At 64.7% G+C, this 56,278-nt stretch carries 51 protein-coding genes and 1 tRNA gene (1 of these 52 cut by a window edge); 21 read left to right on the forward strand and 31 right to left on the reverse strand.

Annotation, left to right across the window (positions count from 1 at the left end; translation table 11 throughout):
- Window positions 1-317: 317 nt before the first annotated feature.
- The 5 genes from EUU22_RS02885 to EUU22_RS02905 all read right to left on the reverse strand — a co-directional run bounded on the left by EUU22_RS02885 (window position 318) and on the right by EUU22_RS02905 (window position 8,636).
- Window positions 318-821, reverse strand: coding sequence for a HEPN domain-containing protein (locus EUU22_RS02885; RefSeq protein ID WP_129330606.1), 504 nt, complete (start codon window positions 819-821; stop codon window positions 318-320).
- 4 nt (window positions 822-825) lie between these two features.
- Complete coding sequence (locus EUU22_RS02890; protein WP_129330607.1) at window positions 826-1,908, reverse strand: DUF262 domain-containing protein; 1,083 nt, start codon at window positions 1,906-1,908, stop codon at window positions 826-828.
- Between the two features lie 539 nt (window positions 1,909-2,447).
- Window positions 2,448-5,696, reverse strand: a complete 3,249-nt coding sequence (uvrB, locus tag EUU22_RS02895; RefSeq protein WP_129330608.1) for an excinuclease ABC subunit UvrB — start codon at window positions 5,694-5,696, stop codon at window positions 2,448-2,450.
- 131 nt (window positions 5,697-5,827) lie between these two features.
- Window positions 5,828-7,825 (reverse strand): putative bifunctional diguanylate cyclase/phosphodiesterase, encoded by a 1,998-nt coding sequence (locus EUU22_RS02900; protein ID WP_129330609.1) that lies wholly within the window; start codon window positions 7,823-7,825, stop codon window positions 5,828-5,830.
- A 406-nt stretch (window positions 7,826-8,231) separates the two neighbouring features.
- Complete coding sequence (locus tag EUU22_RS02905; RefSeq protein WP_129330610.1) at window positions 8,232-8,636, reverse strand: endonuclease domain-containing protein; 405 nt, start codon at window positions 8,634-8,636, stop codon at window positions 8,232-8,234.
- 317 nt (window positions 8,637-8,953) lie between these two features.
- Between EUU22_RS02905 and EUU22_RS02910 the strand changes: the two genes are divergently transcribed.
- Complete coding sequence (locus EUU22_RS02910; RefSeq protein ID WP_129330611.1) at window positions 8,954-9,307, forward strand: DMT family protein; 354 nt, start codon at window positions 8,954-8,956, stop codon at window positions 9,305-9,307.
- 464 nt (window positions 9,308-9,771) lie between these two features.
- On the opposite strand, the gene EUU22_RS02915 is transcribed toward EUU22_RS02910, so the two are convergent.
- Complete coding sequence (locus EUU22_RS02915) at window positions 9,772-10,158, reverse strand: acyl-CoA thioesterase (protein WP_129330612.1); 387 nt, start codon at window positions 10,156-10,158, stop codon at window positions 9,772-9,774.
- Window positions 10,159-10,468: 310 nt separating this feature from the next.
- On the opposite strand from EUU22_RS02915, the gene EUU22_RS02920 reads away from it, so the two are divergent.
- Together EUU22_RS02920 and EUU22_RS02925 are read left to right on the forward strand one after the other, a co-directional pair.
- Window positions 10,469-11,122, forward strand: a complete 654-nt coding sequence (locus EUU22_RS02920; RefSeq protein WP_129330613.1) for a hypothetical protein — start codon at window positions 10,469-10,471, stop codon at window positions 11,120-11,122.
- Window positions 11,123-11,346: 224 nt separating this feature from the next.
- The gene (locus EUU22_RS02925) at window positions 11,347-12,168 is read left to right on the forward strand and encodes a sulfite exporter TauE/SafE family protein (protein ID WP_129330614.1); all 822 of its coding nucleotides are present in this window, start codon (window positions 11,347-11,349) and stop codon (window positions 12,166-12,168) included.
- Between the two features lie 6 nt (window positions 12,169-12,174).
- Here the strand turns inward: EUU22_RS02925 and EUU22_RS02930 are convergent, their stop codons facing one another.
- The 3 genes from EUU22_RS02930 to EUU22_RS02940 form a co-directional block, all read right to left on the reverse strand.
- Window positions 12,175-13,206: a GlxA family transcriptional regulator gene (locus EUU22_RS02930; RefSeq protein ID WP_129330615.1), complete on the reverse strand. Its 1,032-nt coding sequence runs from the start codon at window positions 13,204-13,206 to the stop codon at window positions 12,175-12,177.
- A 288-nt stretch (window positions 13,207-13,494) separates the two neighbouring features.
- Window positions 13,495-13,734 (reverse strand): hypothetical protein, encoded by a 240-nt coding sequence (locus EUU22_RS02935; protein WP_129330616.1) that lies wholly within the window; start codon window positions 13,732-13,734, stop codon window positions 13,495-13,497.
- Window positions 13,735-13,830: 96 nt separating this feature from the next.
- Window positions 13,831-14,031, reverse strand: a complete 201-nt coding sequence (locus EUU22_RS02940; RefSeq protein WP_129330617.1) for a hypothetical protein — start codon at window positions 14,029-14,031, stop codon at window positions 13,831-13,833.
- A gap of 122 nt (window positions 14,032-14,153) precedes the next feature.
- Between EUU22_RS02940 and EUU22_RS02945 the strand changes: the two genes are divergently transcribed.
- The gene (locus EUU22_RS02945) at window positions 14,154-15,050 is read left to right on the forward strand and encodes a LysR family transcriptional regulator (protein WP_129330618.1); all 897 of its coding nucleotides are present in this window, start codon (window positions 14,154-14,156) and stop codon (window positions 15,048-15,050) included.
- Window positions 15,051-15,054: 4 nt separating this feature from the next.
- Here the strand turns inward: EUU22_RS02945 and EUU22_RS02950 are convergent, their stop codons facing one another.
- Window positions 15,055-15,786: a pyridoxamine 5'-phosphate oxidase family protein gene (locus EUU22_RS02950; RefSeq protein WP_129330619.1), complete on the reverse strand. Its 732-nt coding sequence runs from the start codon at window positions 15,784-15,786 to the stop codon at window positions 15,055-15,057.
- A gap of 79 nt (window positions 15,787-15,865) precedes the next feature.
- Here EUU22_RS02950 and pdxR point away from each other — a divergent pair, with 79 nt between their 5' ends.
- Complete coding sequence (gene pdxR, locus EUU22_RS02955) at window positions 15,866-17,284, forward strand: MocR-like pyridoxine biosynthesis transcription factor PdxR (protein WP_129330620.1); 1,419 nt, start codon at window positions 15,866-15,868, stop codon at window positions 17,282-17,284.
- A gap of 158 nt (window positions 17,285-17,442) precedes the next feature.
- Entirely contained in the window at window positions 17,443-18,153 is a 711-nt protein-coding gene (locus EUU22_RS02960; protein ID WP_129330621.1) for a GIY-YIG nuclease family protein, read from the forward strand.
- A 13-nt stretch (window positions 18,154-18,166) separates the two neighbouring features.
- Here EUU22_RS02960 and EUU22_RS02965 read toward each other — a convergent pair whose 3' ends face one another.
- The 8 genes from EUU22_RS02965 to EUU22_RS25495 all read right to left on the reverse strand — a co-directional run bounded on the left by EUU22_RS02965 (window position 18,167) and on the right by EUU22_RS25495 (window position 25,137).
- Window positions 18,167-20,206 (reverse strand): ASKHA domain-containing protein, encoded by a 2,040-nt coding sequence (locus EUU22_RS02965; RefSeq protein ID WP_129330622.1) that lies wholly within the window; start codon window positions 20,204-20,206, stop codon window positions 18,167-18,169.
- Window positions 20,207-20,378: 172 nt separating this feature from the next.
- On the reverse strand, window positions 20,379-20,801 hold the full coding sequence (locus tag EUU22_RS02970) for a hypothetical protein (RefSeq protein ID WP_129330623.1): 423 nt from the start codon (window positions 20,799-20,801) through the stop codon (window positions 20,379-20,381).
- A gap of 124 nt (window positions 20,802-20,925) precedes the next feature.
- Complete coding sequence (locus EUU22_RS02975) at window positions 20,926-21,894, reverse strand: methyltetrahydrofolate cobalamin methyltransferase (protein WP_129330624.1); 969 nt, start codon at window positions 21,892-21,894, stop codon at window positions 20,926-20,928.
- A 101-nt stretch (window positions 21,895-21,995) separates the two neighbouring features.
- Window positions 21,996-23,087 carry a methylenetetrahydrofolate reductase gene (locus tag EUU22_RS02980; RefSeq protein ID WP_129330625.1) on the reverse strand — a complete coding sequence of 364 codons (1,092 nt, stop codon included), beginning with the start codon at window positions 23,085-23,087 and terminating at the stop codon, window positions 21,996-21,998.
- Window positions 23,084-23,668: a methylenetetrahydrofolate reductase C-terminal domain-containing protein gene (locus EUU22_RS02985; protein WP_129330626.1), complete on the reverse strand. Its 585-nt coding sequence runs from the start codon at window positions 23,666-23,668 to the stop codon at window positions 23,084-23,086. Before EUU22_RS02985 ends, EUU22_RS02980 begins: the two co-directional genes overlap by 4 nt.
- On the reverse strand, window positions 23,661-23,963 hold the full coding sequence (locus EUU22_RS02990) for a virulence factor (protein ID WP_129330627.1): 303 nt from the start codon (window positions 23,961-23,963) through the stop codon (window positions 23,661-23,663). Before EUU22_RS02990 ends, EUU22_RS02985 begins: the two co-directional genes overlap by 8 nt.
- Window positions 23,964-24,095: 132 nt before the next feature.
- Window positions 24,096-24,887 (reverse strand): formyl transferase, encoded by a 792-nt coding sequence (locus tag EUU22_RS02995; protein WP_245484892.1) that lies wholly within the window; start codon window positions 24,885-24,887, stop codon window positions 24,096-24,098.
- Between the two features lie 34 nt (window positions 24,888-24,921).
- Window positions 24,922-25,137, reverse strand: coding sequence for an exopolysaccharide biosynthesis protein (locus tag EUU22_RS25495; protein WP_205687837.1), 216 nt, complete (start codon window positions 25,135-25,137; stop codon window positions 24,922-24,924).
- A 316-nt stretch (window positions 25,138-25,453) separates the two neighbouring features.
- On the opposite strand from EUU22_RS25495, the gene EUU22_RS03005 reads away from it, so the two are divergent.
- Together EUU22_RS03005 and EUU22_RS03010 are read left to right on the forward strand one after the other, a co-directional pair.
- Window positions 25,454-26,824, forward strand: a complete 1,371-nt coding sequence (locus EUU22_RS03005; protein WP_129330628.1) for a TIGR03808 family TAT-translocated repetitive protein — start codon at window positions 25,454-25,456, stop codon at window positions 26,822-26,824.
- A gap of 174 nt (window positions 26,825-26,998) precedes the next feature.
- Window positions 26,999-27,142, forward strand: coding sequence for an entericidin domain-containing protein (locus EUU22_RS03010; protein ID WP_449250279.1), 144 nt, complete (start codon window positions 26,999-27,001; stop codon window positions 27,140-27,142).
- A 28-nt stretch (window positions 27,143-27,170) separates the two neighbouring features.
- Here EUU22_RS03010 and EUU22_RS03015 read toward each other — a convergent pair whose 3' ends face one another.
- The gene (locus EUU22_RS03015; protein ID WP_129330630.1) at window positions 27,171-27,839 is read right to left on the reverse strand and encodes a DUF1638 domain-containing protein; all 669 of its coding nucleotides are present in this window, start codon (window positions 27,837-27,839) and stop codon (window positions 27,171-27,173) included.
- Between EUU22_RS03015 and EUU22_RS03020 the strand changes: the two genes are divergently transcribed.
- On the forward strand, window positions 27,838-27,996 hold the full coding sequence (locus EUU22_RS03020) for an entericidin domain-containing protein (RefSeq protein ID WP_129330631.1): 159 nt from the start codon (window positions 27,838-27,840) through the stop codon (window positions 27,994-27,996). The two genes, EUU22_RS03015 and EUU22_RS03020, sit on opposite strands and share 2 nt — an antisense overlap.
- A 20-nt stretch (window positions 27,997-28,016) precedes the next feature.
- Window positions 28,017-28,169: a hypothetical protein gene (locus tag EUU22_RS25145; RefSeq protein WP_165351056.1), complete on the forward strand. Its 153-nt coding sequence runs from the start codon at window positions 28,017-28,019 to the stop codon at window positions 28,167-28,169.
- A gap of 49 nt (window positions 28,170-28,218) precedes the next feature.
- On the opposite strand, the gene EUU22_RS03025 is transcribed toward EUU22_RS25145, so the two are convergent.
- Entirely contained in the window at window positions 28,219-28,920 is a 702-nt protein-coding gene (locus tag EUU22_RS03025) for a corrinoid protein (RefSeq protein ID WP_129330632.1), read from the reverse strand.
- 285 nt (window positions 28,921-29,205) lie between these two features.
- Here EUU22_RS03025 and EUU22_RS03030 point away from each other — a divergent pair, with 285 nt between their 5' ends.
- The 3 genes from EUU22_RS03030 to EUU22_RS03040 all read left to right on the forward strand — a co-directional run bounded on the left by EUU22_RS03030 (window position 29,206) and on the right by EUU22_RS03040 (window position 32,434).
- Entirely contained in the window at window positions 29,206-30,777 is a 1,572-nt protein-coding gene (locus EUU22_RS03030) for a trimethylamine methyltransferase family protein (protein WP_129330633.1), read from the forward strand.
- Between the two features lie 146 nt (window positions 30,778-30,923).
- Window positions 30,924-31,565 carry a 4Fe-4S dicluster domain-containing protein gene (locus tag EUU22_RS03035; protein ID WP_165351060.1) on the forward strand — a complete coding sequence of 214 codons (642 nt, stop codon included), beginning with the start codon at window positions 30,924-30,926 and terminating at the stop codon, window positions 31,563-31,565.
- Between the two features lie 86 nt (window positions 31,566-31,651).
- Window positions 31,652-32,434 carry a phosphodiester glycosidase family protein gene (locus tag EUU22_RS03040; RefSeq protein ID WP_129330634.1) on the forward strand — a complete coding sequence of 261 codons (783 nt, stop codon included), beginning with the start codon at window positions 31,652-31,654 and terminating at the stop codon, window positions 32,432-32,434.
- Between the two features lie 893 nt (window positions 32,435-33,327).
- Here EUU22_RS03040 and EUU22_RS03045 read toward each other — a convergent pair.
- From EUU22_RS03045 to EUU22_RS03065, 5 genes are all read right to left on the reverse strand, one after another.
- Window positions 33,328-33,681 (reverse strand): hypothetical protein, encoded by a 354-nt coding sequence (locus EUU22_RS03045; RefSeq protein WP_129330635.1) that lies wholly within the window; start codon window positions 33,679-33,681, stop codon window positions 33,328-33,330.
- 115 nt (window positions 33,682-33,796) lie between these two features.
- The gene (bmt, locus tag EUU22_RS03050) at window positions 33,797-34,816 is read right to left on the reverse strand and encodes a betaine--homocysteine S-methyltransferase (RefSeq protein ID WP_129330636.1); all 1,020 of its coding nucleotides are present in this window, start codon (window positions 34,814-34,816) and stop codon (window positions 33,797-33,799) included.
- Window positions 34,817-34,906: 90 nt separating this feature from the next.
- Complete coding sequence (locus EUU22_RS03055) at window positions 34,907-35,938, reverse strand: quaternary amine ABC transporter ATP-binding protein (protein WP_129330637.1); 1,032 nt, start codon at window positions 35,936-35,938, stop codon at window positions 34,907-34,909.
- On the reverse strand, window positions 35,931-36,845 hold the full coding sequence (locus EUU22_RS03060) for an ABC transporter permease (RefSeq protein WP_129330638.1): 915 nt from the start codon (window positions 36,843-36,845) through the stop codon (window positions 35,931-35,933). The genes EUU22_RS03055 and EUU22_RS03060 overlap by 8 nt, the downstream gene beginning before the upstream one ends.
- A gap of 105 nt (window positions 36,846-36,950) precedes the next feature.
- Window positions 36,951-37,949, reverse strand: a complete 999-nt coding sequence (locus EUU22_RS03065) for an ABC transporter substrate-binding protein (protein ID WP_129330639.1) — start codon at window positions 37,947-37,949, stop codon at window positions 36,951-36,953.
- Between the two features lie 642 nt (window positions 37,950-38,591).
- Between EUU22_RS03065 and EUU22_RS03075 the strand changes: the two genes are divergently transcribed.
- From EUU22_RS03075 to EUU22_RS03085, 3 genes are all read left to right on the forward strand, one after another.
- Window positions 38,592-40,046 (forward strand): cobyric acid synthase, encoded by a 1,455-nt coding sequence (locus tag EUU22_RS03075; protein WP_129330641.1) that lies wholly within the window; start codon window positions 38,592-38,594, stop codon window positions 40,044-40,046.
- An 84-nt stretch (window positions 40,047-40,130) separates the two neighbouring features.
- Complete coding sequence (locus tag EUU22_RS03080; protein WP_165351057.1) at window positions 40,131-40,400, forward strand: DUF982 domain-containing protein; 270 nt, start codon at window positions 40,131-40,133, stop codon at window positions 40,398-40,400.
- Between the two features lie 322 nt (window positions 40,401-40,722).
- Window positions 40,723-41,217, forward strand: a complete 495-nt coding sequence (locus EUU22_RS03085; protein ID WP_205687839.1) for a hypothetical protein — start codon at window positions 40,723-40,725, stop codon at window positions 41,215-41,217.
- On the opposite strand, the gene EUU22_RS03090 is transcribed toward EUU22_RS03085, so the two are convergent.
- Together EUU22_RS03090 and EUU22_RS03095 are read right to left on the reverse strand one after the other, a co-directional pair.
- Window positions 41,147-44,614 carry a glycosyltransferase gene (locus tag EUU22_RS03090; RefSeq protein ID WP_165351058.1) on the reverse strand — a complete coding sequence of 1,156 codons (3,468 nt, stop codon included), beginning with the start codon at window positions 44,612-44,614 and terminating at the stop codon, window positions 41,147-41,149. The two genes, EUU22_RS03085 and EUU22_RS03090, sit on opposite strands and share 71 nt — an antisense overlap.
- Before the next feature lie 408 nt (window positions 44,615-45,022).
- A complete protein-coding gene (locus tag EUU22_RS03095; protein ID WP_129330644.1) occupies window positions 45,023-48,487 on the reverse strand; it encodes a glycosyltransferase in 3,465 nt (1,154 codons plus the stop codon).
- Window positions 48,488-48,637: 150 nt separating this feature from the next.
- On the opposite strand from EUU22_RS03095, the gene EUU22_RS03100 reads away from it, so the two are divergent.
- Complete coding sequence (locus EUU22_RS03100) at window positions 48,638-51,271, forward strand: DUF3131 domain-containing protein (RefSeq protein WP_129330645.1); 2,634 nt, start codon at window positions 48,638-48,640, stop codon at window positions 51,269-51,271.
- Window positions 51,272-51,293: 22 nt separating this feature from the next.
- On the opposite strand, the gene EUU22_RS03105 is transcribed toward EUU22_RS03100, so the two are convergent.
- Complete coding sequence (locus EUU22_RS03105; protein ID WP_129330646.1) at window positions 51,294-52,523, reverse strand: MFS transporter; 1,230 nt, start codon at window positions 52,521-52,523, stop codon at window positions 51,294-51,296.
- 68 nt (window positions 52,524-52,591) lie between these two features.
- Here EUU22_RS03105 and EUU22_RS03110 point away from each other — a divergent pair, with 68 nt between their 5' ends.
- Window positions 52,592-53,035, forward strand: a complete 444-nt coding sequence (locus EUU22_RS03110; protein ID WP_129330647.1) for a helix-turn-helix domain-containing protein — start codon at window positions 52,592-52,594, stop codon at window positions 53,033-53,035.
- A 35-nt stretch (window positions 53,036-53,070) separates the two neighbouring features.
- On the opposite strand, the gene EUU22_RS03115 is transcribed toward EUU22_RS03110, so the two are convergent.
- Window positions 53,071-53,655, reverse strand: coding sequence for a helix-turn-helix domain-containing protein (locus EUU22_RS03115; protein WP_129330648.1), 585 nt, complete (start codon window positions 53,653-53,655; stop codon window positions 53,071-53,073).
- A gap of 164 nt (window positions 53,656-53,819) precedes the next feature.
- Here EUU22_RS03115 and EUU22_RS03120 point away from each other — a divergent pair, with 164 nt between their 5' ends.
- Both EUU22_RS03120 and EUU22_RS03125 read left to right on the forward strand, forming a co-directional pair.
- Window positions 53,820-54,305, forward strand: a complete 486-nt coding sequence (locus EUU22_RS03120) for a fasciclin domain-containing protein (protein ID WP_129330649.1) — start codon at window positions 53,820-53,822, stop codon at window positions 54,303-54,305.
- Between the two features lie 25 nt (window positions 54,306-54,330).
- On the forward strand, window positions 54,331-54,555 hold the full coding sequence (locus tag EUU22_RS03125) for a DUF378 domain-containing protein (RefSeq protein ID WP_129330650.1): 225 nt from the start codon (window positions 54,331-54,333) through the stop codon (window positions 54,553-54,555).
- Between the two features lie 250 nt (window positions 54,556-54,805).
- On the opposite strand, the gene EUU22_RS03130 is transcribed toward EUU22_RS03125, so the two are convergent.
- Window positions 54,806-55,591, reverse strand: coding sequence for a trypsin-like peptidase domain-containing protein (locus tag EUU22_RS03130; RefSeq protein WP_342635401.1), 786 nt, complete (start codon window positions 55,589-55,591; stop codon window positions 54,806-54,808).
- A gap of 142 nt (window positions 55,592-55,733) precedes the next feature.
- Window positions 55,734-55,823, reverse strand: a tRNA-Ser gene (locus tag EUU22_RS03135).
- A gap of 340 nt (window positions 55,824-56,163) precedes the next feature.
- Here EUU22_RS03135 and EUU22_RS03140 point away from each other — a divergent pair.
- Window positions 56,164-56,278, forward strand: partial view of a septal ring lytic transglycosylase RlpA family protein gene (locus tag EUU22_RS03140; RefSeq protein WP_129330651.1) — the 5' portion only. The gene runs 953 nt beyond the window's last position; the window shows 115 of its 1,068 coding nt (coding positions 1-115); the start codon lies at window positions 56,164-56,166; its stop codon lies off the right edge, out of view.

Genomic DNA, 56,278 nt, shown 5'->3' on the forward strand with positions numbered 1-56,278 from the left:
CGGCGCCGGTCCCGCCTCGCCGGACTTCGCATGGTCCGGTGTATCCGATGGCGGAACGGGGTTGATTCTACGACAGGTCGGAAGGGGGTGAATGAAAAAGGGTATCGGGGACTGATTCTGTTGGGGAATTTTTGTTGAGACCCCGCAGTGGGGGGGCACGACGCACATTGCCTGGCGAGGGTGAGCGATGTTCCCCCTCATCCGGCTGCCGCCGCCCTTACCCCGAGGGGAATAGAGGGAGCACGCGGTGCCCCGCCCCGCGAAGGCGAAAACGGATTCTGTACGGACGATTTGTCAAGGAAGCGACGTCCGCTCAGCTAACGGCGAAGAGAATCGTTCAGGCAATGGAGAACATCTTTTCCGAGTTGGTAACACTTAACGGATTCTTCATAGGTTGCATTAGACGGGACAGATCCGCCGTGCACAAAACTATGTCTCCACGTGACGATATTCCCGTAACTGGACATCACAGAGCCTAGGCCAGCTCTTAACTTGGCTTCCTCAACTTTTGACAAGATAGACTCGAAGCGCTTTTTGTACTTATCGCCGAACTTTGGTATGTGTTCAGTTTTTATATCTTTGATAGTAATCCGTCCATTCAGCTTATGGTACTGAACCGCAACGTAGTTTCCAAGGATTGGATGCTTTTTATTGGCAAATTCTTTTATTATTTCTTTGACGGCCTCCTCAAAAAACGTGACGGCTGTAACTGCAACGAATCCAACGTATTTGTTTCGCTCTTCCTGGTCTGGCTTCGCTGTAGCACTCTCCGCGATTAGTTGCATATACTGATCGGCAGTTTGCAGGACGTCCAGGTACATCGGATCACTCCTTAAACAAGGTCTTAACCCGATCAATTCGTCTCTTCACAACCGAGGCGTCGCTTGTGTTGAAAAAAATGTCCTCTCTGAATTTTGGATCATCCATCAGTGATTCGAAATTCTTTTTCGCGACATCGAACTTCTTGTCGTAGTTCTTTATACACTCGGCCATTATGCAGTCGGCGGCTGCTAGGTTCATTGGGCCTCTTAGATGGAATGGTTTCTCGCCAAAATTGTCGATGAACTTTTTGCAGACGATAGGAAATCTGTCCTTGAATTGCATAAATTTAAGCGTATTCGCTTGTCTATTCTCTTTCATCGATATGTTTAGAAACTCTTTCATGGGCTTTTCGTACTTTTCCGCCCTCTCAAAGAGCGAAAATATCCGAAGGACTATTTCCTCATCCCGTTTGTGCTTATCGACCGCATCGCGGCCAACAATCTTTCTCCAGTTCTTATCCCGATTCAGCACAGAGAGATCAGTCACTATCTGTCCATGAAACACGCAGTTTCGAATTTCCTGAGGCTTGAGAGGAGTCCCTCCGGTATTTAGTCTTTCAAAGATATGGAATGATGCGGTGTCATCGTCGCGTGGTGCCATTTGCCGAATGTTGACAACTCTCAAAACAGAGTTCGTCAGCTTTCGTTGATCTTTCTCGTCAAGATCTGTAAACCTCTTCCCTTGAAATGGACTCTTCTTACTTAATCCCGTGAGTCTGAAGACTTGTTTTTTTCCTTGAAAATCCTCGCTTCCAAAGTAGCCGTTTAGATAGAAAGCCAACGTAGTTATTCTCTGCTGACCGTCAATGACAAGATTTCTGTTTTCTTTATCAATGTAAAAAAATGCCTGCGGCACGGGTAGGCCGACTAGGAATGATTCGATCAGTAGGGACGCTTGCTTAATTGTCCAGACGTAGTTTCTCTGGAATTCGGGAATTATTATCTGTCCGCCGTCCCACATGCTCTTTAGCACGAGAACCGTTAGATCTGAGGGATAGGTTGCGATGTCATATTGTACATACGCATCTTCTTCTTCATCCTCGGGAACTTCTTCAGTCTCAATGTCAGTTTCGACGATAGTGTTCATAGATAACCCCAGGTAAAATTCCCTTGTTGATATATCGTCGAAGGAGCCGATCACGCAAGGTCGTTATGTGATTTCGTGGCACGGCTTTCAACAGCTTTGAAGTGAATCAATACTCCATTTCCTTACAAGAATTACTCTTGGCCATTTTCGCATTGCGAAGATAGAACTACGCATCCATTGCCATCAGCCGCGAGTGTTTGCCCCTCATCCGCCTGCCGGCACCTTCTCCCCATAGGGATGGGGAGAAGGGACCCGTGGCGCCGCGGCGGCCGTTCCTCTCCCCTTGAGGGAAAGGTTACAAAATCAACAGCTTAGCCGAAGGCTAAGTGTCAGATTTTGTTGGTGAGGGGGTATTGCTGGTTCGGCAGAAAGACCCCCTCACCAAGTTCGCCACGCCAATCGGCTTCGCCTCTTGGGCTCCATCGCCCTCGCGCGGCGTCGCGCTCGGGCCTCCGTGCGCTGAAATCGATTTTATCGATTTCTGGCCTTCGGCCACCGCTTCGGAGCCCTCAAGGGGAGAGGAGGGCGTCGCGTATGCCTCACCGACCCGGCCGTCCCGTCTTGCCCTTGGTGCGGGCCTTCTTCTTCTGGTCCGCCGGGTCCTCGTGGGAGCCGGCGCCGGGGCGGGCGCGGATGATGGGGCGAGGGTCATCAGACCCCTCCCCAACCCTCCCCACAGGGGGGAGGGAGTCCCCCTCATCCGCCCTTCGGGCACCTTCTCCCCGCAGGGGAGAAGGGGGCACGGCCGGCTTCTCGGGGACCTTGCCGGTCACCGGCTTTTCGGTGCGGCCGACGGTCATTTCGTCGAGGGTGTTCTTGCGGAAGAGCGAGCGGCCGGCCGGTGTAGGCATGTCGGTGCCCGGGCCCATGTCGTCGAGCGACGGCTTGGCGAAGTAGGACGCCTGCTCCGCCGATCTCCCCCCTTGAGGGGGAGATGTCGGCGTAGCCGACAGAGGGGGGTGATCGGCGGACGCTTCATCGGGGGATACCCCCCTCTGTCCCTGCCGGGACATCTCCCCCTCAGGGGGGGAGATCGACTCGCGGCCGGCGCCGCGGGCACGGCCGGTCTTCGAGCGCGAGGAGAGGGAGATGCGGGGCTGCCCCTCATCCGCCCTGTCGGGCACCTTCTCCCCGCCAGCGGGGAGAAGGGGTATGCTGCCGCCCTTCGACGTTTCCTGCGTCCGTGCCTCCTGCCGTGCCATCGGGTCGTCCATGGCGGCGAGTTCGACGGCCTTGAGGCGCTTGATTTCGTCGCGGAGGCGGGCGGCGGTCTCGAAGTCGAGGTCGGCGGCGGCGTCGCGCATCTGCTTTTCGAGCGCGTTGAGGTGGGCCTGGAGGTTGGCGCCGACGAGGTGGCCGCCGTCGGCGAAACCCTTGCCGCCGACGCCGGAAATGTCGGCGCGGACATGGTCGCGCTCGTAGACGGAATCGAGGATGTCGGAGATGCGGGCCTTGACCGATTCCGGCGTGATGCCGTGCTCGATGTTGTAGGCCATCTGCTTCTCGCGGCGGCGGGCCGTCTCGTCCATCGCCCGCTGCATGGAGCCGGTGATGTTGTCGGCATAGAGGATGACCTTGCCGTCGACATTGCGCGCGGCGCGGCCGATGGTCTGGATGAGCGAGGTTTCCGAGCGCAGGAAGCCTTCCTTGTCGGCGTCGAGGATGGCGACGAAGCCGCATTCGGGGATGTCGAGGCCCTCGCGCAAAAGGTTGATGCCGACCAGCACGTCGAAGGCGCCGAGGCGGAGATCGCGGATGATCTCGATGCGCTCCAGCGTGTCGATGTCGGAATGCATGTAGCGGACGCGCACGCCCTGCTCGTGCAGGTATTCGGTCAAGTCCTCGGCCATGCGCTTGGTGAGCACGGTGACCAGCGTGCGGTAGCCCTTGAGCGCCGTGTCGCGGATCTCGCCGAGCACGTCGTCGACCTGGGTCTTGGCCGCGCGGACCTCGACCGGCGGGTCGATGAGGCCGGTCGGACGGATCACCTGTTCGGCGAAGACGCCGCCGGACTGGTCCATCTCCCAGCCGCCGGGGGTGGCGGAGACGGCGACCGTCTGCGGGCGCATGGCGTCCCACTCCTCGAAGCGGAGCGGGCGGTTGTCCATGCACGACGGCAGGCGGAAACCGTATTCGGCGAGCGTCGCCTTGCGGCGGAAGTCGCCGCGATACATGCCGCCGATCTGCGGGATGGTGACGTGGGACTCGTCGATGAAGATCAGCGCGTCGTCGGGGATGTATTCGAAGAGGGTCGGCGGCGGCTCGCCGGGCTTGCGGCCGGTCAGGTAGCGCGAATAGTTCTCGATGCCGGCGCAGGAGCCGGTGGCCTCCAGCATCTCGACGTCGTAGCGGGTGCGCTGTTCGAGGCGCTGGGCTTCGAGCAGGCGGCCGGCGGCCTCGAGCTCGGCGAGGCGGTGCTTCAGCTCGTCCTTGATCGCCTTGATGGCGGCATTCAGCGTCGGCCGCGGCGTGACGTAGTGGGAGTTGGCGTAGATCTTCACCGTCTGCATGTCGCCGGTCTTCTGGCCGGTCAGCGGGTCGAACTCGGTGATCGCCTCGATCTCGTCGCCCCACATGGTGATGCGCCAGGCGGCATCCTCCAGGTGGGCGGGGAAGATCTCGATGGTGTCGCCGCGGACGCGGAAGGAACCGCGGGTGAAGTTGATGTCCTGGCGCTTGTACTGCTGGGCGACGAGGTCGGCCAAGAGCTGGCGCTGGTCGAGGCGGTCGCCGACCGACATCTGGAAGGTCATCGCCGTATAGGTCTCGACCGAGCCGATACCGTAGATGCAGGAGACCGAGGCGACGATGATGCAGTCGTCGCGCTCGAGGATGGCGCGGGTGGCGGCGTGGCGCATCCGGTCGATCTGTTCGTTGATCGAGGATTCCTTCTCGATATAGGTATCGGAGCGCGGGACGTAGGCCTCCGGCTGGTAGTAGTCGTAATAGGAGACGAAGTATTCGACCGCGTTGTCGGGGAAGAAGTTCTTGAACTCCGAATAGAGCTGGGCGGCGAGCGTCTTGTTGGGCGCGAGGATGACCGCCGGGCGCTGGGTCGCCTCGATCACCTTGGCCATGGTAAACGTCTTGCCCGAGCCGGTGACGCCGAGCAGCACCTGGGTGCGGTCGCCGGAATTCAGCCCCTCGACGAGGTCCTTGATGGCGGTCGGCTGGTCGCCGGCGGGCTGGTAGTCGGACTGCATGCGGATGGCGATGCCGCCTTCGGATTTTTCCGGCCGGGCGGGGCGGTGCGGCACCCAGATCTCGCCGTTCTTGAACAGCGGATTGCCGCTCTCGATCAGCTTCGACAGGGCGTCGACGGTGGCGGTGACGCCGCCCTTGGCGAGCGCGCCCGCCTCCTCCAGCGACACGTCGAGGCCGGCGACCGGGTTGAGGCCGGCGGCGGCACGGGTCTTCGGGTCGGAGGAGCCGCCGATCGACACGCCGCGGGAGGTTTTGGAGGCGGTAACCTTTTCGGTGTGTTTCCGCGCCTCGTTCTCGACTTTCTTGCGGTGCTTGCCGGCCTTCGAGGCGATGTCGCGCTGGCTCTCGACGGAGGAGGCTTCCGCCTCCGCCTCGAGCTGTTTCACCCAGTCGGCGACGGAGCCGCTGAGCGGCGCGCCCTCGAACGCAGCCTGCGGCGCCTCTTCAAATCCATTCCTTGCATTCACGGCCGCATCGCCCTTCGGGCTGGCCGACCTGCGGGGCGCGGAACTATCCGCGGCGGGCACTTGCCCTTGCCGGGCTTCGCCCGGGCGGGCGGCGGGATTCTTCGGTGTCTTGGCCATGCGCCGAATATGGAGAAATGGTCGGCGGATGGAAAGGGGCGGCGGCGAAAAAATGAGTACAAAAGGGAAACGCGGCGCAGGCTGCTGACAGGAACTGTCAGGACGGGCATCACCGTTCGCCGGCGAACGGGTCAGGCGACCGCGCGGCCTTCTTCCGAGGTGGCGGGACGATCCGCACCGAGCCAGCCGAAGAGAGCTGCGAGCGGCATCGGCCGGGCGAAATGGTAGCCCTGGGCGACGCGGCAGCCGAGCAGCGCCAGCACCTCGGCATCCTCGGCCGTCTCGACGCCCTCGACGACGATGTCGAGTGCCAGCGCGTGGCCGAGACCGACGAGGGCGGCGATGAGGCTCTGGTTGGTGCGCGAGCCGGCGACGCCCTTGACGAAGCTGCGGTCGATCTTCAGCCGGTCGACCTTGAGGTCGATCAGGTAGGCGAGGGAGGAATGGCCCATGCCGAAATCGTCGACGGCGAGCTTGTAGCCGGCATTCTCCAGCCGCTTCAGCTGTTCGCCGGCGCCATCGGTGTCGAGCGTCGCCTCTTCGGTGATCTCGATCTCGAGCAGGGCGGGATTGATGCCGCGGGGCCCGGCGACGCGGCCGAGCATGTCGGCGACGCAGTAGAGCGAGAATTCCCGCGGCGAGATGTTGAGGGCAACGGTCGCCTCCGGCAGGCCGAGTGCCGGCAGGCGGGTCAGCAGGTCGCAGGCGGCGGTCGCGACATGCTCGGTCAGGGCTTCCGCGAGATGCTGCGAATGGGCGGCCTGGACGACCTCGGGCGGCGAGATTGGGCCGAGACGCGGATGGGTCCAGCGCAGCAGCGCCTCGAAGCCGGTCACCGCGCTGGTGTCGAGCCGCACCTGCGGCTGGAACCACGCCTCGACCGAGCCGTCGCGGATCGCCTCGGCGAGGTCCTGCTCGACCGCATGCTGGCGTTCGATGCGCGCCTTCAGCGCCGGGTCGAATTCGCGGATGCGGCGGCGGCCGTGGTCCTTGGCCTCGTAGAGCGCCATGTCGGCGAAGGCCATCAGTTCCTCCGCGCTCGACGCCTGGGCCGGGAAGCAGGCGAGGCCGACGCTGATGCAGATCACGGCGGTCGTTCCGCCGACGGGCACCGGCTCCTGGCTGGCGTTCTGCAGGTCGGTGGCATAGGCAAGCGCACGCGGACGCGCGTCGCTGCCGGTGAGAATGATGCCGAATTCGTCGCCGCCGAGCCGGGCGACGAGACCGTCCTCGCCGACCACGCGGCGCAGTCGCCGGCCGACTTCCATCAGCACGGCGTCGCCGGCGCTGTGACCGAAGGAATCGTTGATCGACTTGAAACGGTCGAGATCGAGGAGCAGCAGGGCGACCGGTTCGTCGACGGCGACCGCGCGCGCGACGTCGCCACCGAGACGGCTGTTGAAATGGGTGCGGTTCGCAAGCCCGGTGACGGGATCGCAATTGGCGAGCACTTCGAGGCGTCCGTTCTTGCGCAGGATGTCGTCATGGGCGTCGGAAAGCGAAAGGGCGAGATCGGCGGCCTGAAGCTTGGCGAGCTCGTTGCTGGCAAACACCTGCTCGGCCGAAAGGCTGTGCCGGTAGAGGACCGTGGTCAGGGCGGCGGCGTTCACCGCAAGCAGAAGGGAGGCCGAGTCACCGACCAGCATCAGCGAGATCAGAATGGACAGCATGAGCGGCGTCGCGAAGGCCATGGCGAGCTGGCTGTAGCCGATGCCCTTGACGATCGCGCCGGAGGCCGTGCCGACCATGATGAGGAATAGGGCGGCGTCGCGGCCGGAGCCTTCGAAGCCATCGACCGAGAACGGCAGGGCGCTCCAGGCGAGGCCGGAGACGAGGGCGCCGAAGGACAGCAGCGTGAGAGCATCCCCCGGCCGGTGCGCGATCATGCCGCTGCGGACGCAGCCCGCGGCTGCGACGTAGCGGAAGGCGAGCGTCAGCAGGACGATGGCGGCCCAGACGGTGACGCCGAGCGACGCTCCGTGATTGATGACCGTGATGCCGGCGGTCGAAAGGGTGATGAAGCCGTTGAAGAGCAGGGTCGAGGTGTGGCTAGACATGATCAGGTCGGCCTGGAAACGAACCAGTTCGCCCTGATGCTGTCCCTTACGGGAACCGATGCGCGTATCCACTCTTCCCCCCGCCCGTCTGTTTCTTCGTGTCTTGTCCGGGACAACGTTTTCGATGTCAGCATGGGGCGTGTGTAATAAAATTCGCTTAACGGTGGTGGCGGATTGACGCAGGGTGCGACATTGATCTCCAGGAGGCAGGCGGTACGGTTTCCGTCGCGCACCCCCCTCTGTCGCTTCGCGACATCTCCCCCTCAAGGGGGGAGATCGGGGCGTCCCCTTCCAGCGCTATGCCCATCCTCGGGCAAGAGCCGAAAATAAACACCAGGTGACGGCCAATTCAAGGATGCGTCGGTTGGAGATGGGTGCTTTCGGCTTGCCGCCCGAATCCCTGGATCAGGCCCGACCGGGGTGGAAGAGAAGGGTGGCCGGCGGCAAAGGACCGATCTCCCCCCTTGAGGAGGAGATGTCACGAAGTGACAGAGGGGGGTGTGTCGTGAAGTGACGTGTTTCGACGGCCTGCGGCGATCCGCAGGATGTGGGTGCAAACCTCGTCGAGACGACGCTCGACATCCTCGTTGGAGAGCCGCAGCACGCTCCAGTCGAGCTCACGCAGCCGACGATCGCGTTCGGCATCCTTGCGGATCATCCGGTCCTCGGTGTGCCCGGCACCGTCGATCTCGATGACGAGGCGGAGGGCTGGACAGGCGAAATCGGCGATATAGCCGGAGATCGGCAACTGCCGCCGGAAGCCGAGCCCGTCCAGCCGATGTGCCCTGACGGCGTTCCAGAAACGCAGTTCCGCGTCCGTCATCTGCCGCCGCATCCGCCGGGCATTTCGCCGGTTGGAGGAGGGGACGTCGAAATGCGGCACCTTGAGCACTCCATCTGCGCGTTGAGGCAGTATTCAATCATAGATTGCTTTCAGTGCAATGATATCCCCCCTCATCCGTCCTTGGCTCACGGCCGGTCCTTCGCCCGGTCTCATGGCGTTCCCCGCTACAAACGCGATCAAGGGGATCGCGTGCTGCGCGTGCGGACCGCCTTTCGACGACGCCGGGAAAAGGGACAGGCGCCCGGTGCGGAAAGCGCTTGGTATTTTGGCCACCTTCGGCGAGTTTGATCGCCGTTCCGGTGATTCGCGGCAGCGGTCGACCGGCCCTGGTTCCCACTCAGACATTCCGGTGTTCCATGCCCACACTTCTAAATCCGGCGGCGATCTGGCCGATCGTGCTGCTCTCGCTCTCCAACGTGTTCATGACGTTCGCCTGGTACGGCCATCTGAAATTCCGCCACAGCGCGATCTTCGCCGCGATCCTCGTCAGCTGGGGGATCGCCTTCTTCGAATATTGCCTGGCGGTGCCGGCGAACCGTATCGGCGCGCAGGTCTATTCCGCCGCCCAGCTGAAGACCATGCAGGAGGTGATCACGCTGCTGGTCTTCTCCGGCTTCTCGGTTTTCTGGCTGAAGGAATCGCTGACCTGGGGGCACGCCGCCGGCTTCGCGCTGATCGCGCTCGGCGCCTCGCTGATCTTCCGGGCGTAGGTGAGGGATACGGCGCGCGCCCGTGGATCCTCGGGTCAAGCCCGAGGATGACGGGAGTGTGGGGTGACCGTGGTGCCCAAAGAAGCCTTGTAGCACCGTGACGCGATCGGGGAGGCTGATGCAGTGCTCAAGTCCGATGCCGGGGCTTGCTCAGACCTCACGGTAAGGCACCCCTTGCGACACAGGAAAGGTCGTCATCCTCGGGCTTGACCCGAGGATCCACGCCGCGTTGCCGGTCGCGGGAGAGCGTCGTCGGTGGCGAAGAGAGTCCTTTCGGCTCGCGGACGCTCGCCGGCTAGACTCCGGCTCAGGGCCGGAGTGACGGCGGGAGAGTTGGACGGCTCGATACCGACTCCTTCACTAGCAAAATCGACGACTTGGCTTCACCAAGATCGTGATTTTGTAACCTTTCCCACAGAGGGAGAGGCGCGTCGGCGCGCCCTTCGAGGGAGAGCGGTAGCCGATCAGGCCGCCGGGACCGGGGTCGGCTTGCCTGCGGCGTCGAGCGCCACCATGACGAAGGTGGCGGCGGTGACCTTTTCCATCGTGTGGGTGAGGTAGCGCTGCGCCCAGACCTCGACGGAGAGAGTGATCGAGGTACGGCCGACCCTTGCGATGTCGGTATAGACGCAGAGCGTGTCGCCGATCTTGACCGGCATGTCGAAGGCCATTTCCTTCACCGCAGCGGTGACGACGCGGCCGCGGGCGCGTTCGGCGGCGCGGATGCCACAGGCAAGGTCCATCTGCGCCATGACCCAGCCGCCGAATATGTCGCCGGCGGCGTTGGCGTCGCCGGGCATGGCAAGCGTGCGGAGCGTGAGTTCGCCACAGGGCCTGGCGGTGTCGGTCATGACGTCGGTTCCTTCGTTTCGTGGCATATGCCCGCAGGCCGGAGATCGGCGGGGCCGCGCGAGCACGGGCCGGACTTCCGTTTCGGCAGCGCGCCGCCACCGAACCGCAGGACAATGCCCGACCTGATTAGGCAAAATCGTTCCTCTCCGCAATTGCGACGTGCGAAGGGGAGGCTTGTCCCCGGTGCAAGCATGCGACACATGCGGCCCGCGCGCCCCGCACGGCAGGGACAACGAAACGTTTACGGCTTGGCCGTAAGCTTTCAGGCGAACTTGCCGGATGGCCGGCGGCGGCAGAGTGGTTCCTGGTATGGCGTTCGTTTCCTTTCTGCAGCGTTCGATGCTGGTGCTGGCGTCCGGAACGGCGCTGGCCGGCTGCATGTCGGACGAACTGATCCCGCCGGCGGAGATCGGCGACACATCCGATTCGGCCATGCTCGAAGGCCCGGTCGGGGCGGAGATTTCCGGGCGCCGGCTGATCGGCAGGGTTGGCCGCGTCGACCGCGAGGACGCGGAGGAGAGCGCCTATTCCGCGGCACCGGCCGGCAACGGCGGCGCGCAGGCGATCGACTATCTCGACACACCCAATCTCGCAGGGACCACCAGCGGCCAGGCGGCGACCATGCCGGTCGCGAGCGCGCCGCTCGACGATGCCGGCGAGGGAACGATGAATGCCGCGGGCGGGGACGACAGCCTCGCCATGGCCGATCCGGGTGCCGAACAGACGGCGGCGGCAAGCTCCGGCGGTGCCTATGCTGTTCCCGAGGAGGGGATCAATATCGACGCCGGGCTCGGCGTGGCGGGTAGCGAGACGGTTGCGGCGGAAGAGGCGGCCGAGCCGGTGCCGACCGGGCCGATGACGATCGTCGAAAGCAATACCGAGCAGCCGGTGGTCGACGGGATCGGCACCGACAATCCCGTCGTCGTGCAGCCCGGAGCGTCGCCGGCGGACGGCGAGTTGTAGTCGATCAGGCGGCAGGCGTACCGCCAGCGCCCCGCGTGGCCTTGCGGCGGCGCGCAGATGGATTAATCCCATGAGCTTGATGGCTCGCACGCGGCGGAACGGCTCCGGCCGTGCCCGCGGGCCGAAATCCGATACCTGACCCGTGACGGCCGGGAGAGGGCGCGCGGGCGGTGCCGGCGCTGCCTCGTCTCCCGCGCGGCCGGCCGGGCGCCGAAGGAAAGTTCATGTCGACCTTGCCCGATCTCGTCTTCTTCGCCGTGCTGCTGGTCTTCGCCGGCGCGCTCGCCGGACTGCTGGCCGGCCTGCTCGGCATCGGCGGCGGCGCCGTGCTGGTGCCGGTCTTCTACCAGGTCTTCGGCTATGTGGGCATCGATCCGGCTGTCATCATGCACCTGGCGGTCGGGACCTCGACGGCGATCATCGTGCCGACCTCGATCCGCTCCTTCACAGCGCATCGCAGACGCGGCGCGGTCGACATGGATCTGCTGAAGGGCTGGATCCTGGCCGTGCCGCTCGGCGCGGTGCTCGCGACCGCCGTCGCCTCGCATGCATCGAGCGAAATGTTGCGGCTGATCTTCGCGTTGATCGCGCTCATGCTCGCCGCCCGCATGATCTTTCTCAGCAATCGCCTGCATCTCGGCGACGACCTGCCCGGCGAGCCGGCGCGCTTTGCCGTCGGTGCGGTCTTCGGCGTGATCTCTGGACTGATGGGGATCGGCGGCGGGGTGCTCAACAACACCTTCATGACGCTCTACCGGCGGCCTATCCACCAGGCGGTGGCGACGTCGTCCGGCGTCGGGGTGCTGATCTCGATCCCGGCGCTGATCGGCTACGTGGCGGCCGGCTGGGGCGAAAAGGGGCTACCGCCGCTCTCCACCGGTTTCGTCAACTGGATCGCGTTTGCGCTGATCATTCCGGTCGCGATGGTGGTGACGCCGATGGGCGCGCGGCTGGCGCACGCGATGAGCAGGCGGCAGCTGGAATTCGGCTTTTCCGCCTTCCTCGTCGTCGTGTCGGCGCGCTTCTTCTGGAGCCTCTACGGCTGAGGCGGCTTACGCCGCCACCGCCGTCGTCGTGGTCGCCGCGGCACGCGCCGACATCAGCTTGCGCTCCGCCCGCTCCTGCTGCGGCGAGCGGTTGTAGACCTCGCGATAGCACTTGGAGAAGTGCGAGGCGGAAACGAAGCCGCAGGCAACCGCCACCTCGACGACCGGCATCGACGACTGCACCAAGAGATGGCGGGCGCGGTCGAGGCGGATCTCGAGATAGTAGCGGGCCGGCGAACGGCCCATTTCCTGGCGGAAGAGGCGCTCGATCTGGCGGCGCGACAGGCCGGCATGGTCGGCGATCTCGAGAAGCGACAGCGGCTCGGAGAGATTGCTTTCCATGAGTTCGATGATCGAGAGAACCTTGCCGTTCTGCACGCCGAGGCGGGCCCTGAGCGGCAGGCGCTGGCGGTCGTTGGCGCTGCGCACGCGGTCGGTCAGGTGCTGCTCGCAGACGCGGTTGACGAGGCCTTCGCCGAAATCCTGGCCGATGAGGTTCAGCATCATGTCGAGCGAGGCGGTGCCGCCGGCGCAGGTGTAGAGATTGCCGTCGACCTCGTAGAGATCGGCATAGACCTCGGCCTGCGGGAAACTCTCGGAGAAGCCGGGCAGGTTTTCCCAGTGGATGGCGCAGCGCTTGCCGTTGAGGAGGCCGGCTTGGGCCAGGACATGGGCGCCGGTACAGAGGCTGCCGACGGCGGCGCCGCGGTTGTAGGCCTCGCGCAGCCAGGCATTGACCGACTTGTTGGAGAAGGTCTCGACGTCGATGCCGGAACAGACGAGCACCATGCTCGGCCGGTTCTCGCCGGAGAGGAAGCGGCGCTCGTCGGCGAGCGCGGTGTTGACCTCGATGCCGATGCCGCTCGAGGAGAGCACCCGCTGGCCGTCGGCCGAGGCGATGCGCCATTCGTAGGCGTCATAGCCGAGCATGCGGTTGGCGATGCGCAGCGTCTCGACGGCGCCGGCGAACGGCAGCAGCGTGAACTGCGGCACGAGGAAGAAGACGAGAGAACGTTTCTTGAGTGGGCTTTTGCTCATGGCGGCAATCCGGATCAGGCGGCGATACCATATTCCTCGCTGGGAAACGGTCACCTCGATATCCTTAACGCGACATGGGCATAAAGAAAAGCGACATCGGTGCTCCGGGAGGTGTAAAATAGCGACATTTCCTGATTTGGGATGGTCGTCCTCAGTCCCGTTCCGCCGGCAAACCCGGCGGCGGGCGGATATCCCGGTAATTGCAGGGCATTGCACACACATCTCCGGGATGCGCCGGGGCGGATGGAGGCGAGAGGCGGCGGCGGGAGAACCGCCGCCATGTCGCATTCAGGCGCGTGAGCGCGTCGACCGTGCACGGCGCTCCGGCGGGGCGGCGGAAGGCCAGCCGATGTCCTTGCGCAGGTCGAGCGGCATGCCCTCCAGCGCGCGTTCCGTGCGGCGGCGGTTCTGCCAGCGGCGCAGCTGCGTCGCGGCGGAGGCGAAAGGAGCCGCCAGTGCGGCCAGGGGGAGAGGCCGCCGGAATGTCCGGCTGCCGGTGAAGGTGGTACCGAAGCTTGCCAGTATCATGGTGATCTCCTCGTTTCTGCAACGCCTGCGCTGCAGACGTTACCGGTATGCGCTTCGTTCATTCATCAATCAAACGAATGTTTCTGATGTCAGGAATCACATCCATTGATGTAATTGCTGGTCGTCGGCCTCCGCCCGGCGAGCGATGTCCGGCCAGCCGACATCCTTCTGCAGGGAGCGGGGCAGGGACTCCATCTGGCGGATGCTGCGCCGGCGCGCATTGCGGGCGGCCATCTTCCTCAGCGCGCGGGTGACGCCGAGATCCGGGATTTTCTGCGAGAGCGATGTGAACCGCATGACTTCCTCCTTCAGCGATGACTGTATGAGAGAAGGATGAACCGCGATTGACATTCAATCAAACGAAATGATATGGTGATTACGTTCAAATTAATTGATTGAGATAACCGACGGAGCCGAAGATGACTCTGACAATGCGCCAACCCCTGCCGCTGCTCGACAACGACGTGCTGCGGACCTTCGTCGCCATCGCCGAGACCGGCAGCTTCACCACCGCGGCGGATGCCGTCTTCCGGACGCCGTCTGCGGTTTCCATGCAGATCAAGAAGCTCGAGGAACAGCTCGACACGACGCTCTTCCTGCGCGACGCGCGTTCGGTGACGCTGACGGAGAGCGGCGAGACGCTGCTGCCCTATGCGCGGCGGATGCTGGCGCTCTCGAACGAGGCGGTCGGCCGCTTCCGCATGCCCGAGATGAAGGGCGTGGTGCGCCTCGGCGCGCCGGACGACATCGGCGAGCGGTTCATGCCGACGATCCTCAAGCGCTTCGCCGAGGTCTATCCGCTGATCATGGTCGACCTGACCGTCGACAGCAGCGGGGCGCTGCGCCGTCGGCTCGCCGAACAGCGGCTCGACCTGACGCTCGTCAACACGGCGCCCGGCACGGTCTCGATCGAGGGCGAGGTGGTGCACAAGGAACAGCTGGTCTGGGCCGCCGCCAAGTGCGGCACGGCGCATCTGCGCGATCCGCTGCCGGTGTCAATCTGGGAGGACGGCTGCTGCTGGCGGGCGGACGCGCTGTCGCGGCTCGACCGCGACAAGCGCCCCTACCGTATCGCCTATCTCTCCGCCCACAGCATGGCGCAGCGCGCCGCGGTGATCGCCGACCTCGCCGTCGCGCCGCTGCCGCGCAGCTACCTGACCGCCGACATGGTGGCGCTCGGCTCCAAGCACGGGCTTCCCGATCTCGGCAGCTTCGAGGTGCGTCTGCTGAAGGGACAGGAAACGTCGGAGACGATCGACGCGGTGGCCGACAGCATCCGCTACGCCTATTCCGAGATGATCGGGATGGCCGCCTGACCTTTCAGTCTTCGGCCATGCGCTCATAGAGCGACTGGCTTTCCAGAAGGACGTCATCGAGCTTGCGGCCCTCGCGGAAATGCGCGAGGTGCGCGGGAAAGGCGACGCCCGGCGGAACGTCGGCCGAGATTTCCGGCGCGCCGATCACCGTCGTCACCGGAATGACGCCCGCCCAGGCGGCGAGGCCGTAATCCGCCTCGTCGTCGCCCACACCCTTGGCGCGCGCCTTCGCCGAGGCTTCCTCGATCTCCATGCCGATGACCATGGTCGCCTTCAGCTCCTGCGCCTCGTCGGGCCGTAGCTCGGCGGTACGCCCGGGATAGAAGCGGTCGACGATCGCCTTCAGCGCACGCGCCTTCTCTTGCGGTTCCTCCACGATGTGCGCCGTGCCGAAGCACATGGCGGAGCGGTAGTTGGCGGAATGGTTGAAGCCGGAGCGTGCGAGCACCAGGCCGTCGAGATGGCTGACGGTGAGGCAGACGGGCGTGCCGGTCTTCAACTGCCGCAGCATGCGGCTCGCCGAGGAACCGTGCCAGTAGAGCCGGTCGCCCTCGCGCCAGTGGATGGTCGGCGTGCAGAACGGCTGGCCGTCGATCACGTAGGCGACGTGGCAGAGGAAGGCGGCGTCGAGGATCGGATAGATCACCGTGCGGTCGTAGCTGCCCCGCTCGTGCAGGCGCCTGATGCGGTTCTTCGGGCTGACGGGAAAGGCGGTTTGTCGTGGCTGGTCGTTCATTTCGTATTCTCGCTTGCGTCCTCGATGGTTTCGGATCACAGGTAACGGAACGACATTGGTCTGAAACAGGTCCACTTACATGGATAATTTGCGAACCAATCCGCCGGACTGGTCGATCCTCATGCCGGTGCTGCCGGAGAAGGGTGCGCGACCGCAGGCGCTTTATGCCGAGATCCGCCGGCTGATCGAGGAGGGCGGGCTGCCGCCCGGCGCCAAGCTGCCGACGACGCGGGATCTCGCGGCGCGGTTTTCGCTGTCGCGCGGTGCGGCGGTGGCGGCCTACGAGATGCTGATCGCCGACGGATTTGCCGAGGCGCGCGTGGGTGCGGGAACCTATGTGGCCCGCGCCGTGCCGAACACCGGCGGCCGGCCGGTCCGCGCGCGGACACGTCCGCCGGAACCGCAAGGGCCGCTTCCCGGCGCACTCGGCTGCTCGACGGCGGACGAGACGACGATCCGCACCTTCCGCACGCTCCTCAACCGGCACCTGACGCAGCCTTCCGCCCGGCACTATCATTACGGCGACCCGGCGGGCGGCGAGGACCTGAGGGGCGAGATTGCCGCCTATCTGCGCGCGGCGCGCGGCGTGCACTGCGAGGCCGACCAGGTGATCATGACGTCCGGAACGCAGCAGGCGATCGACCTCGTGATCCGCTCGTTGCTGCGGCCGGGCGATCCGGTCTGGGTGGAGGACCCGTGCTATCCGACGGCGAAGGCGGCGCTTGCGGCCGCCGGTCTCGCCCTGACGGCCGTGCCGGTCGATGCCGAGGGCATGGATGTCACGGCCGGCGAGGCGCTGCAGCCGCAGGCGCGTGCGGCCTATGTGACGCCGTCGCACCAGTATCCGCTCGGTGTGACGCTCACCATGCCGCGGCGGCTCAGGCTGATCGACTGGGCGCGGCGCAACGACGCCTTCATCATCGAGGACGACTACGACAGCGAGTTCCGCTTTTCCGGGCCGCCGCTCACCTCGCTGCAGGGCATCGACGGCGAGGGGCGGGTGATCTATGTCGGAACCTTCTCGAAGACGCTGATGCCGGGCTTCCGGATCGGCTACATGGTGGTGCCGCGGCCGCTCGTCGGTCGTATCCTCGACGTGCGGAGGCTGACCGACCGATTTCCCTCGACGCTCTTCGAAAGCGCGCTGGCCGAGTTCCTGCGCGAGGGCCATTTCGCCGCGCATGTGAAGCGGGCGCGCCGGCGGGTGCGGGCGGCGCGGGATGCGCTGACCGGCGTGCTGACGGATGCCGGAATGGCGGTCGCGACGCCGGAGCAGGGCCTGCACATGGTGGTGGAGGCGCCGCCCGGCCGCAGCGATGCCGAACATGTGCTCCTCGCCGCCGCGCACGGGTTCGAACTGCGCGCACTCTCGCCGATGTATCACGGCGGCGCGGGCCGGCAGGGCCTCGTCGTCGGCTTCTCCGGCTTTCCCGCAGAGGTGCTCGCCGCCGCCGCCGCGCGGTGGGTCGGGGCATCGCAGAACGAATTGACGAAGTGATATCTTCTGCAGCCAAATTCTGTTCCGCAGAGAGCGTCCATTTTATAAGTTCCAGAAAGCTTGATCGTGACGACCATAGCAGCGACTCTTGCACGGCGAGCCATGATGGCAGAGTATCAGTCCCCGCCTTCGCAATGTCCCCATAGTCTGGAAACCCAATGCGCGAACACATACTCAACGAAATCCGGAGATTGGCTGCGCAAAATCAAGGTCAACCGCCGGGCAGCCAAGCATTCGTGAGCGCTACGGGCATCACGGAATCGAAGTGGCGGGGGAAATATTGGGCCCGTTGGGGCGATGCGCTCACCGAGGCTGGATATGAGCCAAATTCATGGACCGGCAAATCGGATGCAAATGTGATTCTCTCGGGGGTGATTACGGCCTGTAGGCGTTACGGGCGTTTCCCTACCAATGCTGAAATATCCATGCTTAGGGTTTCTGATCCGACGATACCATCTCCAAAGACCATTCTCGGCAACATGGGAGGCCGGGCAGCACTCATTACAGCCTTGATGAAGTATATTGGCGATGACCCGCAATATAGCGACGTAAGAGCTATGTTGCCAGCGATCACGCAGACCGCGTCAGCTCCGCCCAAAAGTGCCAAACTGATTGACGGCCACGTTTACCTCATAAAGTCGGGCGAGTTTTACAAGATCGGCCGAAGCGATGCGCTGGAGAGGCGGGTAAAGGAAATACGGATAGCGTTGCCTGACGCCGCAACCCTCCTTCACTCTATAGTCACAGACGACCCACCAGGTATTGAAGCCTACTGGCACCGACGCTTCGCAGACCAACGGGCGAATGGCGAGTGGTTTAAGCTCACGCCTGATGACGTGAAGGCATTCATGCGCCGAAAGTTCCAATAGCCTTCCTCAGCCCTCACTCCCTCGACCGCCGCCTCCTGCGCCCGCCGCCTTCGGCATCACCCTCGGCGAGCAGCTTGCGTTCGGGGAGCGTGACGGCGGCGGCGAGTTTCGGGAAGGGATCGACCTTGTTCGGCAGCGCCATGGCGTCGATAAAGAGCTGCTGGAAGTGGGGTTCGAGCGCGGTTTCGATCTTTTCGATGCGCCTGACCGTTTCCTCGATCTCGCGGCGGTGGTCGCGGTTGAGGAGCGCCATCAGTGCGCCGGTACCGGCGGCATTGCCGACCGCCTTGACTTCCGCGAGGTCGCAGTCGGGGATGAGGCCCAGCACCATCGCGTATTTGGGATCGATGAACGAGCCGAAGGCGCCGGCAAAGCGGATGGTGTCGACGGTTTCGACGCCTTGTTTCTCCATGAGCAGCTTGATGCCGGCGTAAAGCGCCGCCTTGGCGAGCTGGATGGCGCGGACATCGTTCTGCGTGACGGTGATCTTCTGCGCACCTTCGTGCAGCAGGTAGGAGAAGGTGCGGCCGTTTTCGAGGATGCGCGGGCTTCTCGCGGCAAGCGAACCGTCGACGACGCCGTCGGCGGAGATGACGCCGGAGAGATACATTTCGGCGACGACCTCGATGATCGCCGAGCCGCAGATGCCGGTGATGCCGGTCTTTTCCGCGGCTTCGGCAAAGCCCTCCTCGTCCGACCACTGCTCGACGCCGATGACCTTGAAGCGGGGTTCGAGCGTGTGCGCGTCGATGCGCACGCGCTCGATCGCGCCGGGGGCGGCGCGCTGGCCGCAGGAGATTTCCGCCCCTTCGAAGGCCGGGCCGGTGGGCGAGGAGGCGGCGACCGTTCGCGCGCGGTTACCGAGCACGATCTCGGCATTGGTGCCGACGTCGACGAGCAGCATCATGCGGTCCTGGCGGTGCGGGCCTTCCGACAGCGTGGCGCCGGCGGCGTCCGCCCCGACATGGCCGGCGATGCAGGGGAGAAGATAGGTCCGGGCGCCGGGGTTCAGCGCAAGCCCGATGTCCTTCGCCTCGCACGCGACGGCACCCGACACGGCGAGCGCGAACGGCGCCTGGCCGAGTTCGGTCGGGTCGATGCCGAGGAAGAGGTGGTGCATGATCGGATTGGCGACAAAGACCGAATCGAGGATGTCCGAGCGCGAGACGCCGCCCTCCGCGCAGACCTTGTCGACGAGTTCCGATACCGCTTCGCGCACGGCCTTCGTCATCGCTTCGCGGCCGTCCGGGTTCATCATCACGTAGGAGACCCGGCTCATCAGGTCCTCGCCGAAGCGGATCTGCGGGTTGGAGGCGCCGGAGGAGGCGACGACGCGGCCCGACAGCAGCGAGACGAGATGCATGGCGATGGTGGTCGAGCCGATGTCGCAGGCAAGGCCGTAGGCCTCGTTGTGCAGGCCGGGCCAGAGGGCGACGATCGTCGGGCGCGAGGTCGGGCTGTCGCGGTGGATCGCCGCGGTGACGGTCCAGTTGCCCTTGCGCAGGACCTTCTGGGCCTCGGAAAGAAGATGAGGTTCCACCTGCAAGTCAGTGTAACCCCAGTCTTTCTCCAGCATGACCTTCATACGGTCGAGATCACCGAGCGGCTTGTGCATGTCAGGTTCGTCGACCTCGACATAGCAGAGGTGGACGGCCGGATTGCGCTCGATGACGCGGTCGCTCGCCGCCTTGCGCACCACCTGGGCATTGACGACGGCATCCTGCGGCACGTCGATGACGAGGTCGCCCTCGATCGTCGCCGAGCAGGAGAGACGGCGGCCTTCGGGGAGCGTGCGCACTTCAGCGTAGCGCTTCTCCTTCGGGCCGACGGGCGAGATATGGTCGTTGGAGGAGACGATGCCGTGCTTGGCGAAATTGCCTTCCTGGACCTCGACCTGGCAGCGGCCGCAGGTGGCGCGGCCGCCGCAGACGCTCTCGACATAGACGCCGAGCGAGCGGGCGGCCTCCAGCACCGGCGTGCCGACGGGGAAGCGGCCGCGCTTGCCCGACGGCATGAAGAGGATGAGGGGGTCCCTGGACTGGCCTTCGCTCATGTCGAACTCGTCTTTCCCGTGCGAACGTCATTGCCGGCATGCGCCGGCCATCTTCGATAGACTGCACGGGTCCGGCGGCTGACGTCCGTCAATTTCCGACATGCACATGCGTCCGCCGGACTTTTGCCCGCCCGCGCGCGGAGAAGCAAGGGTGGCCGTTGGGATGCGAGCCTCAGGGCTCGTCGGACGTGATCCAGGCGCCGATGTTGATCGTGCTCGTCAGGATGTCGAGGTAGAGGCCGGTAATGCCGAGAATGACGACCATGGTGGCGATGATCGCGACGACGAAGACGAGCACCTCGCGTATATCGCTCTCCGGCGAGCCGAACCAGGAGCTTACGTAGTCGTAGGTCATCCAGTAGATGTGCTTCATCAGGTGCAGCACGAGGAGCGCCATGCCGAGGGCGAGCGGATAGTAGAGGAAGGCACGGGCGGTGGCGTCGCTGGCGTGGCGCAGGATGATCGCCGAAAGCGCGGAGATGAAGATCACCCGCGAGATCAGCGCCACATAGTCGGCGAGGTGCTTGGCGTCCTGGTAGTCGCCGTGGGCGAGGACGCGGGATCTGCGCGAGAAGCGGGCAATGGTGTCGAGCATGAAAAGGCCTGATGGAAAAACGGTTCGCCGCATGTTGCCGCGGCGAACCGTTCCGTCAAGGGGCTTGCCCCGGTGATCTCCCTCTTCTCCCCGTCGGGGAGAAGAGACCGTCAGGCGTCCCGGATCACTCCGTCGCGGCACCTGCGCCGACGCGGGCGGCACGACCGCCGCGGCGTCCGCCGCCGGCGCTTGCAGCAGCCGGGGCCGGGGCGGCGGCGGCGCCACCTTCGGCCGGCTTGTAGTCGCGGTAGGTCTTGATCCAGTTGTAGCAGTTCTCGTCGGTGCCGTTCAGCACGTTGGCGGCGCGCACGGCCTCCATTTCCTGCGGGCGGCAGGGGTTCATGATCGCCGACGTCATGCCGGCGCCGATGACCATCGGGATGAAGCCGGCATTGATGCCGTGGCGGTGCGGCAGGCCGAAGGAGATGTTGGAGAGGCCGCAGGTGGTGTTGACCTTGAGCTCTTCGCGCAGGCGCCGGACGAGGGCGAAGACCTGCAGGCCGGCCGAGCCGACGGCACCGATCGGCATGACCAGCGGGTCGACGACGATGTCGTGCGGCTTGATGCCGTAGTCGGCGGCGCGCTCGACGATCTTCTTAGCGACGGCGAAGCGGACGTCCGGATCCTGCGAAATGCCGGTCTCGTCGTTGGAGATCGCGACGACCGGCACGTTGTACTTGGCGCAGAGCGGCAGGATGGCCTCGAGCTTCTCCTCCTCGCCGGTGACGGAATTGACCAGCGGACGGCCCTTGGCGACCTTCAGCGCGGCCTCGATCGCGGCGGAAACGGAGCTGTCGATCGAGAGCGGCACGTCGACGAGGCCCTGGACAATCTCCATGGTCTTGACGAGGAGGCCCGGCTCCGTCTCGTTCGGGTTGACCGAGGTGACGCCGGCATTGACGTCGAGCATGGTGGCGCCGGCGGCGACCTGTTCCAGCGCGTCCTTGATGACGGTTTCGAAGTTGCCTTCCATCATCTCGGCGGCGAGCTTCTTGCGGCCGGTGGGGTTGATGCGTTCGCCGATGACGCAGAACGGCTGGTCGAAGCCGATGACGATTTCGCGGGTGGCGGACGCGACGATGGTGCGGGTCATTTCATTCCTCCGGTCGGATGCGCGGGAGAGCAGTCTAGCGCGCGGGCAATGGGTTCAAAAGACGGTTGCCGGCGCGAACGTCGCGCCGGCTTTCGATCTGGTCAATGGGGATGCTGGGCGGCGATGCCGGCGAGCTCTTGCTGGTCCTCGACCTTTTCCTCGCGGATCGCCTCCAGCCGTTCGGCCACGAGCGCGTCGACCGGGTTCGGCTCGCGCTTCCACGGCCTGCGGCCTTTGAGGACGCCCGATTCGTGGACGATCTCGGCGACATATTCCTCCTGGCGGTAGGCCATCACGTGGATGCCGGAGACGCCTGCAATCTCCTTCACCTCGTTGATGATGTCGATGCAGAGCTGCTTGCCTTCCTTCTTCTGGTCCTGGGCCCCTTCGAGACGGGCGATGACGTGATCCGGGATGTGGACGCCCGGCACGTTGGAGCGGATCCACTTGGCGGTCTTGGCGGACGCCAGCGGGCCGACGCCGACGAGAATGAAGCATTTCTCGTCGAGGCCGAGATCGCGGACCTTCTGCATGTAGTCCCTCAGCATCGGCACGTCGTAGCAATACTGGCTCTGCACGAACTGGGCGCCGGCGGCGATCTTCTTCGCAAGCCGGTACGGGCGGAAGTCGTAAGGCGGCGCGAACGGATTGATCGCGGCGCCGAGGAAGACCTGCGGCGGCGTCGTGAGCTTGCGGCCGGAGAGGAACTTCGCCTCGTCGCGCATGGTGCGCACGGTTTCGAGGAGCGACATGGAATCGAGGTCGAAGACGGGCTTGGCGCCGGGCTGGTCGCCGGCCTGCACGCCGTCGCCGGTGAGGCACAGGATGTTCTGCACGCCCATGGCGGAGGCGCCGAGAACGTCGCCCTGGATGGCGATGCGGTTCTTGTCGCGGCAGGCGATCTGCATGATCGGGGCATAGCCCATGCGGGTCAGAAGCGCGCATATGCCGACGGAGGACATGTGGCAGTTGGCGCCCGACGCGTCGACGGCGTTGATGCCGTCGACCCAGCCGTCGAAGATCGATGCACGTTCGTAGACGTCGTGCGGATTGGCGCTGTCGGGCGGGTTCAATTCGGCGGTGACGGCGAATTCGCCGCGCCGCAGGACACGCTCGAGGCGGCCGCGGGAGGAATGGCCGGGCAGCGGGTCGAGCGGCAGGCCGGGATCGATGGGATTGATGTCGGGGCTCATGCGCTCTCCCCCTTCTTGGCGTTTTCGCGGGCGGCGGCGGCTTCGGCGGTCACCCGCAGCCAGGACGAGGTTTCGCGCAGCGACTGGTTCACCGGCTTCTGGACCTTGAGGATCGCATCGCCGTTGACCATGTTGCGGGAGCCGGCCCAGGCCTGCACCCAGACGCAGGGCATGTCGGGCTCGACCTCGCAGTGGCCGTTGGCACGAACGCCGCCGCAGGGGCCGTTGCGGAGCTGCTTCGGGCAGTTCATCGGGCAGGACATGCCGGTCGAGGAGAGCACGCACTGGCCGCACATACGACAGTCGAAGAGCAGGCCCTTGACGTTGCGCTCGACAAAGGTCACCGGCCGCTCGACGCGGCCGTAGCCGATGCGGTTCCAGACCGGATGCAGCCACAGGAAGGCATCGGCGAAGCGGCCGTAGAACCATTCGAGGAAGCGCGAGTGGCGCACCGACCAGAGACGGATGGTGTAGGAGCGGCGGGCGCGGCGGTTCGGAGAGACAGCCGCGGGCGTATAGGCTCCCGTCGCCGCCTTCTTGGCCGGCGCCGCATTGCCGGGGCCGGGTTTGCCGTCAACCATTCTCGCGTCCTCCCTTCTGGACGAGCGCGACGAGCCGCGCCTTGTCATATGCCTCTTCGATTTCGGCCGCAGCCTTGTCGGCCTCGGTTTCGAGATCGTCGGAGACCGGCACGGGGTCGCCCTTGCGCCATTCGGCGAGATAATCGTCGGTTTCGGCGGCGCCGGTGCGCATCGCGCACATGTCGATCGCCTCGGTGAAACGCAACGACAGTTCGCGTTTTGCCGTCTTCCTGCCCTGCTTGACGATCACCTGGGCGGGAATGTCGCGCCAGTAGACGATGATGCGGTCTGCCATGCCTTTTCGGTCTCCTTTGCCACCACATTGCACAGGCCCCGTGCGGCGGACTGCGCTTGCGACGACGTCGCACAGAGCAAAAAGCGACGTCGCAGAAAATTAGAGCGTTTGTTCCGTCGATCGATCCGGAACCTACCAGATGCCGCGGGTGAGGCCGTAGCGCAGCCAGGTCCAGAGGGGTGGCGGAAAGCGCAAATGCGACGGCCCTTCGGCGGCCATCGGCCGCAGCCGACCGTGGACGGCATCCTCGACCGCCTGCCCGACAATTCCGAGCGAGGCGATGGTCAGCGTCAGCGGATAGGTGGCGATGAAATCGCCGGGCTCCGGACGGGTGCGGACCTCATAGAGCGTGCCGCCCGTGTCGGTGCCGGCGTCGACCAGGTGCACGGTCGCACCGAAATTGCCGGCGTCCCGGAGCGCCAGCGACCAGTACCCGCCCATCTGGCCCCGATAGGCGGGGTTGATGCCGGCATGGAGGTTGAGGACCGGGCAGGGGAGTTTATCGAGGGGCGTCCGCGTCATCAGCCGGGTGCTGACGAGCAGGATCACGGCGGGTCGAAGCTCCCGGACGAGCTCGGCGCATTGGGGATCGTTGATGGAGGCGACCCGGCTGACCGGGACACGTTCCGGCATCACGGGATCGGCGTTGCGGTTGCGGCAGATCTCGGCGGTGCGGCGGGCGGCGAGCGGGCGGAGAAGGCGGCCGACCATCATGGTCGCGAGTTGGCCGAGCGCATTCGGCCATCCGAAGCGACGCGCACGGCGACGGGTGATGTCGAGCTTCGATTCCGGGTCTTCGAGGATGACGTGGAGGTTCGGCCAGCGGGCGGCAAGGGCATTGATGACGACGGCGGGGTTGGGGCCGCCGGCGGTCATCACCACCACGCGGGCGTCTTCGGTTCTCTCCGGCGGATTTGGCGTCATTCGGGACTCGCAGGACGGGGCCGCACGGGCCGGCTCAGAAGACGAGGGCGAGTATAGCACCCGCGGTGAGGACGACAAAGCCGGCGAGCAGCAGGGCGACGACCGCGAGCGGCAAGCCGAGCACGAGATCGGGAAGGGCGAAGATCAGGAGAAAGGCTCCGAAGGAGCGATCCTGCAGGGCAATCGCGATATCGCCAACGGTCGTGCGGCGCCTCAGCCAGACGCTCCAGCAGCAACGAGAGATGTTCACCCGGCTCGCCTTCCTTGCTTCGGCCGAAAGCTGTCGTCACCGATTCCACTCCGCCCGCCATCCGCTCCGTTTCTCGCTTCCTTGAAGAAGCCATCGTGCACGGAAAATGTTGCGGCCGAATTAAGGCGGCCGCGGTGGCGACGCGCGGGCAGCGCCGCGTTCTCCGGCATTTCGTTCAACCTATCGGCGATCATTCCGGCCACAGAAACAACCAGAATCGATACTAGGATTATATTCCTCTGATGTCGAATGCTGCATCAGGGGTGATGAAAATGGGTCCTTCCGGGAGGCGGGACCGACAGAAGGAGATGCTGAAATGCCTTATTACAAGCGTGAAAGCGAAGTCTTGGTTCTCAGTGCCGCAACCTCTTCCCCCGGCACCGGCTGGGTGTCGACGACCGTTCAGAATGCGATGAATTATGCCCGCACGAACGGGCTGACCCTGGTGCTCCTGAGCGGCATCTTCTCGACGGGTGCGCTGACCGTCGACACGGCCACCGGCGGCGGACAGAAATTCACCATGCGGGCGGCCGTCGCCGGCGCGGCGACGCTGCGCTTCACCAGCGGCAGCCATCTTCTGCAGGTGAACGGGATCAACGACGTTCTGGTATCGGGCGTGGTGTTCGACGGACAGAATGCCACAATCAGCGACGGTTCGAACCAGGCGGGCCTCGTCCGCTTCCAGAACTGCAGTGGCTTCAAGCTCATGGGCTGCACGGTGACGCGCGGCACAAAGACCGGCGTGGTGGCGCTCACCGGTGCGCAAGGCACGATCGCCGACTGCGCGATCGACAACTGCTCGGTCGGCGTGATTGTCTACAACAGCCGCGTGACGGTGGCGCGCAACCGCATCACCACCTGCTCGAACAACGGCGTTTACGTCTGGCGCGAGCCGGCCGGCGGCGGCGTCGAGTATGACGGGTCGACGATCATCGACAACATCATCGACGGCATCGCCACAGCGGGCGGCGGCACCGGCCAGAACGGCAACGGCATCGTGGTCTACAGGGCGGTCGGCGTGAAGGCGTCGGGCAACACGATTTCGAACGTGCAGTATTCCTGCATCCGCTTCAACGCTTCCGGTGCCGCGCAGATTACCGGCAACCACTGCATCTCGGCGCGCGAATGTTCGATCTTCGTCGAGGCCACCGCTCCGGGCCTGAACCTCGACGGCGCGGTGGTCGCCGACAACATCATCGAGCAGGCGGGTGACGGCATCAAGGTCGTCAACCTCGGCCTCTACAGTGACGGTATCGCCCGGCGGATCGCGATTTCCTCGAACCACATCCGCCACATCACCAAGAACACGATCAACGATCCGGGCTACTCGCCGACCATCTCGAATGCCTGCGGCATCCAGGTCGAGGGGCTCTGCGTGCTGACCGGCAACATGATCGAGGATGCCGGCGGCTTCGGGATCGTCCTCGGCACCAACGAGGCGACCTACGACCTGCTGGCGAGCGGCAACCTCGTCCATGCCTCCGTGACCGGCATCGGCTATTCGAACAATGGTTCGGCCGGCCGGATCTCGATCGTCGGCAATGTGGTGAGTGGTTCCACGAACGGTTCCATCGTTCCGGTGGCGTTCAACGGCGTAAACTTCTACCGTGTCGGATCGACCGACGTCGCCAACACGGCCGACAGCCAGACCGGCAACCTCTACGTCGGCAACAACCGCGGCTATTGAGCCGGCCCGACCGGCCGCCGGGGGTGGGGAAACCCGCCTCCGGACGGTATTCCGGGCCAATGTTTTTCGAAGCCATGCTTCGCCTTGCTTTTACCCAAAGCCGGTGCGATGGACGCTCTCGCAGATTTCCTTTGGAACAAGAGAGGAGAGGTTAACCCCGTGTCCTTCACCCGCATCTCCGCGGCCGCCCTGATCGGCCTTGCACTTCTTTCGCTTGCCGGCTGCGGCAATACGATCCGCGGTATCGGCCGCGACGTCGGCAATGCCGTCGACGCCACCCAGGACGCCGGCCGCAGCGTCGCCCACTCGGTCGACTGATCCAACTTCGAGAGCCGGTGAACGGTCTTCAGTCGGCCGTCTTCGGGGCGGCGAGCGCCTTCAGCTCGTGCTCCAGGTCGCCGTAGCCGGTGAACCGGTATTCGTAAGCAAGGCCCAGCCGGGCTGCGGCTTCGCGCGCCTTGACCTGCAGTTCGGTGTCTTCCTGCTGGGAAAGATAGACGAGCTTCTCATAATTGCCGAAGTAGATGTCGCGGAGTTCCGGATGGCGGTCGAGGCCGAGCGGCTCGATGACGAAGGCCTCGAACTGGCGGGCGAGAAAATCGGTGAGGAAGAAGGTGGTGACGTCGTCCTCGCGGGCGGCGAAGGCCTCGTTGCCGGAAAAGAACGAATAACAGTGGGGGCCGGAGAGGCGTTCGACGCCCTCGCGGGCAAGAACAAGATCGAGGAGCCCGCCGGTGCCACAATCGGCATAGGCGACGAAGACACGGGCCGCACCCGCTGCGCGCGCCTCGGCGATCGCCTGTTCGACGCCTGGTGCGATCTTTTCCGGCGTCGCATGCCAGATCGCCGGAAGGCAGGTGAGCTCGATATGGTCGAGCCCGTTCATGCGGGCGACGGCGAGGATCTCGCGGGCGATGGCGCCGCAGGCGATGACGTGAACTTTTTGCCGGCCGCCGCGTTGGAGGGAGGCAGAGCCGACAACGTCATCACCATCGTTTACGGAGTTCTCGATCATGATTTTCAGGAAACTCGCAATTGCTACGGTTCTTCTCGCGTCGGGCGTCGCTCTTGCCGGCTGCGGCAACACCATTCGGGGGATGGGCAAGGACACGGCCAATGCCGTCGATGCGACCCAGGCCGCCGGACGGGATGTCGACAACGCCGCGAAGTAGCTGCCGGAGGGACATTTCCGATGTCGCCGCAGTCGCTTGCGCGGTTGAGCGCCTATTATATGGTTGCCGCCCTGGTGGCGGCAAGCCTGTCGTCGGTCTGGCCCAATCCTGGCCGGCAGACGGAGCCGGCGGTATTCACGGTCGCCGCCGGGGAAACGGACGCCGGCCGCTGAGGCGGCCGGCGCTGCAATCTTCGAACTCAGCCGCGGATCGCGGCCGCGATCAGGCTCGGGCGCCGAGGCTGTTGTGGCGGCGGGCGACGAATTCCTTGGCGGTTTCAACGGCCACGGCCGCGTCGCGGCAATAGGCGTCCGCACCGACGGCCTTGCCGAATTCCTCGTTGAGCGGTGCGCCGCCGACGAGCACGACATAGTCGTCGCGGATGCCCTTTTCCTTCATCGTGTCGATGACGACCTTCATGTAGGGCATGGTGGTGGTCAGAAGCGCCGACATGCCGAGGATGTCGGGCTTTTCGCGTTCGAGCGCTTCGAGATAGTTCTCGACCGGGTTGTTGATGCCGAGGTCGATCACGTCGAAGCCCGCACCTTCCATCATCATGCCGACGAGGTTCTTGCCGATGTCGTGGATGTCGCCCTTGACGGTGCCGATCACCATCTTGCCCTGCTTCGGCGCGCCGGTGGCGGCGAGCAGCGGGCGAAGGATGGTCATGCCGGCCTTCATGGCGTTCGCCGACAGCAGCACTTCCGGCACGAAGAGGATGCCGTCGCGGAAGTCGACGCCGACGATGCGCATGCCTTCGACGAGCGCCTTCGTCAGGACATCGTAGGGAGCCCAGCCGCGATCGAGCAGGATGCGGGTGGCTTCCTCGATTTCCTCCTTGAGGCCGTCATAAAGGTCGTCGTGCATCTGCTGCACGAGCTCGTCGTCGGACAGATCTTCAAGAATGATTTCGTCATCTGACATTGTATTGGTTCCCGCTTGCCTGAAACGCGATTCCGATTGCAGTTCGAGACTGCCTGTGATGCAGTTAAACCGCAATATAGCAGAAACCCCCTTTCGAATGCGACGTCGCGTGCCGCGAAAAGCGACGGCGGCAACAGCGTCGATGTCGGTCCGGTGCCCGTCTCGCGCCGCGCGATGTCTGTCTCATGCAAGTGGTTGGCGCATTAAGAAAGGTTTCACGCCTCAAAACGAATAGCATAGCCGCGATAACGAGCGCCGCTCGGGCGCGAGAGTGAGGAAAAGACCATGGACGAGACGACAGAGCAGACGGGCGCCGCCGCAGGCCGGCGTTCGCGGGGCGAGGGCCGCGGGGCGGCCGCACGCCGGGCATCGCGCGGAGGAGCGGGCGCGGGCCCGCAAATGCCCTACATCACCCGCAAGATCGCGGTCTACGAGGTGCTGGACGAGGAAGGTCTCTCGATCATCGAGCGCAATGCCGACACCGTGCTCGAGGAAATCGGCATCGAGTTCCGCGACGACGCCGAGGCGCTCGACATGTGGAGGAAGGCCGGCGCCGACGTGAAGGGCGAGCGCGTGCATTTCCCCAAGGGGCTCTGCCGCGAACTCCTGAAGACGGCGCCCTCGCAATTTACCTGGCACGCGCGCAACCCGGAACGCAGCGTCCAGATCGGCGGCAAGGCGACCGTGTTCGCGCCCGTCTACGGCTCGCCCTTCGTGCGCGACCTCGACGGCAACCGCCGCTATGCGACGCTCGAGGATTTCCGCAATCTCGTGAAGCTCGCCTACATGGCGCCGTCGATCCACTCGTCGGGCGGCACGGTCTGCGAGCCGGTCGACATCCCGGTGAACAAGCGTCACCTGGACATGGTCTACAGCCACATCAAGTATTCCGACAAGCCGTTCATGGGCTCCGTCACGGCGCCGGAACGCGCCGAGGATTCGGTCGCCATGGCGAAGCTGGTCTTCGGCGAGGAGTTCGTCGAGAACAACTGCGTGATGCTGAACCTCATCAACGCCAATTCGCCGATGGTCTTCGACGAGACCATGCTCGGCGCCGCCAAGGTCTATGCGCGCCACAACCAGGCCTGCGTGCTTTCGCCGTTCATCCTGTCGGGCGCGATGAGCCCGGTCACCGTCGCCGGCACGCTGACGCAGATTCTTGCCGAAGTTCTCGCCGGCGCATCCTTCACCCAGCTCGTGCGTCCGGGCGCGCCGGTGCTCTTCGGCACCTTCGCCGCCTCGATCTCGATGCAGTCGGGCGCGCCCACCTTCGGCACGCCGGAACCGGCGCTCGTCTCCTATGGCGCGGCCCAGCTCGCCCGCCGACTCGGCCTGCCGTTCCGGACCGGCGGCTCGCTCTGCGCCTCCAAGGTGCCGGACGCCCAGGCCGCGCATGAAAGCGCCAACACGCTGAACATGACGCTGCTCGCCGGCACCAACTTCGTCCTGCACGCCGCCGGCTGGCTCGAGGGCGGGCTCGCCGCCTGCTACGAGAAGTTCATGATCGACCAGGACCAGCTCGGCATGATGCAGAAGATGGCCGCCGGCGTCGATCTCTCCGAAAGCGGGCAGGCGATGGACGCGATCCGCGAAGTCGGCCCCGGCGCGCACTATCTCGGCTGCGCCCACACCCAGGCGAACTTCCAGACGGCCTTCTATCGCTCCGCACTCGCCGACAACAACTCGTTCGAGCAGTGGGAGATCGAGGGCAAGAAGCGGATCGAGGATCGCGCCAACGCGCTCTGCCGCTCGTGGCTCGACGCCTACGAAGCGCCGTCGCTCGATCCGGCGATCGACGAGGCGCTCTTGGCCTACATCGCCAAGCGCAAGGACGAGATGCCCGACGCCTTCTCTTGAAGGCATCCCGAAGCCAGGGAGCAAGGCGGAGCGGTGGCGGTGGCCGACATGATCCAGGAGGAGGTCTGGCGTCCGCATTACAAGTTCGAGGGGCCGCGGTGAGCGGCCTCACAAGCCTCAGCGCGGCGCTCCGGCCGCACGGGCTCATGCCGCGCGGCGGCGTGCATTTTCCGGACGGGGAGGGCGGACCTCGCCTTCCGGGCGGCAAGACGGCCCGCACGGTCGTGCTCGTCGGCCATGCCGGCGGCGCGATGTGGCAGGCCTTCTGCGACTGGCGGGCGACAATGCCCGCCGACCTCGCCGACCCGCTTGACACTTGGTCGAAGGCGGTGATCGGCCCGATCGCAGCGGCCTTCGGCGCCTTTCCCTACTATCCCTCCGATCCGCCCTACCAACCCTTCCAGCGCTGGGCGATCGCCGCCGAAGGGCTTGCGGCCTCGCCGCTCGGCATCCTCGCCCACCCCCGCTACGGCCTCTGGCACGGCTATCGCGCCGCGCTCGGCTTCGCGGAGGACTTCTCGGACATCGAGACGGAAGAGGTGCCGCGGGCGCCTGTGTGCGAAAGCTGCCGCGAGAAGCCGTGCCTGACGGCCTGTCCCGCCGGTGCGATAACGGCGGCGGGCTTCGATGTTACCGCCTGCCGGCGCCACCTCGCCTCGGAGGAGGGGCGGACCTGTCTCGAAGAGGGGTGTCTCGCCCGCGCGGCCTGCCCGGTGGGCCGCGACTACACCTATCCGGCGGACCAGATCCGCTTCCACATGGCGGCACTTTCACTTCCTGCCCTCTGAACGGCTTCCAACGAAAGGGCAGGTGCGGCATAAGTCTCGGCATCCGCCGGTGACGGTGCGGCAAGCGACAGGAACGCGAAACGTCGATGGGAATTCAAGGGATTTGCGTGCGGAGCCTCGTCGCTGCAATCGTGCTGATGGCCACAACGGCGTGCCTCTCCGGCCGGGCGATCGCCGCCTGCCGCGACCTCGTCACCGAGAATGCGGGCTACACCGTCTGCAGCTTCGATCCGAAGACGGAGGAAATCCGCGTCTATCACAGCGATCCCGCGGGCAGGCCGTTTTCCGACTTCGATGCGCTGGTGCGGCAGCTCTGGGAGGAGCGGCACTATCTCGTCTTCGCGACCAATGGCGGCATGTATCACGACGACCTGTCGCCGGTCGGGCTCTTCGTCGAATACGGGATCGAGCGCCGGCCGATCAGCACGAAGGCCGGATGGGGCAATTTCCACCTGCTGCCGAACGGGGTGTTTTCGGTAGCGGACGGTAAGGCGGCGATCACCGAAAGCCGGCGCTATGCCCGCCGGCGTCCAAAGGCCGACTATGCGACCCAGTCGGGGCCGATGCTGGTGATTAACGGGGCGCTGCACCCGAAATTCCTGCCGGACAGCGACAGCTTCAAGATTCGCAACGGCGTCGGCGTCGACAGGGGCGGCAAGGTCCATTTCGTGATCTCGAACACGCCGGTGCGCTTCTACGATTTCGCCCGCCTCTTCCGCGACACGCTCGGCTGCCCGAACGCGCTCTATCTCGACGGGACGATTTCGAGCGCCTACATCCCCGAACGCGGGCGGCGCGACCGGCTGTTTCCGCTCGGCCCCATCATCGCGGTGATCGGCACCGTGCCGCAACGGAGCGGCGTGCGGTAGGGTTAGGAAGGAGACTTTTGAACGATCCAAGTCGTGAAAAACGACAATTTTTTTGACATTCCGATACTTGCATGGAATGCTAGTAGAGCAAGGCGGTGTGGGCTGATGTGCTAGATCAGCCCACGTGGCAGTAAACGCTATTGCTTTGCTGATCCAGAGCCGTCTCGTGAACCTTGTTCCGAGACGGTCTCTTTCGCTAGAAAGTAGCCTTCATATAAGTGGTGAAGACCTACTGTTGCAAAAGCGGCTGCCAACCACAGTTTGAAGAACAAGCCCAACATGGCTTTACTCCTCTAGTGATTTGACACTTTTCCACAATGTTCCATTTGTTGGTATGACATCAGCCGATACCAATTGAATGGACATACTTGCCCTAGAAGCTAGCTTTCGTGTTTGCACCTACCTTTCTCTATCCAACATTGAACCTCCGGAGCCACAAGAAGGTTCGAAGGCATAATGTAACCCTTCATTCTTTACGCATATTTAACGTAGGTTAATCGACCTTAACGCCTGTGTGCAAGGGGGGCCCGGACCGCCGCAAATGCCTGCGCAAAGCATCCCTAAAAGTGCGCTAAATTTGATGGGAGGCAGAGCCTGCCTTCGTCGAACGACGTCACATAATTGCGCCGACGACATCTGGGTGAAAAGACGGCATGTTTCGTACTCTTACGTGAAGGTACAAAGAGGATTTTATCTGAAGATTCTAAATATACACGTAAAATTTTCGATTATAATAATTTTTATTTTCTGCGCCTTCGTGTATATCTTATTGTTGAGCTTGCGCAGAACTAACAGGTCGGCTCAAAGTCATCGGTAATAAGACATGGCAATCCGCGGTTCTTCGTCAGTATGTTCGCGGAGTACGGCGTTAAGCTTTTCCGGTCCCGTCCCTCTCAGACGGACGACTTCGGATAGGCGCGCTCGAGGCCGCCGGAACGCTCGAGGCCGGTGCGGAAGGCCCGGTAGGCGGGATGCTGGCCGGATTTCGCGGCTTCCGAAAGCCGGATCTGCAGCCGGGCGGGTGCGGTGTTGCCGAGCCATTCGCCGCAGCGTTCGAGCTTGAGGGAATTAAGGAAGGGCGCGGCCGCGGCGCGATCGATATAGAGATGCAGGCCTTCGAGCAGGCTTTCGTCCTGGGCAGGGTTCTCGAAGAGGAGCTTCAGGAATGCCTGGTCGGCATCGCCAAGCGTCGCGAGCTTGTCGGCGACGGTTTCGCGGTCGGGGAAGGGGAGCGATTGCGCGGACATGACGTGTTCCCTCGTCTTTTCGATTCGGCTGTCTTTTCATCCGGATAGGACAGCCGGCCCGGCGACGCAAGCGCGGGAGACGGCTACCCGGCGAATGACCGGACAGCCGATGTGGTTAGCTGCGGCGGCGACCGCGACGCTCGCGGCCGGCATCGCCCGAGGATTCCTCGGCGGTCTTGTTGCGCAAGGGGCCGATGTGCTCGACGATGGTTTCGATCGTCGGGCGGGGGCCCGGCGTATAATTGTCGAGCGCCTGCCGCATGGCGGCGAGATGGCCGCAGGAGGTACCGCAGCATCCGCCGATGATCTTCGCGCCGGCGTCGCGGGCGAGCTTGGCATATTCGGCCATCAGCGGCGGCGTGCCGGAATAGTGGATCTCGGCGCCGCGATATTCGGGAATGCCGCAATTGCCCTTGACGATGACCGTGGCAGTGGGATCGGCGGACGTCATGTCGAGCAGGCTCGCCAGGATGTCCGAGGCGCCGACGCCGCAATTGGCGCCGACCGCCACCGGACCGTCGCCGATGTCCTTCGCAACGCCGTGGATGTCCTTCGGCGCGAGCCCCATCATCGTCTTGCCGGCGGTATCGAAGGAGCCGGTATAGGTATAGGGCAGGCCGACCTTGACCGCGGCTTCGGCCGCGGCACGGATTTCCTCCGGCGAGGACATGGTCTCGATCCAGGCGATGTCGACGCCGCCGGCCTTCAGGCCCTCCATCTGCTCGACGAAGGCGGCGACGGCATCCTCGTAGGTCAGCGCGCCGAGCGGCTGCAGGAGCTCACCCGTCGGGCCGACGGAGCCGGCGACGATGACCTTGCGCGGCGCCTTGTCGGCGACGGAGCGGGCGATCTCGGCGGCCTTCCGGTTGAGGTCGAAGACGCGATCGTCCGCCTTGTGCAGCTTCAGCCGGTGACGGGTGCCGCCGAACGAATTGGTGAGGATGATGTCGGCGCCGGCATCGACGAAGTCCTGGTGAAGCTTGACGATCCGCTCCGGGTGGCTTTCGTTCCAGAGCTCGGGCGCCTCGCCGGCTTCTAGCCCCATCGCAAACAGGTTCGTGCCGGTCGCGCCGTCGGCGAGCAGGACGCCCTTTTCGGCAAGCAGTCTGGAAAGCGGATCGGAAGCGGTGGCCATGGGTCGTCCCCTCTAAGAAATCATTCGGTCAACCCATAGAGAATGCCGGCCCGCGCCGCAACGGGATTTGCCGCCTGCGTCTCGCGCGGCTCAATCCGCGGCGACGGGCGTGACGATCGCGGCGAGGATGGTCGCGAGATCGACGGTTCCGACGATTGCGCCGTCCGCATCGACGACCGCAGCGGCCGACCGGCCGGCGCCGGTCATCGCGCGTGCGGCTTCCTCGAGGAGGGTGGAGGCTGGCAGGGCGAGGTCCGGGGCGGAGCCGTCCACGGGCCGCATGACGGAGCCGAGTTCGATCACCCGGCCGCGGTTCACCTGCCGCACGAAGGCGGCGACGTGGTCGTCCGCAGGGGCGAGTACGATCTGCTGGCCGCTTCCCTGCTGCACGATCTCGCCGTCGCGGAGGATGACGATACGGTCGCCGAGTGCCAGCGCCTCGTCGAGGTCGTGGGTGATGAAGACGATTGTCTTCTTGAGTTCCGCCTGCAGGTCGAGGAGCATCGAACGCATGTCGACGCGGATCAGCGGGTCGAGGGCGGAGAAGGCCTCGTCCATCAGCAGGATATCGGCGTCGGTGGCAAGCGCCCGGGCGATGCCGACGCGCTGCTGCATGCCGCCGGAGAGCTGGTTCGGGTAGTGCCTCTCGTATCCCGACAGGCCGACGCGGTCGACCCAGCGCACGGCGCGCCGCTCGCCTTCACGGCGGGGAATACCCTGCACCTTCAGCCCGTAGAACGTGTTTTCGAGGACCGTGCGGTGGGGCAGGAGGGCGAAATTCTGGAAGACCATCGCGGTCCGGCGGCGGCGGAAGTCGCGAAGCTCGGCGGCGCTCATGCGGCAGATGTCGACGCCGTCGCAGAGGACCTCGCCGGCGGTCGGTTCGATCAGCCGGTTGATGTGGCGGATCAGCGTCGACTTGCCGGAGCCGGAAAGCCCCATGATGACGGTCACCTTGCCGGCCGGAATGGTCATGTCGATGTTCTTGAGGCCGAGGACGTGGCCGTGTCGGGCGTTGAGCTCGACCTTGGATAGACCGGCCTTCACCGCGTCGACATAGCGTTCGCCGTGCGGACCGAAGATCTTGTAGAGACCGCGGATCTCTATCCGGCCCTCAGCCATGGACGACCTCCAGATGCCGCTGCAGGCGCTTGCCGTAGGACTGGCTCGCCCGGTCGAAGACGACGGCGATCGCGACCACTGCGAAGCCGTTCAGGACGCCGATGGTGAAAAACTGGTTGGTGATCGCCTGCAGGACGTTGCGGCCGAGCCCGCCGACCCCGATCATCGAGGCGACGACGACCATGGCGAGCGCCATCATGATCGTCTGGTTGACGCCGGCCATGATGGTCGGGAGCGCAAGCGGCAACTGGACGTCGAAGAGCTTGTTGCGGGCGGAGGAGCCGAAGGCGTCGGCCGCCTCTATGACCTCGCGATCGACGAGGCGGATGCCGAGGTTGGTGAGGCGGATCATCGGCGGCACCGCATAGACGACGACGGCGATCAGACCCGGCACCTTGCCGATGCCGAAGATCATCACCACCGGGATCAGATAGACGAAGCTCGGCAGCGTCTGCATGACGTCGAGGACGGGGGTCACCGCCGCCTGCAGCCGGTCGGAGCGGGAAAGCGCGATGCCGAGCGGAATGCCGATCGCGACCGAGACGGCGGTGCAGACGGTGACCATGGCGAGCGTCACCATGGTATCCTCCCAGAGCCCGAGGAGGCCGATCGCGACGAGCGCGGCAAGCGCGCCGAGGGTGATGCGGAGATCGCGGCCGACCGCCTGCACGACGCCCGCGACGACGAGCAGCACGAGCGGCCAGGGTGCGTCGACGAAGAGCTTTTCGAGGCTGTTGAGGAGCCATTGCAGCGGTTCCGTCGCCTGGTCGATCGCATCGCCATACGTGCGCACGAAGGTCTTGAAGGCGGCGTCGACCGATTTGCGGAGATCCCGCAGCAGGCTTTCGTCGAGGGCGGGGAAACGGCAGGCGAGTTCGGGCAGGAAGGCGCAGATGCCAGAGGCCATGTCTCGATGTCCTTTCGGGATGCCGGCGAGAGAGAGCAGAACCGGGGGCGAACGGAGGCCGGCAGGAGGCGGCCGCGCGCGGGAGGCGCGGCCGTGCAGGTTGGATCAGAGCGATTCCTTGACCTTCGCCGCGACGTCGGCGGGGACCCAGGTCGTCCAGAGATCGGGATATTCCTTGAGGAAATGTTCCGCCGCCTCTTCGTTGTCCGCCTGGTTCTCGTCCATCCAGGCAAGCACGGCGCCGACCGTCTGGTTGTCCCATTTGCGGGTCTTCACATAGTCCATCGCGACGCCCGCCTTTTCGGCGAAGGCCTTGGTGACGACGGTGAAGACGCCGGCGACCGGATAGGAATTGACCTTCGGGTCCGGGCAATCTGCGATGCCGGTGCAGCGGTCCCACTCGGCCTTGTCATGTTCGACGCCGAAGCTCAGCTTCACCATTTCGTACTTGCCGAGGATCGCCGTCGGCGCCCAGTAATAGCCGAGCCAGCCGGCCTTCTTCTCGAAGGCGTTGGCGATCGAGCCGTCGAGGCCGGCGGCCGAACCGGTATCGATGAGCTCGAAGCCCTTGTCCTTCGCGCCGACCGCCTTGAAGAGGTTGGCGGTGGAAATCTGGCAGCTCCAGCCGGACGGGCAGTTGTGGACCGCGCCCTTCGACGGATCTTCCGGTGCCGGGAAGAGCTCCGGATGTGCGAGTGCCGCCTCGACCGTCCTGATGTCGGGATGGGCGTCGGCGAGGAATTTCGGGATCCACCAGCCTTCGACACCGCCGTCGCTCAGGATCGGCGCGGCCCGGATCAGCCGGCCTTCCTTGACGGCGGCGTCCATCAGCTCGCGCACCGAGTTGACCCAGAGCTCCGGCGCCATGTCCGGCTCACCCTTCTCGTTCATCGAGGCGAAGGTCGGTACGGTATCGCCGGTGACGAGTGTTACGTTACAGCCGTAGCCCTTCTCCAGGATGATCCCGTCGACATGGGCGGCGACGCCGGCCGAGGCCCAGTTCATTTCGGCAATCGAGACATCGCCGCATTCGGCGGCTCCGGCGGCCCCCGCGACGGACTGAAGCCCGGCGGTGAGGACGGCGGCGGCGAGAAATTTCATCATGTCTTCGGACCTCCTGGTCTTTTGGTTCCCTTATCTTCTTCTTTCTTCGACGGTTTGCGTCGCCTGCAATGCCGCTCCGCTTCTTTCGCCCATACTGCAGATTTGCCGCGTCATTGTGACGGCACGCGCCATGACCGGCCGCACAACGACGAGAGGCGCTCCGCATCGGCACAGGTGCCGGACGCAGCCACGGGGTACCTCAAGGAAAGCGTATCCTCTCCCACGAAGAAATCAACCTTCGGACCGTTGAACTGCGTTAACAAACAATTTCATCTGGCTGGAAACAAATGATTTTTACTATGTTCTAATTTGATGCTCATGGTGATCGACCGCGGTGCAAAATATGTGGAGAAGCCGGAGCAGGTAAACCATCCGGTAAGAATGTCCGGCTATGGCTGTCGGTGCGGTCTTTCGCCGTCAGCGTCTCCGGCTCTTTTGTCTTGCGTACCGGAGACGCCGAAAGACCCGGCCGGCCGCGCCGGCCTTGCCGCCATCTGCGCGGCTTTTCTTTTTTGAAGTGAAAGCGAAGAGGAACGTCCCGAGGCGAGAGGCCTTGCGGCGCAGACGAGATTTCGGCAGGAGAGAAGGGCCGAGCGCGCCCCGAGGCCGAGGCGCGGCTGCGAGGTCCGGGAGAACGGCGGAATGGCGAAAGCGGTGATGTTGCAGGGAACCGGCTCCGATGTCGGCAAGACCGTGCTGGTCGCAGGCCTCTGCCGGCTCGCCGCCAATCGCGGGCTGAAGGTGCGGCCGTTCAAGCCGCAGAACATGTCCAACAACGCGGCGGTCGCCGACGACGGCGGCGAGATCGGCCGGGCGCAATGGCTGCAGGCGCTTGCCGCGCGCACGCCGTCTTCGGTGCACATGAATCCGGTGCTGCTGAAGCCGCAATCCGACACAGGCAGCCAGATCATCCTGCAGGGGCGGGTGTTCGGCCAGGCGAAGGGGCGCGACTACCAGCGGCTGAAGCCGCAACTGCTTTCCGCCGTACTCGAGAGTTACGAAAAGGTGTGCGAAGGCGCGGACCTGGTGATCGTCGAGGGCGCGGGTTCCCCGGCGGAGATCAATCTCAGGGCCGGCGACATCGCCAATATGGGCTTCGCGACGCGGGCCGATGTCCCGGTCGTGCTGGTCGGCGACATCGACCGCGGCGGCGTCATCGCCTCGCTCGTCGGCACGCACACCATCCTGCCGCCCGAGGACCGGGCGATGATCACCGGCTACATCATCAACAAGTTCCGCGGCGACGTCTCGCTGTTTGCCGACGGGATCACCGCCGTCGAAGGCTTTACCGGCTGGCCGTGTTTCGGCGTCGTGCCGTTCCTCAAAGCGGCCTCGCGGTTGCCGGCCGAGGACTCCGTCGTGCTGGAACGGCTTGCCGGCGGCAGCCGGGCGGCGCTCAAGGTCGCGGTACCGATGCTCTCGCGGATCGCCAATTTCGACGACCTCGATCCGCTCGCCGCCGAGCCGCAGGTGGAACTGGTGTTCGTGCGTCCCGGCGAACGCATTCCCGCCGATGCCGGCCTCGTCGTGCTGCCGGGATCGAAGTCGACGATCGGCGATCTCGAGGACCTGAAGCGCCAGGGCTGGGACGACGACATCGCCGCGCATGTGCGCCGCGGCGGGCGCGTGATCGGTATCTGCGGCGGCTACCAGATGCTGGGGACGAGCGTCGCCGATCCGCTGCGGATCGAAGGCGAGCGGGAGCGGGTGGCGGGCCTCGGGCTCCTCGACGTGGAGACGGTGATGGCGCCGGAGAAGACGGTTCGCAACAGCTCCGCCCATTCGGTGGACTACGGCGTGCCGCTGTCGGGCTACGAAATCCACATGGGCCGCACCGAAGGGCCGGACTGCGCCCGCCCGCCGGTCATGATCGACGGACGCGCCGACGGGGCGAGCTCGCCGGACGGACGGATCATCGGCACCTATCTGCACGGGCTCTTCGGCAGCGATGCCTATCGCGCGCGGCTGCTTGCGAGCTTCGGGATCGAGGGCGGCGGCGAGAACTACCGCGCCGGCGTCGAGGCGGCACTCGACGAGGTCGCCGCCGAGCTGGAGAGCGTGCTGTCGCGGGACTGGCTGGACCGGCTCCTGGGGTAACAACGGGGCAGCGTCATAATTTCCGCCCTTTCATCGGGAACTTCCTTCCTGCGCGAACGTTTGTCGCCCGCCATGGAGGACCACATGAACGAACTGCATATCACCTGGTGCAAGCCCGTCATCATCCGCCTTCCCTCGGGACTGACCCGCCGATTCGACGGCCCCTACGAGGCGAAGGACTTCCTTGAAAACGAATGGCCCCTGCGTCGCGGCAGGCACCGCGACAATGCATCGCGGCAGTGCGAGGCGGCCCTGAAGCGCATCGGCAGCGCCGAGATCGCGCGGGAGGCCTTCATCGCGGCGGCCATCGAGGCAGACTGCTACGATACCGGCGAAATCGCCGCTGCCGCCTGATTTTCTTCAGCTTTCGTCGATGCGGGCCGGTGCGGAAACCGCGCCGGTCCAGCAGATTGTTCGCCGATAGGAACGGCCGCACGCCGCAGCAATACCCAAAATTTCATATGCCTAAAATTTGAAGTACGAACACAATGAAGGCGTAATCGAAAGTATCCATGCTGGCCGATGCAGGTCTCCTGCTGACTCTCAGGGTGGAACTAATATGCGGCTGACATCTCCTTCATTCTCGTTCAAGTTGTTTTCGGGGATCGCTCTCGCGGCGTTTCTTGGAAGCGTAAGTATATCTCCAAACACGGCCTCGGCGCAGGAAGCGCCGCATTTGACGAAAGTCAAGGCGGCGACCGCCGAACGCAAGACGGTCCAGTTGACGGCCTATATCACCGGCTACAGCTACTGGGACAACACGCCGCCGGGATCGGCGGAAATCGCGCGGCCCGTCGTCCATCGCCTCGCCGGCGGCAAGGGCAGTTACAGCGACCCGATCACGCTGGCCGTCGGCCACTCGATCGCCAACGGCCGTCAGACACTCGACGTGCCCGCCGGGACACGCATCTACCTCAAGCGGCTGAGGAAATACGCGATCGTCGAGGACGTCTGCGGCGATGGTCCGCGCCCGCAGGCCGGGCCGTGCCATACCGGGCACCGCGGCCATCCGTGGTTCGACATCTATGTCGGAGGGGCCGGCAGCACGGCCGGCCGGGCGCAGGCCTGCATGAACCGGATCACGGCCCTGCAGACGGTCATCATCCATCCACGGAAGGACCTGCCGGTGGTTGCCGGTGCGTTGACGGAAAGCGGCTGCCGGGTCTTCTGACCGGGCTTGCCGTCGGCCGGGGAAGACGAGTCTTTGCGTTTACGGCTTCCCCGGCCTTCGAGATGCCGGTGCGACCTGCCTTGCGCCAGCGCATGAGCTGGCCCGTGAGCGCGAGCGCAATCGCGCGGTAGGTCGAAAGGCAGAGCAGCTGGCGATAAAAGAGCCGCTGCAGGGGCAGCAGGAGAAGCAGACGCTTGTCTTCTCCCTTCTCGAAGCGGAAGGCCATCAGTCCGAAAGCGAGGTCCGACAGGACGAAGGCGCCGTAGGCGGCCACGACATAGGGCGAACCCTCCGACCACGGCGCAGTCGGGTCGAGGTAGAGCGCGATCGCGCGATCGATCAACGTCGTCAGGAAGATAATGTCGACGAGCGGCGCCAGCGCCGTCATCACCACGCCGAAGAGCAGGAGGTCGGTGATCGAGACGAGGCCGAGCCCCTTCATCTCGATGACTGCGCCGCGGTGCTTCCAGCCGGTCTGCATCATGCCGAACAGCCAGCGCAGGCGCTGATGGAGGAAACGATCGAGACCGGTCGGCGCCTTGGTCAGCGCGATTGCTTCTTCCTCGTACACGACCTTGTAGCCGGCCCGGATCACCGAAACCGTCAAGTCGGCATCTTCGGCAAAGGTCTGGCGCGAATAGTAACCGGCCTCCTCGACGGCCTTGCAGCGCCAGGCACCGATGGCGCCGGGGACCACGAGCATGCCGTTGATCCTTTCGGCTGCGCGACGGTCCATGTTCTGGGCGGTGATGTATTCGAGCGCCTGCAGGCGGGTGAGCAGGCGGTCGCGATTGCTGACCTTGACGTTGCCGGCGACCGCGCCGACGGCCGGATCGCGGAAATGGCGGACGAGCTTACCGATCGCATCCGGCGCGATCGTGGTGTCGGCATCGATCGCCACCACGATATCCGTCTCGACATAGGTGTAGGCGTGGTTGAGGGCGGCGTGTTTTCCGTGGTTGCTCTGCCGCATGATGCGGACGCGGGGATCGTCGCCGTATTCCTCCACGAGCCGGCTGCAGGTCTTGTCGGTCGAGCCGTCGTCGACGACGATCACCCGGAGGTTTGGATAATCCGACACCAGCACCGACGCCACGGTTCCGACGATGGTGTCTTCTTCGCAGTAGGCCGGGATGAGCACGGTGACCGGCGGTGTGTAGTCCGGATCCCGCAGCGGGTGGCGGCGGCGGAGATGGGAGGCGACCGTAACGAAGAGCACACGGGCCACGCCGGCGACGACGGAAACCCAGAAGAGCACGTTGATCGCCAGAGACAGGTAGCTCAGGCTCGTGAAGGAGACCGCATCGAAGGTGGTTCCCGGACCTTCGGCCGGCGGCATGACCTTTTCGGCGGGCAGGCCGAGCATGTCGGCCAGCGTCACGAAGCGGTAGCCCTCTGCGCGCAGCGTGTCGACGAGCAGGGCCGTCGCCTCGACGGTCGCCGTGCGGTCGCCGCCGCCGTCATGCAGCACGATGACGTTGCCGGTGCCGGCCTTCAGTTCCCGCAGCACGGAAGCGACAATTTCATCGGCCGGGATGCGCCGCCAGTCCGGTGGCACGATGTCGGCGCCGGCAACGATGTAGCCTTGCTGGTCCAGGAGCCGCATCGGCCCTGCTTCGGTGCCGGTCAACGGTCCCTCGCTGCGGCCGTAAGGCGAGCGGAAGAGCAGCGTCTGGCGCCCGGTCAGGCTCGCGATCAGCCGCTCCGTGGCGTTGAGTTCCATGCGCGCGCGCCAGCCGGAGGCGTTCTCGAGCGCCGGATGGCTGAAGGTGTGGACGCCGATCTCGTGACCGTCGTCGACAATCCGGCGGATGATGTCCGGATTGTCGAGCGCCTCCTTGCCGATGACGAAGAAGGTGGCGGGTGCCTTTCGGGCCGCGAGTTCGTCGAGGACGGCATTGGTGTAGACGCGATCCGGACCGTCGTCGAAGGTGAGCGCCACCATTCCGGGTTTTCCGGTACCATAGCGCAGCACGGTGAACGGTTCTGCCGCACGCACGTAGTCCTCGGCGATGACCAGGCCGGTCGAGGGATCGACAACGACGTCGCGGATACCGGTTTCCGGCGCACGCACCAGCTTGTGGAAGGCGCCCTTGCCGTCGTAGCCGACGTAGTCGCTGATCGGGACCTCCCCGAGCAGCGATTGCACAGATTGCCCGCCGGTGTCGCGGTCCAGCAGGCGCCAGATACCCGGATCCACGTCAGTCGACGGCCATACGGCGACGGCCGGCATCGGTCCGGTGCGCGAGAGCGCGACCAGCTGGTTGTGGAAGGAGACCGCATCGAGCATCCAGATGCGGTGGCGGTTGCCGTCGCCGTCGACGAACCGCGTCGTCGGGTTGAGCGACACCGGATCGAGCCGGATGCCGCCGCCGTAGAGACCGGACAGGCGGGCGACCTCCGGAAAGGCGACCGGCCGCGGCGCGCTGGAATTGCTGACCCAGTCGTAGCCGCCGGTGCCGAGCGCGACGATCAGCTTTTCGGCCGGCACCGCGCCCGCAACCGCAGAAAGGGCGGTCGTCAGCCAGCGCTGGGGCGCGAGCGGCGTCGGCCGCGGGCTGCCACCCGGATCCTGGAAGGCAAGAACCACGTAGCGATCGACCGCGGCGGCGAGCGCCGGTTCGCTCCAGGGCGCCTCGGAGATCGGACTGACGAGGCAGGTCCGCCGGCCGGCGGCGGCGAAGGACTGCTTCAGCGTGGCGAGCAGGCGCCCCAGATCGCGGTAGGCCGTCTCCGGCACCGCCGCGGCGTCGAGGCAGATGCCGTCATAACCTTGCGTCTGGACCTCTCGCGCCAGAGCCTCGGCAATCCGCGTCGAGATCTCGGGCGAGGCGAGGGCGGCGGCGGTCTTTCCCGGATCGTTGTCGGCGGAAAGCTCCACGACCGGCAGCAGGGTGAGCGTCGGACGCCGGCGCGCGACGAGCTCGGCGATGCGCTGCTGGTGGGGGGCGGAAAAGCCGAGGGGGACGAGATTGCCCTCCGGAAGGTCGACCCGGTACCATTCCGGCATCAGACCGTTCAATTCGGGCAAAGTCTTCTGCAACGAAAGGTCGTTCCATTCCGGCCAGTAGGGAAGATAGCCGAAGACCTGCGGCGGTTTGATCGCGATCGGCGGTTGCGCGGCGGCCGGGGCCGTGCGGGTCGCCGCGGCAGGCTGCGGGGACAACGTCTCCGTGGCGTGCGGTGCGCCGGCACCGTCGCGCAGGATGCCCGGCGAGGGGAGCTTTCCGAGGAGATAGAGGCTGAGGCCGAAGGCGCCGAACCAGAGGACGAAGAAGGCAAGTACGAGCGCGGCGACGACCTTGACGATCGTTCCGCGTCTTGATCCCGGAGCGTAGAAAATGGGCGCGTCTTTCTTCGCCCGGCGTCCGCGCGCGTGACGGACCGCCGGCAGCATCGGTCCTTGCTGCACGGTAGGTACTCTCAATTACCCGTTAATATCTACTGGTATGTAGCATCTATTCGAAAATAATGAAGTTGACCAAAGTCAAGCGGGAGCATTATTCCTGACTAATTTAGGGTATTCGTCGGATCCTCCGGCGGATCCGATCCTCAATTGTAGTTTTTACGCTCCTCCGCACATCTCGTCGCCTCGCCTTTTCGGGTGAAAAACGGGCGATATCGCGAATAACCTCAAAAGGTTAGCGTCTATGGAAAAGGGGACGGTGCGTCGTTGCGTGTGCCGGCCGGGCACCTGCGCAGAGGCAGCGGGGGCTATGCCGCGTGTTCCGAAGGTGACGAGGTTTGCTGGCCGTGCATGCCGACGGAGAGTGTCGTGGCGACTCAGGCGGGCGGAGCCGGACCTTCAGCCATGATTGTCCGGCGGGCGGCGGCGGCCGGACGGAGGTGGATCGCCGGCTTTCGTGGCCGCGACGACGCGAGGCGCGAGGCGCATGGCGGCCGAGCCAACGGCGGCCGTGTCCGTCGCCTTGCGCCAGCGCATCAGGCGGCCGGTCAGCGCCAGCGCGATCGCCCGGTACGTCGAGAAATAGAGCAGCTGCCGGTAGAATACGCGCTGCAGAGGAAGCAGCAGGATGAGGCGTTTGTCTTCCTTCGTTTCGAAATAGAAGGGCAGGAGCCCGACCATGAGGTCGGACATCGCGAAGATGGTGTACGCGGCGATGACGAAAAGGGATGCTTCCGACCAGGGCGCAGAAGGATCGAAATAGAGGGTCACGATGCGGTCGGCGATGACCCATACGAGTCCGGCATCGATGAGCGGCGCCATGGTGGTCGTCAGGACGCCGAACAGCAGGAGGTCGGTAATCGAGATCAGCCCGATGCCCTTCATTTCGAAGACCGCGCTACGATGTTTCCAGCCGGTCTGCATCATCCCGAACAACCAGCGCAGGCGCTGATGCAGGAAGCGGTCGAGGCTGGTCGGCGCTACGGTTCGGGCGACCGCGCCCTCCTCGTAGACAACCTTGTAGCCGGCTCGAATGACCGAGACCGTGAGATCGGCGTCTTCCGCGAAGGTTTCCGAGGAATAATAGTCGGCATCCTCCACGGCCTTGCGACGCCAGGCGCCGAGGGCGCCGGGAACGACCAGCATTCCGTTGATGACCTCGGAGGCCCGCCGGTCGACGTTCTGGCTCGTCAGATATTCGAGCGCCTGCATTCGGGCGAGGAGACGGTCGCGGTTGCGAACCTTGACGTTGCCGGCCACCGCCCCGATGGCTGGATCGCGGAAGTGGCGGACGATCTTTCGTATCGCATCCGGGGCGATCTGGGTGTCGGCATCGATCGCCACGACGATGTCGGTGTCGACATGCGTGTAGGCATGATTGAGGGCGGCGTATTTTCCGTGGTTGGCCTGGCGCGTGATCAGGACGCGCGAATTGCGGCCATAGGCCTCCAGAAGCCGGACGCAGGTATCGTCCGTCGATCCGTCGTCGATGACGACGACCTTCAGGTCGGGATAGTCCGACGCAAGAACGGCGGCGACCGTATCGAGGATGGATTCCTCCTCGCAATAGGCGGGTATGAGCACCGTGACCGGCGGGGCGTAGTCCGCGACGCGCAGCGGGTGAGGGGTGCGAAGCTGGGAGGCGACGATGACGAAGACCGCGCGTGTGATGCCGGCGACGATGGATATCCAGAAGAGCCAATAGAACGCCCTGGACTGGTACCGGATGATATCGAAGGAGATCGCATCGAACGTGGCGTCGGCACGTCGGTCGTGCGGCATGATCACCTCCTCAGGCAGGCCGAGCATTTCGGCGAGCGAGACGAAGCGGTAGCCTTCGCGGCGGAGCGTATTGACGAGGATCGGGATCGCCTTGACGGTCGCCTCGCGGTTGCCGCCGCCATCGTGCAGGACGATGACATTGCCGCTGCCGGCCTTGATATCCCGCAGCACCGACGCCACGATTTCGTCGGCGGAGATACGTAGCCAGTCCGGAGGCACGATGTCGGCGCCGACGACGATATAGCCCTGCTGGTCGAGAAGGCGCAGCGGCTCCGCCTCGGCGCCTGTCAGAGGGCCTTCGCTGTTGCCGTAAGGCGAGCGGAAGAGCAGCGTCTGACGCCCGGTGAGGCTCGCGATCAGCCGCTCCGTGATGTTGAGCTCGAAGCGTGAGCGCCATTCGGACGATCGCTCGAGCATCGGATGGGAGTACGTGTGGACGCCGATCTCATGGCCCGCATCGACGATCCGGTGGACGACGCCGGTGTTTTCCAGCGCCTGCCTGCCGATGACGAAGAACGCGCCCGGTGCGTCGAGGGTGGCCAGTTCGTCCAGTATCGCATTGGTAAAGCGCGGGTCCGGCCCGTCGTCGAACGTGAGCGCCACCATGCCCCGTTCTCCGGCACCGTAGCGCAGCACACTGAAGGGTTCTGCCGCGCGCTCGTAGGTCTCCGCGGTGATGAGGCCCGTGGCGGGATCGAGCACGACGTCGCGGAGGCCGTTTTCTGGTGCCCGGACGAGTTTGTGGAAGGCGCCCTTGCCGTCATAACCGACATAACCGGCAAGCGGCACGTTTTTCAGGAGCGACTGGACCGGTCTTCGAGCCGACGGGCCGTCCAGCAGACGCCAGACCCCCGGATCGGCATCGGGAAACGGCCAGATGGCGACGGCCGGCATCCGGCCTAGCTCCGAGAGTGCGACCAACTGGTTGTGGAACGAGACCGCGTCGAGGAGCCAGATGCGGTGCCGGTCGCCGTCGCCGTCGACGAAGCGCGTCGTGGAATTGAGCGAAACCGGATCCACCCGGATGCCGCTCCTGTAAAGTCCGGCAAGCCTGGAAGCCTCGGCGAAACTCATCTCCCGCGGAACATTGTCGCCGCTCACCCAGTCGTAGCTGAAATTGCCGAGCGCGACGACGAGTTTTTCCGGCGGAATTTGTGCCGCGAGCGAAGAAAGCAGGTCGGCGAACCACGCCTGGGGCGCCAGCGGCATCGGACGGGCGCTGTCGGCGGGCTCCTCGAAGGCGAGCACGACGTAGCGGTCGACGGACGCTGCAATGGTCGCGTCCGTCCATGGCGACTGATAGCTGGCAACGACGATGCAGGTCTGGCGACCGATCGCGGCAAAGGATTGCCGGAGCCCTGCGAGCAGCCATCCGAGATCCTTATAGGAGGTATCGGGCACGCTGGCGATGTTGAGGCATATCCCGTCATAGGCCTTCGCCGCGACCTCCCGTACAAGCGCCGAGCGGATCTGCTCCACCTTCTCCGGGGAGGCGAGCGCGCGCGCGATTTCCGCCGGATCGAAAAGATCGACGACCGGCAGCAAGGTCAGTGCCCAGCGGCGGCGTGCGATGACATCTGCAATGCGCACCTGGTGGGCGGAGGAAAAGCCGAGCGGCGTGAGTTCACCCGAAGGCAGAGCAATCTGATACCATTCGGGCATCAGGCCGTCCAAGTCTGTCAGATGTTCGTCGAGGGCCCGATCGCCCCATGCAGACCAGTAGGGCAGGTAGCCGTAGATTTGTTCCGGGACCAGTGCCTTCCTCGGTGTTGCGGGGCTTGTGCCGGGGGAGGGCTGCGGCACACCGACAGCGGCGGGACGGGAACCGGGAGCCGCCGGCGTTCGCTGGTCGGCAAACGCCAACCCTCTGCCGCCGATTTCGGGGACAGGCAGCTTGCCGAGCAGATAGATCCCGAGACCGAAGCTGACGAACCAGACGATAGCGCCGAGCACGAGAAGAGAGCCGACGATCTCGAGGGCGATGCCCCTTTTGGCCGTAGGATCGTAGAATACAGGATTCTTCTTCTTTTTCCGGCGTCCGTTCTTCGAGCCGGGTTCTGGCGGGCTTGGCTTCGATGACAAGGTCAGCACCCGTTCCTGCCGTAAACCTTTCCATTATTCTTATCTGATATTCGAATGATGTGAAACTGATCTGCGTCAACGACATCCGCGATTCGCGACCAAAACTGGCCACTCCCGCCTGCGCCAATGTGACCCCGAAAGAGGCAGCCCATGCGTCTGACCCGCCGTGAAGTCCTGCGATCGCTGTTCGTCAGTGCCGTCGGGGCGCGTTTCCTTGTCGCCGGAGCGACCTCGGCGCAGGCGGCGTACACGCCTTTTATCCTCGTGCTGGACGGAACGGACGGCGTGCCTGCGCCGGACAGGCTGCGTATCGTGGCCGAGGCGATCATCCGTCTCAACGTGCCCTTGGGACTGGCGCTGGCGGCCGATGCATCCGACGAGACGATCGGCGCGGCGCTTACGCTGCGGGCAATGTATGGCGGGATGTTCGAGCCGATCGCCTTCCTGCCCGGCATGGAAACGGAGCGGATCTATTTCCAGATGCGGCGTGCCGGCGCGGCCCAGGCGCGGCTGACCGGCCTCGCCTCACGGGTGGACGCCGAGGCGGGAAGCGGAGCGGTGCGCTATCCCGCCTGCCGCACCATGCTCTGCCGGCAGACCGGCACCGAGGTGCCGATACTCTCCGGCGTCAGGGCCGGCGGGTTCCGCACGGTTCTGGTCATGCCGAAGGACGATGCGCCGACAACCTATTCCGAGACCGGGAACGGCATCATGCACGTGGCCGGCGGCCTGCGTCTCGCTTCGCTCTCGGCGCTCGACCAGCGGCTGTCCCGGATCACGCAGCGGATGGCGGGTGACGAGCCGCTGGTGCTCTATGTCTCGCTTGCGGATCTCGCGCGTCTCGACGGCGAACGTCTCGAGAGCCAGGCTGCCACGCTCGCCGGATTCCTGGCGCAGGCCGAGGACGAGGGAAAGATCGCGACGGTCCTGCCTTCGGAATTCTACCTGCGCTCGGAGGCCTTTTCGCGCGAGATCGCGCTTCATCTCGACATCGGCTCCGGTACCGTGCCCGCCGACGTCGAGGCGGCCTTCCTCAAGGCGCTGACGACGGCGGGGATCACCTTTTCGCGCTCGGACGGGACGGCGGCGGCCGGAGGGGCGGACTGCCCGATGCTCGGCGCCGACCCTGAGACGCCCGCCTGGCAGGCGGTGCGGGCCGCCGCGGGTGCCGCCTTCGATCTCGAGCGGCCGATGGGCGATGCCGCACCGGTGACCTGCGCGGTGACGGAAAAGGAAGGACCGGATGCGGCATTGCTGACCTCGGCCGGGATCGCGGTACGCGCCGCGCTCGGCGAACGGGAGGCGAGGGCGGCGGGGCTCGACGAGAACGGGCTTCTCGACGTGCCGGTCGCCTTGCGCATCGACGGCGGGCGGATCGGCGACGGGTCGGAGCTCGTGGACGCGCTGAATGCGCGGCTCGGGCCGGACCGCGACGCACTGGTGGTCGTCGGGGAGCAGTCACTCGCCGCCGAGGGGGCGGGCGAGGTGATCGCCGGGATCCTGACAGGGCTCTCCAGCCGCACGGGCAATCACATGACGGGGCTCGGCGCTTACGGCGAGGCGCTCGTTGGCCGCGATGCGATCTTCGAGCGGCTGAGAAGGGCCGATCGGATGCGCTTTGCCGAAGGCGGGACGGCCGCGGAGACGATCGATGCCGCCGAGAAGGCCCGGCTCGAGGCGGATGCCGAGCTCGCCTGGCGATATTTCACCCGGCTTTCGGACAAGCAGACCGGCCTTGCCCCGGCAAGTGCGGAGGCTTCCGGTGACAGCGTCGTTCCTTATTCCTCCGTCACCATGTGGGACATCGCCAGCCAGATGTTCGGGCTTGCCGGCGCCCATTCGATCGGGCTCGCGACGGACGACGAATTTGCCGAGGCGGCGGGAAAGATCCTGAAGAGCCTGCCCGCGACGCGCATCGGCAAGGTCCGGCTGCCGCAGGCCAACGTTTCCACCCGGCGCGGCGGTCCGGTGGAGAACAGCTACAATGCCTCCGACACCGCACGGCTGCTGGTCGCCCTGAAACTCTTCGAAAACCGCGGGCTCGAGAAAGAGGTCGCCGCCGCGGTGGCGCGCTGGGATCTTGCGGCGACGGTCTACGAACGGCGTCTGCACGACATCGACGACGGGGCGTGGAGGACCTATTTCCGCTCCAACTACGCCCATTACGCCGCCCGCGGCTTCGCGCTGTGGGGCATGGAGGTCGACACGCCCTACGCGCCGGAACCGGAGGATGTCGCGACCGACCGGCGGATGCGCATTCTCGGCAGGGTCGCCGATATCGGGGCGGTCGGGACAGAGCCGCACACGCTGGAGGCGATGGAGCTCGGTGCATCCGAAGCCGCGCAGGTGATCTCGGACGTGCTCTTCACCGCGCAGGCCGACGAATATCATAAAACGGGCCGGTTCGTCTGCGTCTCGGAAAGCTCGATCGATCGGGCTCCGTGGTTCATCTACCAGGGCTTCGACGTGGAGGCCGAGGAGGACCCCTGGACGCTCGAGGCGGTGGCCGACCGGGGGCGCTACGAGACGCCGGCGATGCGCCGCGTGCTTGAGGTGGTGAACTGCAAGGGCGCCTATCTGTGGAACGCGCTGCGCCCGAACGCCTATTCCGGACGCCTCGTCTCCCATGTGCGGGAAAGGGGACGGGTCCCCGGTCTCGGCTTCGCCTCCGGCATCTACGCCGCGAGCGGCCAGCCGACCGCGAACTACAGCGACGTCAACACCAACGGCGTCATCCTGGAGGCGGTCGCCTATGTTCTGAACGGGCGCAAGACGCTGTTGTGAGTGCGGCGGCGGGGCGGCGGGGTCACGTGCCCGCTGCTCTCCGCCGGGCGAGACCCATGACGACGATCGCCGCGATCATTAGGCCGCCGGCGGCGAGAAAGGTGAGCCGCATTCCGGCTGCGATCGCGGCGGGGGCGGCATGGGCGAGATCCTCCGTGCCGGTACCGAGCGCGAAGACGGCGCCCATGACGGCGGCGCCGCCGACCAAGCCGACATTGCGCGAGAGGCCGAGCAAGCCGGAGACGGTGCCGCGGCGGTCACTCGGCACGCCGGCGAGCGTCGCGACATTGTTGGCGGCCTGGAAGAGCTGGTAGCCCGGCGTCAGGACCCCAATGGCCAGCACATAGCCGGCGAGGCCGATCGCATCCGGCAGGAGTGCCAGCAGGAAGGCGCCGGCCGCCAGAGCCAGAAGTCCGGCCGCAAGCACCCGGCCCGTTCCCCAGGCATCGACCAGCCGACCGGAGGGAACCCCGCTGAAAATCGAGATCACCGGACCGACGGACATGACGAGGCCGACCAGCATTTCCTTCAGGCCGAGACCGAAGCCCAGATAGAAGGGGCCGACCACCAGCGTCGTCATCATCACCGCGGCGACGGCGAGGTTGACGACGAGATTGGGCACGATGGTCCGGTCGAACGCTGTCCTGGTGTTCGATGACGACGTCTTCACGCCCGCGCAGGCCGGCAGAATGGCGATGGCGAGGATGAGCGCGAGCCCCGCGAGCGGCGCCTGAACGAGGAAGACGCCGCGCCATCCCGTCGCCGGGACCAGCATGCCGCCGAGCACCGGGCCGAGGGCCATTCCGAGAGCGGACATGGTGCCGAGCAGGCCCATCGCCCGGCCGACCCGCGCCTCGCCCGCCGTCTCGCGGATCAGCGCCATGGAAAGCGTCATGAGGAATGCCGCGCCGATACCCTGCACGGCCCGCGCGGCGACGAGCAGCGGCAGGCTCGGCGCGAGACCGCAGATCAGCGAGGCGACGGCGAAGAGGCCGAGCCCGGCGACGAGCATGCGCTTGAGCCCGTGGACATCGCCGAGGCGCCCGGCGACGACCACCGCCGCCGTCAGTCCCGCGAGATAGGCAACGACGACCGCCTGCACGGCACCGAAGGAGGCGGAGAACGCCGTCGCGAGCGCCGGCAGCGCAATGTTGGCGATGCTGGTGCCGAGCGAGGCGAGCAGCATTGCGAGCGCGAGCGTCGCCGCGATCATCCCTGTCCGTTCTTTCCTGTCTGTTTCTGCCTGCTTCATCGGCTTGCCCCTTGCGTGATTTGTCATTCAGGAGCAGGCTACGACTTCAAGTCAACTTGAGGTCAAGCATGAAATTTCTCGATATCGGAGAGGTCGCGGCGGCAAGCGGAGTGGCGCCCTCGGCACTGCGCTACTACGAAGAGGTAGGGTTGATCGCCTCGGTGTCGCGGCACGGCCTGCGCCGGCAGTTTCCGCCCGAGGTGCTGCTGCAACTGAAGCTGATCGCGATGGGGCGCTCGGCCGGATTCTCGCTCGACGAGATCGGCGGGATGTTCGGCCGCAACGGCATGCCGGAATTGCCGCGCGACGTGCTGCACCAGAAGGCCGACGACCTCGACCGGCAGATCCAGGAACTTTCGGCGCTCCGCGACACGCTGCGCCATGTCGCCGACTGCCCCGCCCCCTCGCACATGGAGTGCCCTACCTTCCGGCGTCTGGTGGATGTGGCGGGCAAACGCGGCAGGCGGCGGGTGACGTCGAAGGACGGGCAGGCGCGTCCGCGCCGCGGTTGACGGCTTCGGGGCTCTGCCGTGGACGTCGGCAGGGCTTAAGGAGCCGTCACCACCAGGGCCTTGCAGGCGATGGCGCCTTCGCGGCGGTAGCTGTGGGGCACGCTGGAATCGAAATACATCGCGTCGCCGGCATGAAGCATGGTTTCCTCCCCGTCGACGTCGACCGAGAGGCGACCGCTCAGCACGTAGATGAACTCCGCGCTGCCGTGCCGGTGCGGCTCCGACGGCGGTGCGTCGGCGGGGAATTCGGCATAGTAGGACTCCATCCGGCGGTCCGCGGCCGGATAGTCCAGGCTTTCGAACAGCCAGGCGGGCGGCCCGTCGCCTGCCGGCACCGGCAGCCTGATCCGTTCTCCCTTGCGCACCACCGCGATCAGCGGCCTGTCCTTTTCCGGCGCAAAGAAGTGATCGAGGCCGACGCCGAAGACCATCGCGATGCGGACCAGGGTGGGCAGGGTCGGGAAGAGCTGGCCACGCTCGATCTTCGACAGCATGGCCGGCGAAAGCCCGGTATGGGCGCCGAGCTGCACCAGGCCGAGCTTCTTCTTCAGTCGCAGCGTCCTGATGCGGGGGCCGATCGCATAGCGCTGAAGTTCGTTGGTGAGCGTCTCGGACAGCATGTCTGCAAACCTTGTTTTCGTCTCATGAACGCTTCTTTAGCGCGATTTTCAGCTTATGAAAATCTACTTAATTATCACGAACATGTTATTGGTAAGAAAAAGATTTCTCACCAGATGATAATTCGTGCCCTGCCAAGCGGGCATGTCATCGAGAGGAAAGTGCCATGAAACTGAAGACAGCCATTCTTGCCGCAGCGATCGGCCTCGCGGGCATCCAGGGCGCCTCGGCCGCAGAGAAAGACATCGTCGACACGGCGGTCGGAGCGGGCCAGTTCAAGACGCTCGCCGCCGCGCTCGACGCAGCCGGTCTGGTGTCGACCCTGAAGGGGGCCGGTCCGTTTACAGTCTTTGCGCCCACCGACGAGGCCTTCGCCAAGCTGCCGGCCGGCACCGTGGAGGGCCTGCTGAAGCCCGAAAACAAGCAGCAGCTTACCGAAATCCTGACCTATCACGTCGTGCCCGGCAAGGTGATGGCCGCGGATGTCGCGGGGCTCGACGAGGCGAAGACGGTGAACGGCAAGGCGATCGACATCACCGTCGACGGCCAGTCGGTCAAGGTGAACGACGCCAGCGTCATCAAGACGGACATCGCCGCCTCGAACGGCGTCATCCATGTGATCGACACGGTGATCCTGCCGCCCGAGGGCTGATCCGACCCAAACGAGGAGAACAGACATGACCTTCATCAACGTGCTGACACTCGCCCTCGTGATCGTCGGTGGGCTCAACTGGGGGCTGGTGGGCCTCTTCGGCTTCGACCTCGTCGCCGCGATCTTCGGCGCCGACTCGCTGCTCGCCGGAACCGTCTACGTGCTGGTGGGATTATCCGCCGTCTGGCAGCTCATTCCGCTTTCGTCCGCCTTGGGCGCCCGCGAACTCGCCGCCGAGCATAAGCGGTAGTCCCTCGGAGGGAGCGTCCGGTCCGCCGGGTGCTCCCTCTGGTTTTTCTGGCGTCGATATCTTCTCGGGAGAGACGAGTTCGCGGCTCAAGACCTGATGGTCTTCTCCGAATCCGCCAGAAGGCGATCCAAGCGCGCCGAAACCTCCTTACTGTTATGGCGCACCGGATCAGCGGCAGCGGCATCGAGGCTGGCGCGGATCGCGTCGAGGCGCTGGCCGCGTTCCTGCTTTCATCGGTGCCTGAGGGGCACTACGCTTGCGTGACAATTGGGGAGGTTCGAGCAGCGCCAGATGTGTCGATATCGTGTGCTCTGAGGAATGCCTCGATGGCTTCTACGACGGTTCGCGCCTTGAAGACGATGCCAAGATCGATCATTTCCTGCTGCTGCGCCATCGGTTGAGTTTGTGTGGGAATTGGTACTGGGATAATTTGGTTCAACTGGGTGCGAAAAAATACGGCAGCAATGACACCTACAAAGTGGAAGCGTGAGCCGATCGCAATTCCTCCCGCCTTCATCGCATATGTGCCCTGATTCAGAATAAACACAGGACTGCCACTAGAGCCACCGAACACTGACGCATCAATAAGGAATCGTGGCGTACCTTCAAAATCTACTTCAATCGGACTGGCTGTAGTTCCCCGGCGAGCAACCGGCAAGAGATTCTTGCTATCCCACACTCCATTTGGATAACCAATAAATGTAACAGACTCTACGGCGTCCAGTTCCCTAGTCTGTTGCGCAGTTGGAATGAGGTGATTGTCTACCGCGCGGAAAAATAGATCAACTCCGTGGTGTTGCCGGGCAAACTCGAGCAGGGGAACGAACGGACAAATCGCAATGTCGATAGATGGATCGGGATGGCCGAACCACATACTTGACCAATCGTCTTGACCAACGTTCAGAGAAAAACCGTCGCCGAGCGATGGAAGTCCATCCTTTTGCTTCAGAAAGGAAAAGCGCCCTTCGCGCATGCCCATCACGACATGCTTGTTAGTAACGACGAAAGGGCCTGCTTGTCTCCGCCGAACTTGTATCCAAAAAAGAAGCCAGTCCCAGAGCCTTGGCTTTTGGCTGCCGTGACTGTGTCAATGCGTACTGTCGAAAAGAACAACTGTTCCGAGATCGTACTGACCTGCATCTTGCAAGATCCGTGCTTCAAATGAGGCGCTTTGGCCGTGGCGGACAGGGTGGGATTCGAACCCACGGTACGGTTCCCCGCACGACGGTTTTCAAGACCGTTGCCTTAAACCACTCGGCCACCTGTCCGGCGCATGGCGTTATGCGCAATGGCGCGAAACTTGGCAAGAGCGTTCGCTGGCGGGGCGTTGAAAATCGGGCGGTGAGTGCGTTTTGAATATTGCCTAACGTCAAATGCCTTCCGCTAAGGGAAGAGGAAGCCGAACGCGGCGTCCGGCATGGTATAATTTACCGGTCGTTAACCATTGATCTTGCATCATAGAACAAAGTTGCGACACTTCGCGCCCCCTCTGCCATGTTGTCGACAAGTTTATCTTCCTGATATAGCCAAGTGACCGGGAAGAGGGGCATTGTTTCCTGGTCGCGTGGCGGAGCTGTTTGCCGCAGCGTGAACGAACAAGTGGGGCGTATGAGTTTCGATCGCGGTGGAGCTGTGAGGAGCGGTGCAAGGTGGATCGCCTTGTCGGTCCTTTGCGTGAGTGTGGCATCGTGCGCGAGCACCGAGGGCAAGAAGAAGACCCGCC

Source organism: Ciceribacter ferrooxidans, assembly GCF_004137355.1.
In the GTDB taxonomy this organism is placed as follows: Bacteria; Pseudomonadota; Alphaproteobacteria; order Rhizobiales; family Rhizobiaceae; genus Allorhizobium; species Allorhizobium ferrooxidans.

Coding starts and splice junctions, on each gene's coding strand:
- EUU22_RS02885 (WP_129330606.1), bottom strand. CDS start 821: ATGTACCTGGACGTCCTGCAAACTGCCGATCAGTATATGCAACTAATC.
- EUU22_RS02890 (WP_129330607.1), bottom strand. CDS start 1,908: ATGAACACTATCGTCGAAACTGACATTGAGACTGAAGAAGTTCCCGAG.
- uvrB (WP_129330608.1), bottom strand. CDS start 5,696: ATGGCCAAGACACCGAAGAATCCCGCCGCCCGCCCGGGCGAAGCCCGG.
- EUU22_RS02910 (WP_129330611.1), top strand. CDS start 8,954: ATGCCCACACTTCTAAATCCGGCGGCGATCTGGCCGATCGTGCTGCTC.
- EUU22_RS02915 (WP_129330612.1), bottom strand. CDS start 10,158: ATGACCGACACCGCCAGGCCCTGTGGCGAACTCACGCTCCGCACGCTT.
- EUU22_RS02920 (WP_129330613.1), top strand. CDS start 10,469: ATGGCGTTCGTTTCCTTTCTGCAGCGTTCGATGCTGGTGCTGGCGTCC.
- EUU22_RS02925 (WP_129330614.1), top strand. CDS start 11,347: ATGTCGACCTTGCCCGATCTCGTCTTCTTCGCCGTGCTGCTGGTCTTC.
- EUU22_RS02930 (WP_129330615.1), bottom strand. CDS start 13,206: ATGAGCAAAAGCCCACTCAAGAAACGTTCTCTCGTCTTCTTCCTCGTG.
- EUU22_RS02935 (WP_129330616.1), bottom strand. CDS start 13,734: ATGATACTGGCAAGCTTCGGTACCACCTTCACCGGCAGCCGGACATTC.
- EUU22_RS02940 (WP_129330617.1), bottom strand. CDS start 14,031: ATGCGGTTCACATCGCTCTCGCAGAAAATCCCGGATCTCGGCGTCACC.
- EUU22_RS02945 (WP_129330618.1), top strand. CDS start 14,154: ATGACTCTGACAATGCGCCAACCCCTGCCGCTGCTCGACAACGACGTG.
- EUU22_RS02950 (WP_129330619.1), bottom strand. CDS start 15,786: ATGAACGACCAGCCACGACAAACCGCCTTTCCCGTCAGCCCGAAGAAC.
- pdxR (WP_129330620.1), top strand. CDS start 15,866: ATGGATAATTTGCGAACCAATCCGCCGGACTGGTCGATCCTCATGCCG.
- EUU22_RS02960 (WP_129330621.1), top strand. CDS start 17,443: ATGCGCGAACACATACTCAACGAAATCCGGAGATTGGCTGCGCAAAAT.
- EUU22_RS02965 (WP_129330622.1), bottom strand. CDS start 20,206: ATGAGCGAAGGCCAGTCCAGGGACCCCCTCATCCTCTTCATGCCGTCG.
- EUU22_RS02970 (WP_129330623.1), bottom strand. CDS start 20,801: ATGCTCGACACCATTGCCCGCTTCTCGCGCAGATCCCGCGTCCTCGCC.
- EUU22_RS02975 (WP_129330624.1), bottom strand. CDS start 21,894: ATGACCCGCACCATCGTCGCGTCCGCCACCCGCGAAATCGTCATCGGC.
- EUU22_RS02980 (WP_129330625.1), bottom strand. CDS start 23,087: ATGAGCCCCGACATCAATCCCATCGATCCCGGCCTGCCGCTCGACCCG.
- EUU22_RS02985 (WP_129330626.1), bottom strand. CDS start 23,668: ATGGTTGACGGCAAACCCGGCCCCGGCAATGCGGCGCCGGCCAAGAAG.
- EUU22_RS02990 (WP_129330627.1), bottom strand. CDS start 23,963: ATGGCAGACCGCATCATCGTCTACTGGCGCGACATTCCCGCCCAGGTG.
- EUU22_RS02995 (WP_245484892.1), bottom strand. CDS start 24,887: ATGACGCCAAATCCGCCGGAGAGAACCGAAGACGCCCGCGTGGTGGTG.
- EUU22_RS03005 (WP_129330628.1), top strand. CDS start 25,454: ATGCCTTATTACAAGCGTGAAAGCGAAGTCTTGGTTCTCAGTGCCGCA.
- EUU22_RS03020 (WP_129330631.1), top strand. CDS start 27,838: ATGATTTTCAGGAAACTCGCAATTGCTACGGTTCTTCTCGCGTCGGGC.
- EUU22_RS03015 (WP_129330630.1), bottom strand. CDS start 27,839: ATGATCGAGAACTCCGTAAACGATGGTGATGACGTTGTCGGCTCTGCC.
- EUU22_RS25145 (WP_165351056.1), top strand. CDS start 28,017: ATGTCGCCGCAGTCGCTTGCGCGGTTGAGCGCCTATTATATGGTTGCC.
- EUU22_RS03025 (WP_129330632.1), bottom strand. CDS start 28,920: ATGTCAGATGACGAAATCATTCTTGAAGATCTGTCCGACGACGAGCTC.
- EUU22_RS03030 (WP_129330633.1), top strand. CDS start 29,206: ATGGACGAGACGACAGAGCAGACGGGCGCCGCCGCAGGCCGGCGTTCG.
- EUU22_RS03035 (WP_165351060.1), top strand. CDS start 30,924: ATGCCGCGCGGCGGCGTGCATTTTCCGGACGGGGAGGGCGGACCTCGC.
- EUU22_RS03040 (WP_129330634.1), top strand. CDS start 31,652: ATGGGAATTCAAGGGATTTGCGTGCGGAGCCTCGTCGCTGCAATCGTG.
- EUU22_RS03045 (WP_129330635.1), bottom strand. CDS start 33,681: ATGTCCGCGCAATCGCTCCCCTTCCCCGACCGCGAAACCGTCGCCGAC.
- bmt (WP_129330636.1), bottom strand. CDS start 34,816: ATGGCCACCGCTTCCGATCCGCTTTCCAGACTGCTTGCCGAAAAGGGC.
- EUU22_RS03055 (WP_129330637.1), bottom strand. CDS start 35,938: ATGGCTGAGGGCCGGATAGAGATCCGCGGTCTCTACAAGATCTTCGGT.
- EUU22_RS03060 (WP_129330638.1), bottom strand. CDS start 36,845: ATGGCCTCTGGCATCTGCGCCTTCCTGCCCGAACTCGCCTGCCGTTTC.
- EUU22_RS03065 (WP_129330639.1), bottom strand. CDS start 37,949: ATGATGAAATTTCTCGCCGCCGCCGTCCTCACCGCCGGGCTTCAGTCC.
- EUU22_RS03075 (WP_129330641.1), top strand. CDS start 38,592: ATGGCGAAAGCGGTGATGTTGCAGGGAACCGGCTCCGATGTCGGCAAG.
- EUU22_RS03080 (WP_165351057.1), top strand. CDS start 40,131: ATGAACGAACTGCATATCACCTGGTGCAAGCCCGTCATCATCCGCCTT.
- EUU22_RS03090 (WP_165351058.1), bottom strand. CDS start 44,614: ATGCTGCCGGCGGTCCGTCACGCGCGCGGACGCCGGGCGAAGAAAGAC.
- EUU22_RS03100 (WP_129330645.1), top strand. CDS start 48,638: ATGCGTCTGACCCGCCGTGAAGTCCTGCGATCGCTGTTCGTCAGTGCC.
- EUU22_RS03105 (WP_129330646.1), bottom strand. CDS start 52,523: ATGAAGCAGGCAGAAACAGACAGGAAAGAACGGACAGGGATGATCGCG.
- EUU22_RS03110 (WP_129330647.1), top strand. CDS start 52,592: ATGAAATTTCTCGATATCGGAGAGGTCGCGGCGGCAAGCGGAGTGGCG.
- EUU22_RS03115 (WP_129330648.1), bottom strand. CDS start 53,655: ATGCTGTCCGAGACGCTCACCAACGAACTTCAGCGCTATGCGATCGGC.
- EUU22_RS03120 (WP_129330649.1), top strand. CDS start 53,820: ATGAAACTGAAGACAGCCATTCTTGCCGCAGCGATCGGCCTCGCGGGC.
- EUU22_RS03125 (WP_129330650.1), top strand. CDS start 54,331: ATGACCTTCATCAACGTGCTGACACTCGCCCTCGTGATCGTCGGTGGG.